59 protein-coding genes and 1 pseudogene (1 of these 60 cut by a window edge) are annotated in these 56,755 nt (G+C 50.5%); 39 read left to right on the plus strand and 21 right to left on the minus strand.

Annotation, left to right across the window (positions count from 1 at the left end):
- Positions 1-233 precede the first annotated feature (233 nt).
- The 4 genes from SK35_RS13155 to folM all read left to right on the plus strand — a co-directional run bounded on the left by SK35_RS13155 (position 234) and on the right by folM (position 3,467).
- On the plus strand, positions 234-1,373 hold the full coding sequence (locus SK35_RS13155) for a hypothetical protein (protein ID WP_149607206.1): 1,140 nt from the start codon (positions 234-236) through the stop codon (positions 1,371-1,373).
- 45 nt (positions 1,374-1,418) lie between these two features.
- Positions 1,419-1,946, plus strand: a complete 528-nt coding sequence (locus tag SK35_RS13160) for a hypothetical protein (protein ID WP_048214242.1) — start codon at positions 1,419-1,421, stop codon at positions 1,944-1,946.
- A gap of 53 nt (positions 1,947-1,999) precedes the next feature.
- A complete protein-coding gene (locus SK35_RS13165) occupies positions 2,000-2,479 on the plus strand; it encodes a hypothetical protein (RefSeq protein WP_048214243.1) in 480 nt (159 codons plus the stop codon).
- A gap of 265 nt (positions 2,480-2,744) precedes the next feature.
- Positions 2,745-3,467 (plus strand): dihydromonapterin reductase, encoded by a 723-nt coding sequence (gene folM, locus SK35_RS13170; protein WP_048214244.1) that lies wholly within the window; start codon positions 2,745-2,747, stop codon positions 3,465-3,467.
- On the opposite strand, the gene SK35_RS13175 is transcribed toward folM, so the two are convergent.
- Complete coding sequence (locus SK35_RS13175; protein ID WP_048214245.1) at positions 3,464-3,799, minus strand: GlpM family protein; 336 nt, start codon at positions 3,797-3,799, stop codon at positions 3,464-3,466. The genes folM and SK35_RS13175 overlap by 4 nt on opposite strands.
- A gap of 117 nt (positions 3,800-3,916) precedes the next feature.
- Between SK35_RS13175 and rstA the strand changes: the two genes are divergently transcribed.
- Positions 3,917-4,660, plus strand: a complete 744-nt coding sequence (gene rstA / locus SK35_RS13180; protein ID WP_003832842.1) for a two-component system response regulator RstA — start codon at positions 3,917-3,919, stop codon at positions 4,658-4,660.
- A 246-nt stretch (positions 4,661-4,906) separates the two neighbouring features.
- Positions 4,907-6,247 carry an L-cystine transporter gene (locus SK35_RS13185; RefSeq protein WP_048214246.1) on the plus strand — a complete coding sequence of 447 codons (1,341 nt, stop codon included), beginning with the start codon at positions 4,907-4,909 and terminating at the stop codon, positions 6,245-6,247.
- A gap of 52 nt (positions 6,248-6,299) precedes the next feature.
- Here the strand turns inward: SK35_RS13185 and SK35_RS13190 are convergent, their stop codons facing one another.
- Both SK35_RS13190 and SK35_RS13195 read right to left on the minus strand, forming a co-directional pair.
- Positions 6,300-7,328 (minus strand): HoxN/HupN/NixA family nickel/cobalt transporter, encoded by a 1,029-nt coding sequence (locus SK35_RS13190; protein ID WP_048214247.1) that lies wholly within the window; start codon positions 7,326-7,328, stop codon positions 6,300-6,302.
- Positions 7,329-7,448: 120 nt separating this feature from the next.
- Positions 7,449-8,291, minus strand: coding sequence for an aminoglycoside phosphotransferase family protein (locus tag SK35_RS13195; protein ID WP_048214248.1), 843 nt, complete (start codon positions 8,289-8,291; stop codon positions 7,449-7,451).
- Positions 8,292-8,481: 190 nt separating this feature from the next.
- Here SK35_RS13195 and SK35_RS13200 point away from each other — a divergent pair, with 190 nt between their 5' ends.
- Positions 8,482-9,273: an MBL fold hydrolase gene (locus SK35_RS13200; RefSeq protein ID WP_048214249.1), complete on the plus strand. Its 792-nt coding sequence runs from the start codon at positions 8,482-8,484 to the stop codon at positions 9,271-9,273.
- A gap of 26 nt (positions 9,274-9,299) precedes the next feature.
- Here SK35_RS13200 and SK35_RS13205 read toward each other — a convergent pair whose 3' ends face one another.
- Positions 9,300-9,644, minus strand: coding sequence for a DUF1294 domain-containing protein (locus SK35_RS13205; RefSeq protein WP_048216318.1), 345 nt, complete (start codon positions 9,642-9,644; stop codon positions 9,300-9,302).
- 234 nt (positions 9,645-9,878) lie between these two features.
- On the opposite strand from SK35_RS13205, the gene SK35_RS13210 reads away from it, so the two are divergent.
- The 3 genes from SK35_RS13210 to tus all read left to right on the plus strand — a co-directional run bounded on the left by SK35_RS13210 (position 9,879) and on the right by tus (position 12,934).
- Positions 9,879-10,397, plus strand: coding sequence for a hypothetical protein (locus SK35_RS13210; protein WP_048214250.1), 519 nt, complete (start codon positions 9,879-9,881; stop codon positions 10,395-10,397).
- 232 nt (positions 10,398-10,629) lie between these two features.
- Positions 10,630-11,931: a two-component system sensor histidine kinase RstB gene (rstB, locus tag SK35_RS13215; protein WP_048214251.1), complete on the plus strand. Its 1,302-nt coding sequence runs from the start codon at positions 10,630-10,632 to the stop codon at positions 11,929-11,931.
- 73 nt (positions 11,932-12,004) lie between these two features.
- Positions 12,005-12,934, plus strand: coding sequence for a DNA replication terminus site-binding protein (gene tus, locus SK35_RS13220; RefSeq protein WP_048214252.1), 930 nt, complete (start codon positions 12,005-12,007; stop codon positions 12,932-12,934).
- Here the strand turns inward: tus and fumC are convergent.
- Together fumC and fumB are read right to left on the minus strand one after the other, a co-directional pair.
- On the minus strand, positions 12,931-14,334 hold the full coding sequence (fumC, locus tag SK35_RS13225; RefSeq protein WP_048214253.1) for a class II fumarate hydratase: 1,404 nt from the start codon (positions 14,332-14,334) through the stop codon (positions 12,931-12,933). The genes tus and fumC overlap by 4 nt on opposite strands.
- Before the next feature lie 141 nt (positions 14,335-14,475).
- Positions 14,476-16,122, minus strand: coding sequence for a class I fumarate hydratase (fumB, locus tag SK35_RS13230; protein ID WP_048214254.1), 1,647 nt, complete (start codon positions 16,120-16,122; stop codon positions 14,476-14,478).
- Between the two features lie 262 nt (positions 16,123-16,384).
- Between fumB and manA the strand changes: the two genes are divergently transcribed.
- Both manA and SK35_RS13240 read left to right on the plus strand, forming a co-directional pair.
- The gene (gene manA, locus SK35_RS13235) at positions 16,385-17,560 is read left to right on the plus strand and encodes a mannose-6-phosphate isomerase (RefSeq protein WP_048214255.1); all 1,176 of its coding nucleotides are present in this window, start codon (positions 16,385-16,387) and stop codon (positions 17,558-17,560) included.
- A gap of 106 nt (positions 17,561-17,666) precedes the next feature.
- Complete coding sequence (locus SK35_RS13240; RefSeq protein WP_048216319.1) at positions 17,667-19,175, plus strand: YdgA family protein; 1,509 nt, start codon at positions 17,667-17,669, stop codon at positions 19,173-19,175.
- A gap of 47 nt (positions 19,176-19,222) precedes the next feature.
- Here SK35_RS13240 and SK35_RS13245 read toward each other — a convergent pair whose 3' ends face one another.
- A complete protein-coding gene (locus tag SK35_RS13245) occupies positions 19,223-20,251 on the minus strand; it encodes a Mal regulon transcriptional regulator MalI (RefSeq protein ID WP_048214256.1) in 1,029 nt (342 codons plus the stop codon).
- A gap of 169 nt (positions 20,252-20,420) precedes the next feature.
- On the opposite strand from SK35_RS13245, the gene malX reads away from it, so the two are divergent.
- From malX to SK35_RS13260, 3 genes are all read left to right on the plus strand, one after another.
- Positions 20,421-22,013, plus strand: a complete 1,593-nt coding sequence (malX, locus tag SK35_RS13250; protein ID WP_048214257.1) for a maltose/glucose-specific PTS transporter subunit IIBC — start codon at positions 20,421-20,423, stop codon at positions 22,011-22,013.
- 10 nt (positions 22,014-22,023) lie between these two features.
- Positions 22,024-23,196: a MalY/PatB family protein gene (locus SK35_RS13255; protein ID WP_048214258.1), complete on the plus strand. Its 1,173-nt coding sequence runs from the start codon at positions 22,024-22,026 to the stop codon at positions 23,194-23,196.
- Positions 23,197-23,571: 375 nt separating this feature from the next.
- Positions 23,572-24,744: a GGDEF domain-containing protein gene (locus SK35_RS13260; RefSeq protein ID WP_230319899.1), complete on the plus strand. Its 1,173-nt coding sequence runs from the start codon at positions 23,572-23,574 to the stop codon at positions 24,742-24,744.
- Positions 24,745-24,788: 44 nt separating this feature from the next.
- Here the strand turns inward: SK35_RS13260 and SK35_RS13265 are convergent, their stop codons facing one another.
- The gene (locus SK35_RS13265; RefSeq protein ID WP_048214259.1) at positions 24,789-25,205 is read right to left on the minus strand and encodes a hypothetical protein; all 417 of its coding nucleotides are present in this window, start codon (positions 25,203-25,205) and stop codon (positions 24,789-24,791) included.
- A gap of 444 nt (positions 25,206-25,649) precedes the next feature.
- Between SK35_RS13265 and add the strand changes: the two genes are divergently transcribed.
- Entirely contained in the window at positions 25,650-26,651 is a 1,002-nt protein-coding gene (gene add, locus SK35_RS13270; protein ID WP_048214260.1) for an adenosine deaminase, read from the plus strand.
- A gap of 104 nt (positions 26,652-26,755) precedes the next feature.
- Here add and SK35_RS13275 read toward each other — a convergent pair whose 3' ends face one another.
- Positions 26,756-27,796: an oxidoreductase gene (locus SK35_RS13275; RefSeq protein WP_048214261.1), complete on the minus strand. Its 1,041-nt coding sequence runs from the start codon at positions 27,794-27,796 to the stop codon at positions 26,756-26,758.
- A gap of 241 nt (positions 27,797-28,037) precedes the next feature.
- Here SK35_RS13275 and blr point away from each other — a divergent pair, with 241 nt between their 5' ends.
- The 12 genes from blr (at position 28,038) to gstA (ending at position 38,389) form a co-directional block, all read left to right on the plus strand.
- On the plus strand, positions 28,038-28,163 hold the full coding sequence (blr, locus tag SK35_RS13280; protein ID WP_003029134.1) for a division septum protein Blr: 126 nt from the start codon (positions 28,038-28,040) through the stop codon (positions 28,161-28,163).
- Between the two features lie 291 nt (positions 28,164-28,454).
- Positions 28,455-28,670: a transcription modulator YdgT gene (ydgT, locus tag SK35_RS13285; protein ID WP_008784684.1), complete on the plus strand. Its 216-nt coding sequence runs from the start codon at positions 28,455-28,457 to the stop codon at positions 28,668-28,670.
- Between the two features lie 91 nt (positions 28,671-28,761).
- Complete coding sequence (locus SK35_RS13290; RefSeq protein ID WP_020996422.1) at positions 28,762-29,202, plus strand: DUF2569 domain-containing protein; 441 nt, start codon at positions 28,762-28,764, stop codon at positions 29,200-29,202.
- Between the two features lie 75 nt (positions 29,203-29,277).
- Complete coding sequence (rsxA, locus tag SK35_RS13295; protein WP_048214262.1) at positions 29,278-29,859, plus strand: electron transport complex subunit RsxA; 582 nt, start codon at positions 29,278-29,280, stop codon at positions 29,857-29,859.
- The gene (gene rsxB, locus SK35_RS13300) at positions 29,859-30,437 is read left to right on the plus strand and encodes an electron transport complex subunit RsxB (RefSeq protein WP_032943340.1); all 579 of its coding nucleotides are present in this window, start codon (positions 29,859-29,861) and stop codon (positions 30,435-30,437) included. Before rsxA ends, rsxB begins: the two co-directional genes overlap by 1 nt.
- Positions 30,430-32,547: an electron transport complex subunit RsxC gene (rsxC, locus tag SK35_RS13305; protein ID WP_048214263.1), complete on the plus strand. Its 2,118-nt coding sequence runs from the start codon at positions 30,430-30,432 to the stop codon at positions 32,545-32,547. Before rsxB ends, rsxC begins: the two co-directional genes overlap by 8 nt.
- Complete coding sequence (gene rsxD / locus SK35_RS13310) at positions 32,548-33,600, plus strand: electron transport complex subunit RsxD (protein ID WP_008784680.1); 1,053 nt, start codon at positions 32,548-32,550, stop codon at positions 33,598-33,600.
- 9 nt (positions 33,601-33,609) lie between these two features.
- Entirely contained in the window at positions 33,610-34,230 is a 621-nt protein-coding gene (rsxG, locus tag SK35_RS13315; RefSeq protein ID WP_032943336.1) for an electron transport complex subunit RsxG, read from the plus strand.
- A gap of 2 nt (positions 34,231-34,232) precedes the next feature.
- A complete protein-coding gene (locus SK35_RS13320; RefSeq protein ID WP_008784678.1) occupies positions 34,233-34,925 on the plus strand; it encodes an electron transport complex subunit E in 693 nt (230 codons plus the stop codon).
- A complete protein-coding gene (nth, locus tag SK35_RS13325; protein ID WP_003029161.1) occupies positions 34,925-35,560 on the plus strand; it encodes an endonuclease III in 636 nt (211 codons plus the stop codon). Before SK35_RS13320 ends, nth begins: the two co-directional genes overlap by 1 nt.
- A gap of 613 nt (positions 35,561-36,173) precedes the next feature.
- Entirely contained in the window at positions 36,174-37,679 is a 1,506-nt protein-coding gene (dtpA, locus tag SK35_RS13330; protein ID WP_020996425.1) for a dipeptide/tripeptide permease DtpA, read from the plus strand.
- Between the two features lie 104 nt (positions 37,680-37,783).
- Positions 37,784-38,389, plus strand: coding sequence for a glutathione transferase GstA (gstA, locus tag SK35_RS13335; protein WP_003832787.1), 606 nt, complete (start codon positions 37,784-37,786; stop codon positions 38,387-38,389).
- A gap of 76 nt (positions 38,390-38,465) precedes the next feature.
- Here gstA and pdxY read toward each other — a convergent pair whose 3' ends face one another.
- The 5 genes from pdxY to anmK all read right to left on the minus strand — a co-directional run bounded on the left by pdxY (position 38,466) and on the right by anmK (position 43,046).
- Positions 38,466-39,326, minus strand: coding sequence for a pyridoxal kinase PdxY (pdxY, locus tag SK35_RS13340; protein ID WP_048214264.1), 861 nt, complete (start codon positions 39,324-39,326; stop codon positions 38,466-38,468).
- A 64-nt stretch (positions 39,327-39,390) separates the two neighbouring features.
- Complete coding sequence (tyrS, locus tag SK35_RS13345) at positions 39,391-40,665, minus strand: tyrosine--tRNA ligase (protein ID WP_020996426.1); 1,275 nt, start codon at positions 40,663-40,665, stop codon at positions 39,391-39,393.
- A 126-nt stretch (positions 40,666-40,791) separates the two neighbouring features.
- Positions 40,792-41,448 (minus strand): pyridoxamine 5'-phosphate oxidase, encoded by a 657-nt coding sequence (gene pdxH, locus SK35_RS13350; RefSeq protein ID WP_003029169.1) that lies wholly within the window; start codon positions 41,446-41,448, stop codon positions 40,792-40,794.
- Positions 41,449-41,507: 59 nt separating this feature from the next.
- A complete protein-coding gene (mliC, locus tag SK35_RS13355) occupies positions 41,508-41,837 on the minus strand; it encodes a C-type lysozyme inhibitor (RefSeq protein WP_003029170.1) in 330 nt (109 codons plus the stop codon).
- 87 nt (positions 41,838-41,924) lie between these two features.
- Complete coding sequence (gene anmK / locus SK35_RS13360) at positions 41,925-43,046, minus strand: anhydro-N-acetylmuramic acid kinase (RefSeq protein ID WP_048214265.1); 1,122 nt, start codon at positions 43,044-43,046, stop codon at positions 41,925-41,927.
- 274 nt (positions 43,047-43,320) lie between these two features.
- On the opposite strand from anmK, the gene slyB reads away from it, so the two are divergent.
- Positions 43,321-43,788 (plus strand): outer membrane lipoprotein SlyB, encoded by a 468-nt coding sequence (slyB, locus tag SK35_RS13365; RefSeq protein WP_003029175.1) that lies wholly within the window; start codon positions 43,321-43,323, stop codon positions 43,786-43,788.
- 46 nt (positions 43,789-43,834) lie between these two features.
- Here the strand turns inward: slyB and slyA are convergent, their stop codons facing one another.
- Complete coding sequence (gene slyA, locus SK35_RS13370; protein ID WP_008784672.1) at positions 43,835-44,275, minus strand: transcriptional regulator SlyA; 441 nt, start codon at positions 44,273-44,275, stop codon at positions 43,835-43,837.
- 192 nt (positions 44,276-44,467) lie between these two features.
- On the opposite strand from slyA, the gene SK35_RS13375 reads away from it, so the two are divergent.
- The 3 genes and pseudogenes from SK35_RS13375 to SK35_RS13385 all read left to right on the plus strand — a co-directional run bounded on the left by SK35_RS13375 (position 44,468) and on the right by SK35_RS13385 (position 47,607).
- Positions 44,468-44,704 (plus strand): DUF1656 domain-containing protein, encoded by a 237-nt coding sequence (locus SK35_RS13375; protein ID WP_003029180.1) that lies wholly within the window; start codon positions 44,468-44,470, stop codon positions 44,702-44,704.
- 2 nt (positions 44,705-44,706) lie between these two features.
- On the plus strand, positions 44,707-45,570 hold the full coding sequence (locus SK35_RS13380) for an efflux RND transporter periplasmic adaptor subunit (protein ID WP_048214266.1): 864 nt from the start codon (positions 44,707-44,709) through the stop codon (positions 45,568-45,570).
- Positions 45,567-47,607, plus strand: a pseudogene (locus tag SK35_RS13385) (FUSC family protein). The gene SK35_RS13380 and the pseudogene SK35_RS13385 overlap by 4 nt, the downstream one beginning before the upstream one ends.
- On the opposite strand, the gene sodC reads toward SK35_RS13385, so the two are convergent.
- The 3 genes from sodC to SK35_RS13400 all read right to left on the minus strand — a co-directional run bounded on the left by sodC (position 47,583) and on the right by SK35_RS13400 (position 49,374).
- Positions 47,583-48,107, minus strand: coding sequence for a superoxide dismutase [Cu-Zn] SodC (sodC, locus tag SK35_RS13390; protein WP_048214268.1), 525 nt, complete (start codon positions 48,105-48,107; stop codon positions 47,583-47,585). The pseudogene SK35_RS13385 and the gene sodC overlap by 25 nt on opposite strands.
- Positions 48,108-48,188: 81 nt before the next feature.
- Positions 48,189-49,085: an aldo/keto reductase gene (locus SK35_RS13395; RefSeq protein ID WP_048214269.1), complete on the minus strand. Its 897-nt coding sequence runs from the start codon at positions 49,083-49,085 to the stop codon at positions 48,189-48,191.
- A gap of 49 nt (positions 49,086-49,134) precedes the next feature.
- Complete coding sequence (locus SK35_RS13400) at positions 49,135-49,374, minus strand: DUF1289 domain-containing protein (protein WP_048214270.1); 240 nt, start codon at positions 49,372-49,374, stop codon at positions 49,135-49,137.
- A 101-nt stretch (positions 49,375-49,475) separates the two neighbouring features.
- Here SK35_RS13400 and SK35_RS13405 point away from each other — a divergent pair, with 101 nt between their 5' ends.
- The 4 genes from SK35_RS13405 to rnt all read left to right on the plus strand — a co-directional run bounded on the left by SK35_RS13405 (position 49,476) and on the right by rnt (position 52,474).
- Positions 49,476-50,075: a TetR/AcrR family transcriptional regulator gene (locus SK35_RS13405; RefSeq protein WP_003832766.1), complete on the plus strand. Its 600-nt coding sequence runs from the start codon at positions 49,476-49,478 to the stop codon at positions 50,073-50,075.
- A 53-nt stretch (positions 50,076-50,128) separates the two neighbouring features.
- A complete protein-coding gene (locus SK35_RS13410; protein ID WP_032943320.1) occupies positions 50,129-51,226 on the plus strand; it encodes an alkene reductase in 1,098 nt (365 codons plus the stop codon).
- A 97-nt stretch (positions 51,227-51,323) separates the two neighbouring features.
- Entirely contained in the window at positions 51,324-51,731 is a 408-nt protein-coding gene (gene gloA, locus SK35_RS13415) for a lactoylglutathione lyase (RefSeq protein ID WP_003832762.1), read from the plus strand.
- Between the two features lie 95 nt (positions 51,732-51,826).
- Positions 51,827-52,474 (plus strand): ribonuclease T, encoded by a 648-nt coding sequence (gene rnt, locus SK35_RS13420; RefSeq protein ID WP_003029200.1) that lies wholly within the window; start codon positions 51,827-51,829, stop codon positions 52,472-52,474.
- A gap of 53 nt (positions 52,475-52,527) precedes the next feature.
- On the opposite strand, the gene grxD is transcribed toward rnt, so the two are convergent.
- Positions 52,528-52,875, minus strand: a complete 348-nt coding sequence (gene grxD / locus SK35_RS13425; RefSeq protein ID WP_003832760.1) for a monothiol glutaredoxin 4 — start codon at positions 52,873-52,875, stop codon at positions 52,528-52,530.
- 334 nt (positions 52,876-53,209) lie between these two features.
- Between grxD and SK35_RS13430 the strand changes: the two genes are divergently transcribed.
- Both SK35_RS13430 and sodB read left to right on the plus strand, forming a co-directional pair.
- Entirely contained in the window at positions 53,210-54,040 is an 831-nt protein-coding gene (locus tag SK35_RS13430; RefSeq protein ID WP_003832759.1) for a C40 family peptidase, read from the plus strand.
- 127 nt (positions 54,041-54,167) lie between these two features.
- Positions 54,168-54,749: a superoxide dismutase [Fe] gene (gene sodB, locus SK35_RS13435; protein WP_003029205.1), complete on the plus strand. Its 582-nt coding sequence runs from the start codon at positions 54,168-54,170 to the stop codon at positions 54,747-54,749.
- Positions 54,750-54,788: 39 nt separating this feature from the next.
- Here the strand turns inward: sodB and SK35_RS13440 are convergent, their stop codons facing one another.
- Positions 54,789-55,958 (minus strand): MFS transporter, encoded by a 1,170-nt coding sequence (locus tag SK35_RS13440; RefSeq protein ID WP_008784665.1) that lies wholly within the window; start codon positions 55,956-55,958, stop codon positions 54,789-54,791.
- Between the two features lie 175 nt (positions 55,959-56,133).
- Entirely contained in the window at positions 56,134-56,223 is a 90-nt protein-coding gene (gene cydH / locus SK35_RS13445; protein WP_003029209.1) for a cytochrome bd-I accessory subunit CydH, read from the minus strand.
- Positions 56,224-56,520: 297 nt separating this feature from the next.
- Between cydH and purR the strand changes: the two genes are divergently transcribed.
- Positions 56,521-56,755 carry the 5' end (the start) of an HTH-type transcriptional repressor PurR gene (purR, locus tag SK35_RS13450; protein ID WP_003832757.1) on the plus strand. It continues 791 nt past the right edge of the window, so the window shows 235 of its 1,026 coding nt (coding positions 1-235); the start codon lies at positions 56,521-56,523; the stop codon falls past the right edge of the window.

The following is a 56,755-nucleotide window of genomic DNA, read 5'->3' on the forward strand; positions in this document are numbered from 1 at the left end:
ACAAAAGAACAATTAATCATCATACAATTAACCATTTGTGCTTTATGTTGTGTTTAGTTTATCATGCAGTTGTGTTGATATTTGTGTTTGATGATAATGCAACCCGTGTGCTGGTCCCACCAGCTACACTCCCCTCGTCAATTATGTCGGAAATAAAAAAGGTTTATTAATAGCTGTTACTGCATCGATTAATTATGTAATCGGCAGCATTTAGTCATTGAGGGACAAACAAAATGATAAACAAAGAATTAATGATGACACCCCCTATTAATCCTAAATGGAGTTTTAAAATGTTTAAGAAATCAGTGGTTGCAGTATTAATAGTTCTTCCTATGTCTGCTTTTGCTCATGGTCACGGTGGCCATGGAGGTATGGGCGGTCACAATTTTGGTGGCCATGGCCATGGTGGTAACATTGGTCATGCCTTTAGTGGTCATTCGTTTGGTGGTCACTTTGCGGAGCGCATGAATGCAGGTGGTGGCTTCACAGGATTCTCTAAAGGCTCCATCAATATGAGCGATCACCCCATTGCGGATAACACGACTCGTTCCATCAGTGTGAAAGATGGTGTCGTCACTAAAAACATTGCCTACAACGGTGTTAATGAACAATATTCTGCGACAACCACAATCAGTCAAGAAACAGGTGTGGTTCGTACCTCAACAGTTACTCGTGATGGTGTGACCAAAACAGCATCAACTGTTGTGTCGCCTGAAATGCGTTCCCACACCGTTGACGTGACGAACGGTGATGTAACGCATTTCTCCGATCATAGCTATGTTGAAGGCGTTGGCGGCCTGTCGATTCACGGCACTAAAGAAGGTGATGAGGCTATTGGTACAGTCACTGCATACAACGATGTATCCAACGCAGTGAAAACTACCCACGCGCTCAAAAATGCTGACCTGACTCGTGTAGCATCAACAGTGATTGCACCAACCATGCGTACTCATAATGTTATGGTGAAAGAAGGTGATCTCACAATCACTCACCTTCGTGGTTATGTTGGAAATGAGACTGTTGGGTATGGTTTCTCTAAGGGCGTAGCTAAAGAAGATGGTTATGCAATCGAAACTTCAGTCAACTCACTTGGCATAGCAACTGTTGGGGCATATGGCCCTAGTCACTATGCAGAGAAGGCAGAAAATCTGAAAACGGGTGAAGTGAAAACAATCACCGATATCACTCCGCCACAACCAACTCCTGTTGTCGTACACGTTGTACCCGTAACTCCTCTGACTCCTGCGACGCCTGTAAATCCTCCTGTCGTGGTTCACGTTGTTCCAGCATCAACGATTACCCCAGCCACTCCAGCGACTACCGTGTATAACGATAAACTCGGTGATAGTGTCATCTTGTATTGGAATATCTAAACTAAATGAGGCTGGAGCAATCCAGCCTTTTTAGAGGAAATAATTATGTCAGTTTTAACAGCAGCAGATTTTCTAAAACTTATTGATCTTGAACCATTCAAGAAGCCAAACAATGAAGCAGGTGTCTCTGTTCAGCGTGGTATTGAATTAGAAAAGCTACGCCTTGCTGTAAAAGAAGGTCATGTAAATCTCCGTTTTTTCCTCAAATGGTTAAATGCATCTGCTGGCTGCCGTTTACAAGAGCGATGGTTAAACAAGTTTTTCGCCGATGATCTCGGAGAAATTCCCGCACGATTTCAGCAGTCCCCCAGTAAGAGCACAGAAGAAAAGCTAAAGGAAGAAGTTGCCCGTCTCACAGCGGAACTGAGAGCGTCACAGCAACAAAATCAGGTTATTGCTTCTATCGCTTCTGAGGACAATCAGAAAGCCATTTTTGCGGGTATCGTCGAACGTATCGAAGAAGAATCACAAGCTGAACTAAAAGCTTTTGCAGAGAAGGCCGCAACACGGGCAAAACAGAAAGCAATAGAGATGATGATAGCTATCTTTCCTAATTGGAAGCCATCAGATTGAACACAAGAGGCTGTGTGTATTATCATGCTTCCTTAATCATTTAAGGGTAGACAATGAAGAACGTAAATCTGATCTTACTCGGAGACAGCACACAGCCACAAGAACGCCGAATGAAAGAAGCGTTAAAGATAAGCAAGGACGTAAAACCTGCCGCTGTGTTAGATGCTGTGAAAGAGGCATATGAAGACACAGGCAAGAAACCTAAGCTGAACTATGCACAACTATCACGATGGAGAAAAGGTTTAACCTTCTATCGTTCACCACCGCCAGAAGACGCTGTAGATCAGTATTCAGATTTATTTTCCCCACTCTACCAACTCCTAGAGAATCCGGTGATTGTTGCTTCTATCGACATATCAGAATTTGAACAGAGATTGAAGATTCAGATTAAAGAACGAGAACAAAGATTGATTGAAGCAAGAAGGATTGAAGCAGAACGTATTCTACAAGAAGCAGAAGAAAGAGATCGCAGAAAGTTCACAGAAGAATTCAATAAAATAATGGATAAACTGAGAGAGCTTAGGAAAACGTAGCTACAATGGGGAGCCTGTTTTCTGGTTCCCTTTTTTAATGACTAATCATTCTATTACGTTAATCCCCCTCTCTCTATTACTCCTTCAACTATAGCCCGACTAAAATGTGCTCACCGCTAAATCAGGATGCTGTAACAAACCCCAACAACTTTATTCCTGTGTGCTACTGTGTACAAATGAGTTTGCACTGATCGCCAATGTTTCATACACCACTTACACCCTTTCTCTTGTAAAATGCTGTTTTTAATGGAGCCTGAGTATAACAATGGGTAAAAAACCTCCTTTGCCAATTCTTATCACCGGAGGTGGTCGTCGTATCGGCCTCGCCGTCGCATGGCACTTTCTGAACCAAAAACAGCCAGTTATCGTCAGCTACCGAACTCACTATCCTGCCATTGACGGCCTGCGAGAAGCGGGCGCGATTTGTATCCCGGCTGACTTTTCCACGGATGAAGGCGTGCTGGCCTTTGCTGATGAGGTCAAAGCACAGACGGATGGCTTGCGCGCCATTGTGCACAATGCCAGCGCCTGGGTCGCCGAAAAACCCGGCACACCGCTCAGCGAAGTACTGTCACGCATGATGCAGATCCACGTCAATACGCCCTACCTGCTCAACCACGCGCTGGAAGGATTGCTACGCGGTCATGGGCACGCAGCCAGCGACATCATCCATTTTACGGATTATGTTGTGGAGCGTGGCAGCGACAAACACATTGCTTATGCTGCCAGTAAAGCGGCGCTGGATAATATGACCCGCTCGTTCGCGCGCAAACTGGCACCGGAAGTGAAAGTGAACGCGATTGCCCCCTCACTTATCTTGTTTAACGAGGGCGACGATGCAGAGTATCGCCAGCAGGCACTAAACAAATCACTGATGAAAACCGCGCCTGGTGAAAAAGAGGTCATTGATTTAATTGACTACCTACTAACCAGTTGTTTTGTCACCGGACGTAGTTTTGCCCTTGATGGCGGGCGTCATCTGCGTTAGTGCAGTTTGATCCAACAAAAGATCAGCAACCACGCGCTCAGGCTCCAGCACACTACTGCACCGCCGAGCGCGATGGGTAAGCGCATAAACCCGGTGAAATACCACAGTGAAACAAGGTAGACAAAATAGGGAATAATCGACCACATACTGAATACAATGGTTGTACGTAACGCCTCGATCCCACGCTCACTGGCCACGATGTAGTGGGCAATCAACGCAAACGTCGGGAACAGTGGAATTAATCCAGCAATATAGTAATTCTTTGTTTTCGCCAGCAAACCAATCAACACCACCGCCAGCGCACCGAGCGCCGCTTTTATAACGAGTCCCATCACTCTGCCTTAACACATCAATAACATCAGCCTCTAGCATAACGGAAGCGTTCTTGTTTAGAAAAGATTAATGGAAGGAAAAACCGGGGCGGTGTATGTTGGCGTTTTATATTCAAAATGAATGATATGAACACCATCGTATTTGTTGAAGATGATCCCGAAGTTGGCTCACTGATTGCAGCCTATCTGGCCCGGCATGATATTGAGGTTATCCTTGAACCTCGTGGTGATTTGGCCGAGGAGAAAATCCTGCATGTTCAACCCGATCTGGTGTTATTAGATATCATGCTGCCGGGCAAAGACGGGATGACTATCTGCCGCGATTTACGCGGACGCTGGCAAGGCCCGATTGTCCTGCTCACCTCGCTGGACAGCGACATGAACCATATCCTGGCGCTGGAAATGGGTGCCTGTGACTACATTCTGAAGACAACGCCGCCAGCTGTGCTGCTGGCTCGTCTGCGCCTGCACCTGCGCCAGAATGAACACTCAGCACAGTCTAAAGGCATTCAAGCGGCAACCATCACTCCGCACACAACGCTGCGCTTTGGCACACTCACTATCGATCCCACCAACCGCTCCGTGCTGCTCGGCGGCGAGCAAATCTCTCTTTCCACCGCTGATTTTGAATTACTGTGGGAGTTGGCAACCCATGCCGGGCAGATTATGGACCGTGATGCGTTGCTAAAGAACCTGCGCGGCGTAAGTTATGACGGTATGGATCGCAGCGTCGATGTCGCGATTTCCCGCTTACGCAAAAAACTGCTCGATAACGCGACTGAACCCTATCGAATCAAAACGGTACGCAACAAAGGTTATCTGTTTGCACCGCACGCCTGGGACGACGAGCCGCAGAAGTAATCCAACCGGGCCGATCTCATTGGTCGGCGGGATTGTTCACAATACGTTACACCGTCACGTAAAATCGTCTACAGAACAGGCATATAAACGCCATCCGACGCCGTTCCACACTTTTTGTGTGGCTGTTACCCTCCCCCCTCCCTATAATCCGTCGCGGTCCTGAACCCTTATGGTTCATAGGTTTTTTTCGCACTAACAAATCTCTTTCCGGCATTTCAGGTGCTGAATGAGGCAAGAGGCTACAATATGTTCGTAACGCTCGCGTATATCGCGTTCTTTTTGGTTTGTTCATGGGCAATTTTTAGAATCAACCAAAAAAGTCACTCTCTTTCAAAAAGCGTCTTCATCGCTATTTTTATGGGTGCCGTTATCGGCTTATCCCTGCATCTCATTGCTGCTGACGAAAGTAAAACAGTTATCGACTGGTATAATGTTATCGGTAACGGTTATGTTAATTTACTGAAGCTGGTTGCGGTTCCGCTGATTTTCATCTCTATTCTCTCAGCCATTAATAAGCTCGAAAACAGCGCTGGCATTGGGAAAATGTCGTTAACCATTGTCGGATGCATGCTCTGTCTGGTAATGATTGCCGGTTTTATTGGGCTGTTGACTGCACATGTATTAGGTCTGGACGCCAGTGCGTTTGTTCATATGCAGTCCACACTGACGGCAGACGATGTGAGTAAAACTGCCGCCATTTCACTGCCTAAACTGGTTACATCTCTGATCCCAACGAATATCTTCCTTGATCTAACAGGAGCCAGAAGCGTTTCCGTCATTGGCATTGTTATCTTCACCCTGCTTGCCGGCGTGGCATTATTAAAGGTCAAACAAGACGCCCCGCAAGAAGGTAAAAAATTAAGTGCTGGCATTAACGCTATCCAGATTTGGGTGATGAAAATGGTGCGTATCGTTATTGCCCTCACCCCTTATGGTGTGATGGCATTAATGGCAGGCGTATTTTCCGCGTATCGATTTGAACAATTTGCCAGTCTGTTAGGCTTTATTGCTGCCTGTTACCTTGCGATTCTGATGATGTTTATCGTCCACGCACTGATACTGGTTCTGAGCGGTAATAATCCCGTTCACTATTTTAAAACTGTCTGGCCAGTTTTAACCTTTGCATTTGTTTCACGCAGCAGTGCAGCATCTATTCCACTGGCTATTTCCGCACAAGAAAAATTTGGCGTGCAAAACACCATAGCTAATATTGCAGCTTCATTCGGCTCCAGCATGGGTCAAAACGGCTGTGCCGGGATCTATCCGGCTATTATGGTGGCGATGATTGCTCCAACAATTGGGATCGATCCGCTATCAGTACATTTTTTGCTCGCCATGCTGCCTGCGATTGCGCTGGGTTCTATTGGAGTGGCGGGTGTCGGCGGTGGCGGAACATTTGCTGCGCTGATCGTCCTTTCAACGCTGAACTTCCCGGTCGCGCTGGTGGGGATTTTCATTGCTATCGAGCCTGTCGTCGATATGGCCAGAACGGCATTAAACGTGAACGGTTCGATGATGTCTGGCGTGCTGGCTAACAGGCTCCTGAAAAAGAGTGCTGAAAAACCACAACCCGTGAACGCGAATTAGTCAGTCCTAAAAAGATCAAAGCCTTCCTGTTCCTGGAAGGCTTTCTTTTGTGTCAACTAAACGTCAGTCCGTCGTATTTTTTCCAACGGTAGTTTACGGCGGAGATAATCCAACAGCCGATAAAGACGCCAATAATCGCAAAACCGACATTCCCCATATGGTCACTCAAATTGCTGACGGTATCCCACAAACCACCCTGAAGCGAAAACGCGTCAGAGAGAAGTCCCAGCGCCTCCAGCCCGCCAATAAATAGCGCAACAATCACGGAAGTCCCGGTAATGGTCATATTGTAATAGAGCTTACGTTGCGGCTTATTGAATGCCCATCCATAGGCCTCAACCATCAGAATACTGTCGAGACAATCAATTAACGCCATACCGCAGGTAAACAGCGCCGGGAACACGAGAATTGACCAAATCGACATGCCACTGGACGCGCTTGAAGCAGAAATTCCCAGCAGAGAAATTTCAGTGGCGGTATCAAATCCCAGACCAAACAGAAAGCCGACAAAATACATATGCCAGTCTTTACCTACCAGCCGAAACGCTGAGCGGAAAAGCCAGTTCAGAGGGCCTGAAACTGTAATGTCTTCCGTGGTGCCATCGTAAGTACCGGTGCGTTTAAGATGGCGGAATGCCTTCCAGACCTGGCAGAAAATAATGAGATTGATGGTAGCCAGAATCAGCAAAAATACGGCAGAAACCGTAGTTCCTATCAGACCACCGACATTCTGAAACCATGCCATATGTTGCTTAAACACGCTGGTAGTTAGCGCAATGCCAATGCTGGCTAGCACCACAATGGTAGAGTGTCCCAGAGAAAACCAGGCCCCCGTTGTCAGGGCACGTTTTTTCTGCTGCATGAGTTTACGCGTCGCGCTGTCTATCGCGGCGATATGATCGGCATCAACGGCATGGCGCAAACCATAGCACCACGCAATCAGACTCAGTGCCAGTAAGGAAGTATTGTTGCTAAACGCGGTGAAAGCCCACAGCCACGCTAAGATGTTTGCCCCGATGAGTAAGACCATCAACAAAAGAATATTCGGGCGTTTTTTTAATAATGAAAACAATGCGTTCATTGTTTCCGGCCTGTCAAATTTTCGCTCAACAACACACCACACCGCCGTTCATTGATTGATTAATACAACGTTTACCAGGCTAATGATAACTCTTAAGAATTACTAACCCAGTGTCGTAGATCAAAATTGATTACCACCTGAAGCAAGTTCTGCCATCGCTAGCTCCGCAATACGCAGAGGTACCGTTGCGCTGTCACCCTCTTGCAGAAACCAGACGGACGACAACCCACACCAGGCAACAATCCACATCAGTAAACGCTGCCGTTCAATTCTGGCGATTTCAGACACAATGTTGACTCGTTGCGTGAATATTTCCGGCTCAATGGCGACAGGTCTGGTAGGTTCGGCAAGATCGGGGTTAGTAAAGATATTGGCATAATCAAAGCCACGCTCGCCCACCAGCCCTTTGGGATCGATAGCCAGCCATCCTCTCGTTCCGAAATCAAGAATATTGCCGTGGTGTAGATCGCCATGTAATACGACTTCATCATGGGGTGAAGATAGCAGTAAGTTTGCCACCGCAGCACAACGCGTCAGGATACCGCCATGCTTTTTCGCGACAGGAGCCAGATCGCGAAACCAATGGTGCAGAGGTGTTAACGCAGGCGTAGACGCATTTCGGGAGAGATGGAGTCTACTGGCAGCATGGCAAATAATGCGACAGGCCTGCGCATCGTTGCCAGTCCAGGACATGTCCGCTAAAGACCATGTCTCTGTCGCACGTTCCAGCAGAATCGCCCCTACTGCATGAGCAAGTACTTTCGCTGCGCCATTTCCGTTCCACCAGACCATGAGTTCACAGCCGATCCGTTCACTGTCATCGTCGGTGATCTTTAGTATGGCTTTCTGACCGTTCTTGACTACCACCACAGGTAAAAGCTGCGATGTGTGAGTTTCAAACGGTTCACCATCTGGAGTGAGCCCCCAACGGTTGAGCCAGGTGTTGAACAAACGATTTTCCAAACAATATCCTCATTTTTCTCTGGAAGATGGTAATCAAAAGGATCCGTGTCGGCATTATTCCTGTTTTCTTTTGGTTGAGCCACAACCCCCCGCTTCCATCATCACTGACTTATCGGGTAGAGCACTAACAGGCACATCCTTGTGTATCTGTGTGCCATGCTGACTGTGTTCGGTATATGAGGAGGACACGATGATCACGTTATGCAAAACCTGTGGAACATCCTATGAGGTAACTGGCGCCCATCCGGAACATTGCGATATCTGCCTGGATGAACGTCAATATGTCCCCACAAGCGGGCAGAAATGGATCGATTTTGACACCCTGTGTGCATCGCATACAAATAAGTGGAAGCAACACGACAGTACCCTCCTCAGCATCCGCACCGTTCCTGATTTTGCAATTGATCAGCGCGCGTTTCTTGTGCGTACCCCAGAAGGAAATATTCTGTGGGACTGCATTGCCACGCTCGACGATGCCACAAAAACGCTAATAACGTCCCTTGGCGGCCTTAAGGCTATCGCGATTTCGCATCCTCATTACTACACCACCATGCAGGACTGGGCTGCGGAATTTAACGCGCCGATTTACCTTCATGCCAGCGACAGAGGGTGGGTAATGCGTGACAGCCCGTGGATTAGATTCTGGGATGGCGACACCATTGAGTTAACCCGTGACGTCACGATGATACGTCTCGGCGGGCACTTTGCTGGCGGCTGCGTCCTGCACTGGGCGCGTGACGAAGGCGTCGTGCTTTCTGGCGACATCGTTCAAGTTACACCAGGTGCCCATGCAGTCTCATTTATGTGGAGCTACCCCAATATGCTACCGTTGCCAGCCGCCACCGTCAGCGACATCATCCAACGCCTGAGAACAGTGAAATTTAAGCAACTTTACGGCGCATTTGAAGGTAAAGATATTACGCAAAATGCCGATGAAATTGTGCGCCGTTCAGGTGAAAAATATATTTCCTGCCTCAAATAAACCGGCAGTTTATTCACCAACCATGCTCAGGAGAGTAAAAATGGATATAGCTTATAAATCATGCCCATCACAGAAATACTCACTATAACACTGATAATGAAGTAGGTTTTGAAAGGCTGCTTTTGTGTTTTATGGCGAAAGATTTGTTGACCCGCTATCGCGCCGCCCCACCCGCCCACAACGCCAAACACCAGCAATGTGGATTCCGGCACTCTGCGCCAGTCCTTGCGTGCCGCCATTTTGTCCACGCCGTATAACAGCAACGTCAAAACGTTGGCGAGTAGAAACCATATAACAAGAGGATAAGCGGTGAAAATGCAGCCGACCGCTGCGAAAATGAGTAGCGAATAACAGCAGCGATTGAGATTCATATTTTCAGTCACAGCACTTTTCAGGAAGTATAGGCACGCATTATACGCAAGGTCAGTCATCCCTGCCACGGGTGAGAATATCCATTTTTTTATTATGCCTATATCCCCAAAGATAGCGCAAATTCTCTGGTCTGCGGCGTACCTAACAATTCAAACAAGAGAGGCGTTTTCATTATTCAAAACAAATGGTAATTTATTAAACCCAAATGGAGAAATTGTTCTGGAGCCACAAGGATGAGAAAATACTCATATCCATATTTGTTTTTTGTTACCGTCTCATCTCTCGGCGCAATTTTTCTCTTTTATTGGTGGAAGGTAACGATATACAGAGTGACATTTCTCTACCCGCTCACATCCAAATACCTCATGCTTATTTCTCTGGCAGTGTCATTGTTAATTACCTTATTTCTGGTAGGTAATGGGATAATGAAAAAAAGTCCCTTCCAAACCTATCTGAAATTATTTGGTGGCATCAGCATTGCCATGGTGCTGTTTTCAGTGATCATGGTTATGGCGATAACCTGGTTTATTCCGGGTGTCCCCTCGTCCTATACCGCCACATACGTCTATGCTACAGGAAGTTCTAAAAGCTGTTCGGGGGCTGATGTTGACGATCCGGATCTCGGGACTAACATCAGAATTTGCTATCCCGAAGGGAACTACGAATATAACAACACCATCTACGTTGAGAAACGAAGTAACCTTTTAGGAGCGGTCGTGACATACGCCAGAACAACCCCATCCCGATTTTGATTAACTTACAGCGTAGAAAGCAATGCGTGATCCAGCGAAAGGTCATTCCGCGCCCGTAGGAGCCATAAGAATGCAGAAAAGAGATATACAGTGTACTCTGCGTGGACAAGCACGCCGGATGGTGATCGGAGAACCTTTCTGAACCCACGCATCGGCGGATACCGCTGTGCCCACTTTTTTCCCCTGAGGGACACGTGCACTCGCTAACTTATTGAGCGTTCGGTGATTTTTTATGAAGAAACTGTTTGTGCAGTTTTACCTCCTGCTGTTTGTCTGCTTTTTGGTGATGACCCTGTTGGTCGGTCTGGTATACAAATTCACCGCAGAACGCGCAGGCAGACAGTCGCTCGACGATTTGATGAAAAGCTCGTTGTACCTGATGCGCAGTGAACTACGTGAAATCCCGCCACGCGACTGGGGTAAAACGCTGAAGGAGATGGATTTAAACCTCTCATTTGACCTGCGCGTTGAACCGCTGAATAAGTACACACTGGATGCCCCAACCATGCAGCGTTTGCGCGAAGGCGATATTGTGGCACTTGACGATCAATATACCTTTATTCAACGCATTCCTCGCAGCCATTACGTGCTGGCTGTCGGCCCGGTTCCCTACCTCTACTTTCTTCATCAAATGCGCTTGCTGGACATCGCGCTGATGGCGTTTATTGCTATCTCACTGGCCTTCCCGGTACTGATCTGGATGCGCCCGCACTGGCAGGAAATGCTCAGACTCGAATCCGCCGCACAACGTTTTGGTGAAGGTCATCTGAGTGAACGCCTTCATTTTGACAGCGGTTCCAGCTTTGAGCGCCTGGGCGTAGCGTTTAACCAAATGGCCGACAATATCAATGCGCTGATCGCCAGTAAAAAACAGCTCATCGATGGTATTGCCCATGAGCTTCGTACCCCGCTGGTACGTTTACGTTACCGGCTGGAAATGAGTGATAACCTCACCGAGCAGGAATCTCAGGCTCTGAATCGTGATATTGGCCAACTGGAAGCGTTGATCGAAGAGTTACTGACCTACGCCCGCCTGGATCGCCCGCAAAATGAACTGAAGCTCAGTGTACCGGACTTGCCTGCTTGGTTAACCACCCATCTGGAGGATGTGCAAAGCGTGAATCCTGACCGTGAGGTGCACTTACGTCATCTCGAAACTGGCGACTACGGCGCGTTGGATATGCGCCTGATGGAGCGGGTCCTGGATAATTTGCTGAACAATGCCCTACGCTATTGCCAGTCTACAGTGGTGGCCAGTCTGCTGCTGAACGGCAATCAAGCCACGCTGGTAGTGGAAGACGACGGCCCCGGTATTGCACCAGACGCTCGCGAACAGGTTTTTGAACCGTTTGTACGCCTTGACCCCAGCCGTGATCGGGCGACCGGGGGTTGTGGGCTTGGGTTAGCCATCGTCCACTCAATAGCGTTGGCTATGGGAGGGACGGTCGTCTGTGATAAAAGTGAACTTGGCGGCGCCCGGTTTACTTTCCGTTGGCCCGTCTGGCATAACATTCCTGAAATTTCGGCTGCCTGACCTATTCTGCTCGGTGGCCAGGCGGTGGATGTTGTGTTATAAAAAAGTATGTTGTAACTAAAATGGTAAATCTATGGCCCGTTACGATCTCGTTGACCGCCTGAACGGCACCTTTCGCCAGATGGAACAAGAACTGGCGCTTCTGAACGAAAACCTGTTGCAGCAAACGCTGCTTATTGCCCGCGTATTCTCGTTACCGGAAGTGGTCAAAGAGGCAGAGCATGCCCCTCTGCAAAACATTGATGTTAAGCAGCATTTAGGCAAAGAGGCTGAAGCGCTGGCACTGCGTCATTACCGTCACCTGTTTATTCAGCAGCAGTCCGAAAACCGCAGCAGCAAAGCGGCCGTCCGCCTACCGGGTGTATTGTGCTACCAGGTTGATAATGCGGGGCAATGTGCTCTGGAAGAACAAGTCCAGCGTATAAACCAGTTGAAAACCACCTTCGAGCGCATTGTTACAGTAGAATCAGGGCTGGCGCCGGCAGCACGTTTCGAATGGGTGCATCGCCACCTGCCGGGGCTGATTACACTGAATGCCTATCGCACGCTCACCGTTGTCAGAGATCCTGCCACCCTGCGATTCGGCTGGGCTAACAAGCACATTATTAAAAACCTGAAACGCGATGAAGTACTGCAGCAACTGGAAAAAAGCCTGACCTCACCGCGCAGCGTACATCCCTGGACACGTGAAGAATGGCAGGCGAAGCTTGAACGCGAATATCAGGATATCGCCACCTTACCGCAGCAGGCCCGCCTGAAAATTAAAAGGCCGGTAAAAGTGCAGCCTATTGCCCGAGTCTGGTACAAAGGAGAGCAAAAACAGGTGCAATATGCCTGCCCGACGCCACTGATTGCTTTGCTTAATAACGACAACGGTATGACCGTACCGGATATCGGCGAGTTACTGAATTACGATGCCGATAACGTTCAGCATCGCTTTAAACCTCAGGCGCAGCCGTTGAGATTGATTATTCCCCGGCTGCACCTGTACGTTGCGGATTAACTGCCTGGCCGCATGCTGCCAACCATCAGTTCCGGACGTACCCAGCTGTCGAACTCCGCTTCGGTTAGATATCCCAGCGCCAGAGCGGAGGCTTTTAGCGTCAGCCCTTCTTTATGCGCTTTTTTGGCAATTTCAGCCGCTTTATCGTAACCGATATGGGTGTTGAGCGCGGTCACCAGCATCAGCGACTCATTGAGCAGTTGATCTATTCGTTCACGGTTGGGCTCGATTCCCATCGCGCAATGTTCATTGAAGCTTTCCATACCGTCCGCCAGCAGGCGTACCGACTGCAGGAAGTTGTGGATGACCATCGGTCGATAGACGTTGAGCTCAAAGTTACCTGACGCCCCGCCCATATTGATGGCGACATCGTTACCCATCACCTGGCAGCAAAGCATGGTCAGCGCTTCACACTGGGTAGGATTGACTTTACCCGGCATGATCGAGCTGCCCGGTTCATTTTCCGGAATTGAAATTTCGCCAATACCACAGCGCGGGCCAGATGCCAGCCAGCGTACATCGTTGGCGATTTTCATCAGCGACGCTGCCAGTCCTTTTAGCGCTCCGTGGGCATGAACCAGGGCATCGCAGGTGGCCAGCGCTTCAAATTTATTCGGAGCGGTAACGAACGGCGCGCAGGTAATGACCCGCAATTCATCCGCGACCCGGCGGGCGTATTCGGGATGAGTGTTCAGTCCGGTACCTACCGCGGTTCCCCCCAACGCCAGTTCTGCCACATGCGGTAAACTGTTTTCAATGTGTCTGAGGTTATGTTCAAGCATTGCTACCCAGCCGGAAATCTCCTGGCCAAGCGTAAGTGGAGTTGCATCTTGCAGATGTGTACGACCAATTTTAACGATATCGGCGAAAGCGTGGGACTTATCACTGAGCGTTTTAGTCAACACATTTAATTTTGGGATCAAAGATTTACGCAGCGCCAGCAGTGCGGCAACGTGCATTGCGGTCGGGAAGACATCGTTCGAGCTTTGGCTTTTATTGACATCATCGTTGGGGTGTACTTTTCGCTCCATCCCCCGCACGCCGCCCAGCAATTCGCTGGCCCGGTTTGCCAGCACCTCGTTCATGTTCATATTGCTTTGCGTGCCTGAGCCGGTTTGCCAGATGGCCAGTGGAAACTCATCGCGGTGTTTATCTGCCAACACCTCATCTGCAGCCTGCATAATAGCCCTGGCTTTATCCTCCGCCAGCAGCCCCAGATCCTGGTTAACCTTTGCCGCGGCGCGTTTCGTCAGCGCCAGCGCATGGATCAGCGAGACCGGCATTTTCTCCGTAGAGATACGAAAATGCTCCAGCGAACGTTGGGTTTGCGCGCCCCAAAGCTTATCGGCAGGAACATCAATCGCCCCCATTGAATCATTCTCGCGGCGTACCGTTACCATTACCTGCTCCTTACATTAACAGTTGATTAGGTTATGTTTCGACATTGCCCATTTGCATTGGTCTTATGAGTATTAACGAGGATAAAACTGTCGTTTGGTGGTTCGTGCGGTAAAAAAAACCGCCCCGAAGGGCGGCTGACGTTACTTAACGCAGCGTGCGCACTGCGACGTCTGAATTTGCTTGAAGAAATCGTTGCCTTTGTCATCTACCAGGATAAATGCCGGGAAATCTTCTACTTCAATTTTCCAGATGGCTTCCATCCCGAGTTCCGGGTATTCCACGCACTCCAGGCTCTTGATACTGCCCTGAGCCAGCACCGCGGCGGGGCCGCCAATACTGCCCAAATAGAAGCCGCCATGTTTATGGCAAGCATCGGTCACCTGCTGGCTGCGATTGCCTTTCGCCAGCATAATCATGCTCCCACCAGCGGCCTGAAGCTGGTCAACATACGAGTCCATACGTCCGGCAGTGGTTGGCCCCAGCGAACCAGAGGCATAGCCTTCCGGCGTTTTTGCCGGACCTGCGTAATAGATCGGGTGATCTTTAACATACTGCGGCAAACTTTCGCCGTTATCCAGACGTTCTTTCAGTTTCGCATGCGCAATATCACGGCCAACGATAATTGTGCCGTTGAGCGACAGACGCGTGGAAACCGGATACTGGGAAAGCTGAGCCAGAATCTCTTTCATCGGACGATTGAGGTCAACGCGTACCGCTTCGCCCTCTCCAGCCTGGCGCAGCTCTTCCGGTATAAATTTGCCAGGATTATGTTCCAGTTTTTCGATCCAGATACCTTCACGGTTGATCTTGGCTTTGATATTTCGATCGGCTGAGCAAGAAACACCCATACCAACCGGACACGACGCGCCGTGACGCGGCAGGCGGATCACGCGGATATCATGCGCGAAGTATTTCCCACCAAACTGCGCGCCAAGCCCCAAATTCTGCGCCTCAATCAGCAGCTCTTTTTCCAGCTCTACATCGCGGAATGCCTGACCATGTTCGTTACCTTCTGTCGGCAATTCGTCGTAGTATTTTGCAGAAGCCAGTTTGACCGTTTTCAGCGTGGCTTCTGCCGATGTTCCACCGATTACGAACGCGATGTGATACGGCGGACAAGCCGCAGTGCCCAACGTACGCATTTTCTCAACCAGGTAATCTTTTAATTTGCCCGGTGTTAGCAGCGCTTTGGTTTCCTGGTACAGATAGGTTTTGTTCGCCGAACCACCACCTTTGGCAATACACAGGAATTTGTATTCATCTCCGTCGACGGTATACAAATCGATTTGTGCTGGCAGGTTGGTACCGGTGTTCACCTCTTTATACATAACCAGCGCTGCGTTTTGTGAATAGCGCAGGTTGTCTTCGATGTAGGTGTTATAGACGCCTCGTGCCAGCGCCTCCTCATCGCCCCCACCGGTCCAGACACGCTGACCTTTTTTACCCACGATAATCGCAGTTCCGGTGTCCTGACAGGTCGGCAAAATGCCTTTTGCCGCGATGTCAGAGTTACGCAGGAATTGCAGGGCCACATATTTGTCGTTTTCGCTGGCCTCCGGGTCACGCAGAATATCAGCTACCTGCTGTTGATGTGCGGGACGCAGCATAAACGACGCATCATGAAAGGCCTGACGAGCCAGCAGGGTTAAGGCTTGCGGTGCAACTTTAACAATCTCCTGCCCTTCAAATTCGGCAACAGAGACATAGTCGCTGGTCAGCAGATAGTATTCGGTATCATCCTTTTTGAGGGGGAAAGGATGCTGATAATGAAAGGGTTTGTTTGACATTGTGCTCTCACTTACTGCTCGGTCTGGTTATTCTCTGGGCAGATGTTCCATTGCCCTGCTTCCCTGCCGCAGATCCGGTTGTAGAAGGAAGAGCTTTCTGCAACCGGAATTACTCAGGGTATTAAAAGCGAGTCACCATATCCTACACATTTTTTTAACAAAAACTGAGACAAGTACGACTTTTTACATGTGCAGGTTACTTCCCTCAGGGTTTCTTGGTTTAATAGCCGTAGAAAATTCAACATTGAAACAGGGCTTGATAATGCAAAAACTCATCAACTCAGTGCAGAACTACGCCTGGGGAAGTAAAACGGCGTTAACGGAACTCTATGGCATTGCCAACCCCACTCAGCAACCGATGGCTGAGTTGTGGATGGGCGCGCATCCGAAAAGCAGTTCGCATGTTCTGGGCGCTGACGGTCAGACGGTTGCTCTGCGCGACGTTATCGAGCACGATAAATCCGCACTGCTAGGCGAAGCCGTAGCGCAACGTTTTGGTGAACTGCCCTTCCTGTTTAAAGTACTCTGCGCTGCTCAACCACTTTCGATTCAGGTTCATCCTAACAAGCACAATTCTGAAATTGGATTTGCCAAAGAAAACGCCGCGGGGATCCCGATGGATGCCACCGAGCGCAACTACAAAGATCCTAACCACAAACCAGAACTGGTATTTGCTTTGACGCCTTTCCTGGCGATGAACGCATTCCGCGAGTTCTCTGACATTGTTGCATTGTTACAACCCGTTTCCGCCGCACATCCAGCTATTGCACATTTCCTGGAAGAACCGAGTGCGGAACGTCTGAGCTATCTTTTCGCCAGCTTGCTGAATATGCAGGATGAGGAGAAATCCCATGCGTTGGCGATCCTGAAATCAGCGCTGAACAGCCAGCAGGGTGAACCCTGGCAAACCATCCGTCTGATTGCCGACGTCTACCCGAACGACAGTGGGCTTTTCTCCCCGCTGCTGCTCAATGTGGTGAAACTCAATCCAGGCGAGGCTATGTTCTTATTTGCCGAAACTCCGCACGCTTACCTGCAAGGTGTGGCGCTTGAGGTGATGGCTAACTCGGACAACGTGCTGCGTGCCGGACTGACGCCAAAATATATTGATATCCCGGAACTGGTCGCCAACGTGAAGTTTGTCGCCAAGCCAGCAAACCAGTTACTGACCACGCCGGTTGAATCTGATGGTGAACTGGACTTCCCAATCCCGGTTGACGATTTTGCGTTCTCCCTGCATGACCTTACTACTAATGGCGCAGATATCAGCCAGCAAAGTGCAGCCATTTTGTTCTGCATCGAGGGTGAGGCCGTGCTGAGCAAAGGCGAGCAACGTCTGGTTCTGCGACCGGGTGAATCGGCCTTTATTGGCGCGAATGAATCGCCGGTTAACATCAGTGGCGCAGGTCGTTTAGCCCGGGTTTATAACAAGCTATAGCAAGATACTGATATTTTTGACAACTCTTGCTAAGCTGTAGTGAGTTAAAGACATGTCACTCCTCCAGGCGTCTTCAAACGCCTGGTTTTATTTTATGGATATCGAAATGAAAAAATCGCTGGTAGCTGCGGGTGTGGTGGTTGCGCTGGGTATCGTCTGGACGGGCGGCGCCTGGTACACAGGTAAGAAACTTGAAACGCATCTCGCCGAGATGGTGACACAGGCAAACAATCAGTTAAAACGTTTCTCCCCTGAGGCGGGCATTGAACTGAGTTATCAAAACTACCAGCGCGGGGTGTTCAATAGCCAACTGCAATTGGTGGTGAAACCAATCGCCGGGCAGGCAGATTCCTGGCTAAAACCGGGGCAAAGTATTGTCCTGAATGAAACCGTCGATCACGGTCCATTCCCGCTGGCTCAGTTGAAATCACTGAATCTGGTCCCGGCTATGGCCTCCGTGAAAACGACTCTGGTCAATAACGACGTTACCAAACCACTGTTTGATATTGCCAAAGGTGAGTCGCCATTTGTCATTAACTCCCGTATCAGCTACAGCGGCGATACCCGTTCCGATCTCTCCCTCAAACCACTGAACTATGAGAAAGGCGACGAAAAAGTAGCCTTTAGCGGCGGGGAATTCCAGTTTACAGCAGACAAAGAAGGTAATGCTGTCTCGCTGACAGGCAATGCGCAAAGCGGTGTGGTCAATGCGGTCAACGAGTATGACCAGAAAGTACAAATGACTTTCAATAACCTGAAAACTGAGGGTTCCAGCAGTATTGCCAGCTTTGGTGAGCGCATCGGCGACCAGAAATTGTCACTCGATAAACTGTCGATTTCCGTCGAAGGTAAAGAGTTGGCGGTTCTGGAAGGCATGGGTATTGATGGTAAATCCGATCTGATCAACGACGGTAAAACTGTCAACAGCCAGTTGGATTACACGCTGAACAGTCTGAAATTGCAGGGTCAGGATATGGGTAGCGGTAAACTGACGCTGAAAGTTGGCCAGATTGACGGTGAAGCACTACACCAGTTCAGTCAGCAATATAGTGCCCAAACCAAGGCACTGATGGCGCAGATTGATGTGGTACAAAATCCTGAGCTTTATCAGCAAAAAGTCACTGAAGCCTTCTTCAATGCGCTGCCGATTCTGATGAAAGGCGAGCCGGCTATCACCATTGCCCCGCTGAGCTGGAAAAATGCAAAAGGTGAAACCGCATTTAATCTGTCACTGCTGCTAAAAGATCCGACAGCAAATACTGAGGAACCACAAACGCTGGCTCAGGAAGTGGATCGTTCGGTCAAATCACTGGATGCTAAGCTGACGATTCCGGTTGATATGGCGACTGAGTTCATGACGCAGATTGCCAAAATTGAAGGCTATCAGCAGGAGCAAGCGGCCGATCTGGCGAAGCAACAGGTGAATGGCCTGGCGGCAATGGGTCAGATGTTCCGTATTACAACGATGGAGGACAACGTCATCGGCTCCAGCCTGCAATATGCAAACGGCCAGGTTACGTTAAACGGACAAAAAATGTCGCTGGATGAGTTTGTTGGTATGTTCGGTATGCCTTCTCTCGGCGAGCCGGATGTCCCGGCTATTCCGCAACAGTAAATACGCGTGACAACCGGCCCGATAACCGTGTGTTTATCGGGCCTTTTTTATTTTGCCACCACCAGCCGGGCGGAAAGCGTTAAGTTACGTGAATGACCATCATCGTGCCCAATGCGCTGTAGCATGCGCTCAGCAAGGGTATAACCCATTTCACGCGCGGGCGTGCAGGCCCAAATAATGGGGATATCGTCCAGTGCATTTTCCGCTACATCGGCAAACCCGGCTAACGAGATCTGCTGTTCGAAGTAGCGATCTACGCCAATTTCACCACTCTGACGCCCTGCTCTCATCAGGCCAAACCAGGCGCCAACGGCTATGGTTTCGTTGTAGCACACCACTGCGCTGATCGTTGGGTTACGACGTAACAGCGCAGTCACCTCCTCTGCGGCCTGCTTTTGGCTGGATGAGCACTCCAGCACCCAGTCGCTATGAAACGGTAAACCATACTTTAGCAACGTCGTACAATAGCCGCCGACACGCTCTGCGCGGGTCAATGAAGAACTCTGCCCCCCCAACCACGCGATGCGCTGATGCCCATGGCTTATCAGATGTTCAACCAGCAATTGCGCTGCCTGCATGTTGTCAGGCCTGACGGTGTCAACGTCATCCAGGTAGCTGGCCCGAGACGCAAACACTACCGGAATCCCCTTATCGGCGGCCAGTTGTTGAAGGTCGTCGCTACTGCCGGCTGCCCCGGCGATCACCACACCATCAACCCCTTGATTAAGCAGCATAGCGAAACGCTGCGCCAGCTGTTCGCCATCTCTGCCACCATGTAATAAAAAAACCATGCGCCCCTGCGCTTCTAATGCTTCCGTCAGACCCGCTGTCAACTCGGCGTAAAACGGGGTGGAAAGGTCGCGCACGATCAAACCAATTACCCCGCTCTGGCCGCCACGCAGCGCTGATGCCTGGCGATTACGCACAAACCCCAGTTGCTCAATAGCGGCATTCACCCGTTCGCCGGTCGCGGATGAAATACGGCCTTTTCCACTGAGCACCAATGAGACGGTACTAACCGAAACGCCCGCGGCCAGCGCAACATCATGGATGGTTATTTTTTTGGCTATAGCCATAAAAACGGAAAACTCCCTGATAACGTGACGGATAAAACGTTTTATCAATCACTTATATTTATACGCCCTATTATCGTTCGATAATGTGATTTATACCGCACTAAAATTAGGTAAAACGTTTTATCTTCTCGCCATCATTAGTCAGCTAGCTTTTACGAGGAGTCGTTTGATGACGACGAGAACCACACCAAAAATTACGTTATGGGAATTTTTCCAGCAGTTGGGCAAAACCTTTATGCTGCCCGTGGCTCTGCTCTCATTCTGCGGGATCATGTTAGGGATCGGCAGCTCGTTAAGTAGTCATGATGTCTTAACGCTGATTCCGGCATTGGGTAATCCGGTACTGCAGGCTATTTTTACCTGGATGAGCAAAGTAGGCTCATTTGCGTTTAGCTTCTTACCGGTGATGTTCTGTATTGCCATACCTCTCGGCCTGGCCCGCGAGAACAAAGGCGTAGCGGCATTTGCCGGTTTTGTTGGTTATGCGGTGATGAACCTTGCCGTCAACTTCTGGTTAACCGCGAAAGGTATCTTGCCTACCACCGATGCCGCGATCCTGAAGGCCAACAACGTGCAGAATATCCTGGGGATCCAGTCGATCGACACCGGGATCCTCGGCGCTGTTATTGCCGGGATCATCGTCTGGATGCTGCATGAACGTTTCCACAACATTCGCCTGCCGGATGCACTGGCCTTCTTCGGCGGTACCCGTTTTGTACCAATTATCTCTTCGGTGGTGATGGGACTGGTCGGCTTGGTCATTCCCCTGGTTTGGCCGGTTTTCGCCATGGGCATTAACGGGCTCGGCCACATCATCAACAGCGCGGGCGAATTTGGTCCAATGCTGTTTGGTACCGGTGAACGTCTGCTGCTGCCGTTTGGTCTGCATCATATTCTGGTGGCGCTCATTCGCTTCACCGAAGCTGGCGGCACGCAGGAAGTCTGCGGTCACAGCGTGAGCGGCGCACTGACTATTTTCCAGGCTCAACTGAGCTGCCCGACAACACAAGGTTTCTCTGAAAGCGCAACCCGCTTCCTGTCGCAGGGTAAAATGCCGGCGTTCCTCGGTGGTTTGCCGGGGGCAGCGCTCGCTATGTACCACTGTGCTCGCCCTGAAAATCGTCATAAAATTAAAGGGCTGTTAATTTCTGGTCTCATTGCCTGCGTGATCGGCGGTACAACCGAACCACTCGAGTTCTTATTCCTGTTCGTTGCCCCTGTTTTGTATGTAATCCACGCCCTGCTGACGGGTCTTGGTTTCACCGTGATGGCTGTGCTAGGCGTCACCATCGGTAACACGGACGGTAACCTGATTGACTTTGTGGTATTCGGCATCCTGCACGGACTCTCTACCAAGTGGTATCTGGTCCCTGTCGTAGCTGCGATCTGGTTCGCGGTGTACTACGTGATCTTCCGTTTCGCCATCACACGCTTCAATCTGAAGACCCCGGGTCGGGACGTCGAAATTGCCAGCAATATCGAAAAAGTCATGGCGGGAGCACCGGGTAAATCCGGTTACAACGTCCCTGCCATTCTAGCGGCGCTGGGCGGTGCGGAAAACATTGTCAGCCTTGATAACTGCATTACCCGTCTGCGCTTGTCAGTGAAGGATATGTCGCTTGTGAACGTACAGGCACTGAAGGACAATCGCGCCATTGGCGTAGTGCAACTCAATCAGCATAATCTTCAGGTTGTTATTGGTCCGCAGGTCCAGTCAGTGAAAGACGAGATCGCAGTTCTGATGCACACCGTACAGGCTTAAGGACAACAATATGTTTGATTTTTCAAAGGTTGTGGACAGGCATGGTACCTGGTGTACCCAGTGGGATTACGTTGCCGACCGTTTTGGTTCAGCCGACCTGCTGCCGTTCACCATCTCCGATATGGATTTTGCCACCGCCCCCTGCATTCTGGAGGCGCTGGCTCAGCGCCTGTCACATGGCGTGTTGGGTTACAGTCGCTGGAAAAATGATGAATTTCTGGCGGCGATTAGCCACTGGTTTCTATCGCGTCATAATACCCAAATCGATCCTCAGTCGCTGGTTTATGGCCCCTCGGTCATCTATATGGTATCGGAGCTGATCCGCCAGTGGTCTTCTGTGGATGATGCGGTGGTTATTCATACGCCGGCTTACGACGCGTTTTACAAAGCGATTGAAGGTAATCAGCGTCAGGTATGCGCTGTCGGACTTGAAAAACGCGCTGACGGTTGGTTTTGCGACATGGTTGCACTAGAAAAAGCTCTGTCCCGGCCTGAAAGCAAAATTCTCCTGCTTTGCAGCCCGCACAACCCAACCGGTAAGGTATGGACGCGCGATGAACTGGAAACCATGGCGGAACTGTGTCAGCGCCACGGTGTAAAAGTCATTTCTGATGAGATCCATATGGATATGGTATGGGCAGACCAGCCGCACATCCCGTGGAGTAACGTCGCACGCGACAGTTGGGCGCTGTTCACCTCCGGTTCAAAGAGCTTCAATATTCCGGCATTAACCGGGGCTTACGGGATTATTGAGGATGAGCAAAGTCGCAACGATTACCTCAGTGCGTTAAAGGGTCGGGATGGTCTTTCCTCACCTGCAGTGCTCGCGCTTAGCGCACATATCGCAGCCTACCAACAGGGCGCTAGCTGGCTTGATGCGCTGCGGGATTATCTTGCCAGTAACCTGCATTACATCGCACACGAACTGAATGACGCATTCCCCGAACTGAACTGGCAGGTTCCGCAATCCACCTATCTGGCATGGATTGACTTGCGTCCACTCAACCTTGATGACCACGCACTGCAGGAAGCACTCATCCATCAGCAGAAAGTCGCCATCATGCCCGGATACACATACGGAGAAGAAGGACGCGGTTTTGTGCGCCTCAATGCCGGATGTCCACGTTCCAAACTTGAAAAAGGCGTTAAGGGGTTGATTAACGCCATCCGCACAATACGTTAAATAGTCTTGCGCAATGAAGAACTCATTGCGCAACTCCTTATATAAAAAAACAAATCTGTTTTTTATCGTTTTTTTAATACCAATTCCTCCCTGACTTTTCCTGCCAGTCAAAATCAACAGCAATAAAAATCAAAAAGACAAAATACAAAGCTGAGAAGATAGCCGAAATATAGCGCTGTTTTATATACATAAAAATCATGAATACAACACAAATAAACATTCACAGAAAGAATTTAACTTTTTTTTTTACTCCTGTCCCTAACGACATCCATTTTTCTTTGGTATATCCCTTTTAGTAATCAGCGTTATAGCCTCTCTTTTTACCCGGTTATTGCAACCTTTGCTGGTGTATTGCACATTCAGACGGGGTGCTTTATGACGATGAATTACATGAGTTATCGGCGCAAAAAATATCTTTTACCCCTGGCCTGCGCATTTTATTTCTCGGGGGTTTTCTTATTTCTTGCGCTCTATATTTATTTTTATAAAAACGGCCTTCCTGGTGTCATCTACAATGACATTGCTGTTTTATACTTTATGAGGAACATGTTAATTACGGGGTTGTTTTTTGCAACATACTATTTATATACGTTTAAAAATAAAAAAGAAAAGCATGGTAAAACAGTCATTTACGCCACTTATTTATGGTGCATGTTGCATCTGGTAATGGCTATCCTCTACTCCATCCGTATTACGCCAATATCGTTTCAGTTGGTCGACACAGAAACGTTTGAATGGCTTAGACCCTGGCGTGGGAGTTTTATTTATGTCCTCATTATCTTGTGGACCTGTATCGTTTTATTAGGGGCAAAATTAACCCGGCTAAAAACACAGTTTTGGGTAAGTATGTCACTGGTTGCCCTGAGCAATCTGTTAAGTGTCATCATTATGCTGAAGTACACGCATATAGACTCCGCTGGATGGTATCTCGCCAGAGGCCTGGAGTGCCTTAGCGCAATGGCCGTGATGATCGTGCTCATGTCTGATATTTTCAAGCGCTACAAAGCCTCACGTCAGGCCTATGAATTATCCTATGAAAATTCAGTCCGCGACCCGATGACCCGACTTTTCAACCGTGGCTATTTTTATAACGCACTCAGCAATGAGATTAAAATGACAGCGACCCATAAACCCCTGAGCATTGTCTTTTGCGACATTGATTTCTTTAAGTCGGTCAATGACACCTGGGGACATTTGCAGGGTGACAGAGTGATAATTAAACTGTCAGAAATTATGCAGCGACTGAGTCGGCGTAACGACATCGTGGCGCGTATTGGCGGAGAAGAGTTTGCTATTTTGCTACCTGAAACTAACGCTGATGCAGCATTTAACATCGCAGAGCGAATCAGAAAACACGTAGAACAACAAACTCAGGCCACGACTAAAGGTGATTTTCCACGCATCATCACCATCAGCCTGGGTATCGTAACCTCGGTTGACAACCGTTCAGCCCCCGAACAACTAGCTGATTGCGCAGACCGCGCCCTGTATATGGCAAAAAACCGAGGCCGTAATTGCGTTGTGGCTTATTCTGGCGAAGAAGTTTAATAGCAAAGGAAGAGATCACCACCTGGGCGATCTTTTCCTCATGATCAGTTGGTAATTTTCATGTGCAGCTGGAATGCGTTGGTTTTCCCCTCATCCTTCGCCGCGCCTTTTTGATATATTCTGATGGTATATTTACCGCTGGCAGGCAGCGTATTTTTATAAGTATCACCACTCATCATGCCATCAAAAATGAATTGTTCGCCCGGTGCAATAATACTCATGAAAGGATGAGGCCAGGCGCTTTTCAGAACTGCTTGCATGGTCTGCCCTTTTTTGGCGACAAACGTATAATCTTTTGTTTTATCACCCGTAATTGTCCCCTTGATATCTGCGCCACTTGTACCTTTCTTAAACTGGATTACATGCGTTTCATCCGCTTTATATGCCGCATGCGCAGGCGCAGTTGCCAGCAGCAAACTTCCACAGAACATTGTACTGACAATTAGCTTTACACTTTTCACTTTATTAATACCCTCAGTAGTTATTGTGTTTTTATAACATACTTCGCAGCACATTCATAAACTGGAAAGTGTCCATTTTTCGCTATTAGCAATGTTACTCAATAAATATCTGAATAAAATAACACTGACAGGTAGTAATTAAATAAAAACGAGGTAAATAATCTTAAAAAATGAAATCCTCTTATTACACACATGCTGCAGGAAATGCGTTATTGCTTATTTTACGCCCGTCTTACCACCGCAAGGCATAAGCATCGTGATACGGTCTCAAGGATCAGGGAGTCGGAACACTACTCTGTTAGTGCGCTAACAGCATGGTCAACAATTTGGCGATACTTGCTTCCCCATAACCCCGAACTCTGCACTGCTTTTTTTAAAGTTTTTAGAGGAACATTTTTCTGTTGTATAATGGCCTGCACTTTACCTAAATACACGAGTGCGACCATGATTGATACTTCTCTCCCCCTGACCGACGTCCATCGCCACCTTGATGGTAACATCCGTGCACAAACGATCCTGGATCTGGGTCGTCAGTTCAACTTAACGCTTCCGGCACAAACGTTGGAAACGCTGATCCCTCATGTGCAAGTCACATCAACTGAGCCAGATTTAGTGAGCTTTTTATCCAAGCTCGACTGGGGAGTAAAGGTACTGGCCTCGCTGGATGCGTGTCGTCGAGTGGCGTTTGAGAATATTGAGGATGCAGCACGTAACGGTCTGCACTATGTTGAACTGCGTTTTTCCCCTGGCTACATGGCGATGGCGCATCAGCTCCCGGTTGCAGGTGTGGTTGAAGCCGTCATCGCAGGCGTACGCGAGGGCTGCAAGACCTTTGGCGTCGAAGCTCGCTTAATTGGCATTATGAGTCGTACTTTCGGCGAAGCCGCCTGTCTGCAGGAACTGGATGCGCTGTTAGCCCACCGAGACCATATTACGGCACTGGATCTGGCCGGTGACGAACTGGGGTTCCCGGGCAGCCTGTTCCTTTCTCACTTCAACCAGGCACGCGACGCCGGCTGGCGTATTACCGTGCATGCGGGCGAAGCCGCGGGACCAGAAAGCATCTGGCAGGCCATTAAAGAGCTAGGCGCTGAACGTATTGGCCACGGCGTTAAAGCCGTTGAAGATCGTGCGTTGATGGATTACCTCGCCGAGCACCGTATCGGTATCGAATCCTGCCTGACATCAAACATTCAGACCAGCACCGTTGCCTCACTAGCGAACCATCCGCTGAAAACGTTCCTTGAGCATGGCGTTATCGCCAGTTTGAATACGGACGACCCGGCTGTTCAGGGTGTGGATATTATTCACGAGTACACCATTGCCGCACCAGCTGCAGGCCTAACGCGCGAACAGATCCGTCAGGCCCAAATCAACGGTCTGGAAATGGCATTCCTGAGTAACGAAGAAAAACGAGCCTTGCGCGAGAAAGTCTCCGCAGCGTAACAGGTAAAGTGCCGGATGGCGCTAACGCTTATCCGGCCTACGTTGGTTTTCATTGTAGGCCGGATACGATGCCAGGAAGGTATCGCCTTGCGCCATTTACCTAATCAGGCAAGGCACAGCGTCGAACGATGTTTCGCAGATTCTATACCCAGCTCAATCAGCTCCATAATTTGGATAGCCTGTCTCGCCGGTACCGGGTTTTCACCGTTGCCGTTTAGCGCATCACGAATGCCAGCATAATACGCCGGATAGTTGCCCGGTACGGTTAGCCAGGTTTCTTCAACCTGCTCTTCGCCTTCTACTCGGGTCAATATGCCATCGCGCATATCATATCCCCAGTCTTCCTGAGGCAGGCGCTCGCCATTTTTCAGACGCTCTTCCTGTGGGTCAAGGCCATACTTCACATAGCTGCCACGCGATCCGTGCACAATATAACGGGCCGATTCTGCAGCAGCAAGCATGGTGCCATGCAGGATCACACGACGCTGCGGATACGTCAGGATGGCATGGAAGTAATCCGTCGCCTGCGCGCCCGGACGCAACTGGGCCAGGTCTACCGTCAGGCTGACAGGTAAACCAAACAGGTTAATCGCCTGATCCAAAAGATGCGGTGCTAAATCGTACCAGATACCGCTTCCCGGACCGCCCTGTTCACGCCAGCGGTCACGAACCTGTGGGCGGAAACGATCGAAATGGGATTCGAAATACGCTACCTCACCCAAAACACCATCCGCCAGCAGAGCTTTCAGCGTCAGAAAATCACTGTCCCAGCGACGGTTATGGAATACAGACAACACACGCCCCAGGCTACGTGCCAGCGCATCCAACTCACGTGCTTGTGACAGTGTCACGGTAAAGGGCTTATCAACAACCACATGTTTGCCCGCTTCCAACGCTGCTTTCGCTAACGGAAAGTGCGTGTCGTTTGGCGTGGGGATCACAATCAGGTCGATATTTGGATCGTTAAAAAGATGCTTAGGCTCAGCAACAACCGCCACCGTAGGCCAGTCTGCTTTCACTTTTGCTTCATCACTACTGGACACTGCAGCCAGTTCCAGACCCGGCGTGCCCACAATCAGTGGGGCATGGAAGGTTTTGCTGGCATAACCGTAGCCAATTAGCCCAACGCGGATGTTGTCACTCATGTTATTGCCTCTCAATTCAGGACTGACCTATTTCACACCATACCTTGCAACGTCTCAATAGTTTAATAACCTTTGCGCTACAAAGGTTGTTTTTTAACTTAAGTCAAACATATGCCACTTATGCTTAACTTGCAGCGAAAAAGAGGTAGAAATCGTTCCCAATCATCTTGCTGTATTAATGAGAGATTAGTAACATTTGCAGCCTGTGTTTATGGATAAATCAAAGCAAATGTCATCAGTAATGAATCGTCTTATTGAATTAACAGGTTGGATTGTTCTCGCCGTCTCCGTGATCCTGCTGGGTGTTGCCAATCATATTGACAATTACCAGCCACCAGAGCCCGTTGCGGCAGTGCAGAAGAAATAAGCATCAGCAGCCTTTTATTGCCCGGCAATTAACATTGGTAGTTGCAGGGTCTGCCGGTAAAAGATCGCTTTCTGTCAAAAAAAGCGAATTATGCCGCGTCCCGCTCCGCTGCATATTGCCAGCGATCGCTAAGCGCGTTACCCTTGCTCAAGACGCGCATAGCGCCTGATTTTTCACAGGTATGAACACTCTTCTTACATTTGCACGTAAATGCGCTTTTCCCTGTGCTCGTTGTTTATTTTTATATTTTCTACTCCGTTGGTATTATTTTATTAATATGGATCTGCATTTATGACCGTTCAGGATTACTTATTAAAATTCCGCAAAATCAGTTCGCTCGAAAGTCTGGAAAAACTGTTCGACCATCTTAACTACACGCTCACCGACGATAACGACATTATCAATATGTACCGTGCCGCAGACCATCGCCGTGCGGAGCTTATCTCCGGAGGTCGTCTGTTTGATGTTGGTCAGGTACCTAAATCAGTCTGGCATTACGTGCAATAAAGAAGAAAGTAGCGCTCAACGTTAAAAGCTTTATAATAATTGCCCCAAAATGAATGGCATGATTGATTGCGCGCGTAAACCTGGAGAAGAGATGACTACAACACCGGCACAACGTATCGGAGGCTGGCTACTTGGGCCACTGGCCTGGCTGTTAGTCGCGTTGTTGAGCGCTTCGCTGGCGTTATTACTTTATGTCACTGCGCTGGCTACACCGCAAACCTTCAAAACGCTGGGTGAGCAAAGTACGGCAAACTTGCTGTTATGGGGCGTCTCCTTTATTACCGCGATCGCCATGTGGTATTACACACTGTGGCTGACGATTGCGTTTTTCAAACGCAGAGCCTGTGTGCCTAAGCATTACATTCTGTGGCTGCTGATCTCCGTGTTGCTGGCGATTAAAGCGTTTGCGTTTTCACCCGTCCCAGACGCTTTTGCCGTGCGCCAACTGCTGTTCCCATTACTGGCTGCAGCACTGTTGGTGCCCTACTTCAAACGATCGCAGCGCGTTAAATCGACGTTTGTGAACCCGTAATAACCCTACAGTTAACCTGTTGTCGCCTGTTGAAGATTGTCAGATAATAGGCGGCTTTTTATTTCAGGCCGAAAAATGACTGATTACCTGCTGCTGTTTGTCGGAACTGTACTGGTCAATAACTTTGTACTGGTGAAGTTTCTGGGCCTTTGCCCGTTTATGGGCGTTTCCAAAAAACTGGAAACCGCAATGGGTATGGGCCTTGCCACGACGTTTGTCATGACACTGGCATCCATCTGCGCTTGGCTGATTGATAACTGGATCCTAATTCCGCTCAATCTCATCTATCTGCGCACGCTGGCTTTTATTCTGGTTATCGCCGTCGTCGTGCAGTTTACCGAAATGGTTGTGCGCAAAACCAGCCCTGCGCTGTACCGCCTGCTGGGGATCTTCCTACCGCTGATCACCACTAACTGCGCAGTGTTAGGTGTGGCGCTACTGAACATCAACCTCGGCCATAACTTTTTACAGTCGGCGCTATACGGTTTTTCCGCCGCCGTCGGCTTCTCGCTGGTGATGGTACTGTTCGCCGCGATCCGCGAACGCCTCGCCGTGGCGGACGTCCCAGCGCCGTTTCGCGGCAATGCGATTGCGCTGATTACCGCTGGTTTAATGTCATTGGCCTTTATGGGCTTTAGTGGTTTGGTGAAGTTGTAATGAATGCTATCTGGATTGCCGTTGCCGCAGTGAGTCTACTGGGTCTGGCGTTCGGCGCTATTTTGGGGTACGCCTCACGACGTTTTGCCGTTGAAGATGATCCGGTCGTGGAGAAAATTGATGAAATTCTCCCGCAAAGCCAGTGTGGCCAGTGCGGCTATCCGGGCTGTCATCCTTATGCTGAAGCGATCGGGTCTCAGGGTGAAAAAATTAACCGTTGCGCCCCCGGCGGCGAAGCGGTGATGTTAAAAATTGCCGCCCTGCTGAATGTCGATCCGCAGCCTATTGATGGCGATGAACAAGACGTTACGCCGGTGCGAATGCTGGCGGTCATTGATGAAAATAACTGTATTGGGTGCACTAAGTGTATTCAGGCCTGCCCGGTCGATGCCATCGTGGGCGCGACCCGCGCCATGCACACGGTAATGAGCGATCTCTGCACTGGATGCAACCTGTGCGTTGACCCGTGCCCGACGCAATGTATTGAATTACGCCCGGTAGCCGAGACACCCGATAGCTGGAAATGGGATTTAAACACCATCCCTGTGCGCATCATTCCCGTGGAACAACATGTTTAAGTTATTCTCTGCATTCAGAAAAAATAAAATCTGGGACTTTGATGGCGGCATTCATCCACCAGAAATGAAAACCCAGTCAAACGGAACACCGTTGCGACAGGTTCCGCTGGCACCGCGTTTCGTTATTCCGCTGAAACAACATATTGGTGCGGAGGGTGAACTGTGCGTAAACGTGGGTGACACCGTGCTGCGTGGTCAGCCCTTAACCCGCGGACGTGGCAGAATGCTTCCAGTCCATGCGCCAACATCAGGCACCGTTGTTGCCATTGCCCCGCACTCCACCGCGCATCCTTCGGCACTGGCTGAGTTGAGCGTCATCATAGACGCCGATGGCGAAGATCGCTGGATTGAGCGAGACGGCTGGACCGATTATCGCTCCCACAGCCGGGAAGAGCTGATTGCGCGTATTCATCAGTACGGCGTTGCCGGGCTGGGTGGCGCAGGTTTTCCCACCGGCGTTAAACTGCAGGGCGGCGGAGATAAAATTGAAACGCTGATCATTAACGCCGCCGAATGCGAGCCGTACATTACGGCAGATGACCGCCTGATGCAGGACTGTGCCGCTCAGGTCGTCGAAGGTATCCGCATCCTGGCGCACATTCTTCAGCCACGCGAGATCCTCCTTGGTATCGAAGATAACAAACCGCAGGCAATATCTATGCTGCGCGCGGTGCTGGCTGATTCACACGACATTAGCCTACGCGTGATCCCCGCCAAGTACCCGTCCGGCGGGGCCAAGCAGTTAACACAAATCCTGACCGGCAAGCAGGTTCCCCACGGCGGACGCTCCTCTGATATCGGCGTATTGATGCAAAACGTCGGAACCGCCTACGCAATTAAACGTGCAGTAATCGACGGAGAGCCGATCACCGAACGTGTCGTGACGCTAACAGGTGAAGCAGTCAGTCGTCCGGGCAACGTCTGGGCGCGTTTAGGTACGCCGGTTCGTCATCTGCTCAACGATGCGGGCTTCTGCCCTTCCGCCGACCAGATGGTGATTATGGGCGGGCCGCTGATGGGCTTTACGCTGCCGTGGCTGGATGTCCCGGTGGTGAAGATAACCAACTGTCTTCTGGCCCCCTCTGCCAGTGAAATGGGTGAAACGCCAGAAGAGAAAGGCTGCATTCGCTGTAGCGCATGCGCCGATGCCTGTCCGGCCGATCTCCTGCCACAACAGCTTTACTGGTTCAGTAAAGGGCAACAGCACGACAAAGCGACGGCCCACAATATCGCCGACTGTATTGAATGCGGTGCCTGCGCCTGGGTATGCCCAAGCAATATTCCACTGGTACAGTATTTCCGTCAGGAAAAAGCCGAGATTTACGCCATTAGTCAGGAAGAAAAGCGCGCCGCAGAAGCAAAAGCTCGGTTTGAAGCCCGACAGGCGCGCCTTGAACGTGAAAAAGCAGCACGTCTTGAACGCCATAAGAGCGCCGCTGCTCAGCCGGCGGCCAAAGATCATGATGCCATTGCCGCCGCGCTGGCTCGCGTAAAAGAAAAGCAGGCTCAGGCGCTGCAACCGGTGGTCATTCAGGCAGGTGAAAAACCTGACAATAGCGCCGTGATTGCCGCACGCGAGGCGCGTAAGGCGCAAGCTCGTGCTTCCCGTAAGGAAAACCCGCCGCAAAGTGAAGGCAGCAGCACGGGTACAGACCCGCGTAAAGCTGCCGTGGAAGCGGCAATTGCCCGCGCCAAAGCCCGCAAGCTTGAGCAAGAAGCGGTAACAGAAACGGCCGAACCGGTTGATCCGCGTAAGGCTGCCGTGGAAGCGGCAATCGCCCGCGCCAAAGCTCGCAAGCTCGAGCAGCAGGCGGTAACAGAAACAACCGAGCCCGTTGATCCGCGTAAAGCTGCCGTGGAAGCGGCAATCGCTCGCGCCAAAGCCCGCAAACTTAAACAAGAAGCGGTAACAGAAACAGTCGAACCGATTGATCCGCGTAAAGCTGCCGTCGAAGCGGCAATCGCCCGCGCCAAAGCCCGCAAGCTAGAGCAGCAGGCGGTAGCCGAAACAGCCGAGCCGGTTGATCCACGTAAAGCCGCCGTCGCGGCCGCCATCGCACGCGCTCAGGCAAAGAAAGCCGCACAGCAGCAGGTTGTAAACGAGGAATAAATGGTATTCAGAATAGCAAGCTCCCCTTATACCCATAACCAGCGCCAGACATCGCGTATCATGATGCTGGTATTACTTGCTGCATTGCCGGGGATTGCCGCTCAGCTGTGGTTCTTCGGCTGGGGCACGTTGTTCCAGATCGTTCTCGCTGCCATCAGCGCTATTGCTGCCGAAGCGGGTGTGCTTAAACTGCGTAAACAACCCATTGTGGCAATTTTAAAAGACAACTCTGCGTTACTCACTGGGTTGCTTTTGGCCGTCAGTATTCCGCCCCTCGCGCCATGGTGGATGGTGGTATTAGGCACGGTATTTGCGGTTATCATTGCGAAACAGCTGTATGGCGGGCTCGGGCAGAACCCGTTTAACCCTGCCATGATTGGCTATGTCGTGCTGCTCATCTCATTTCCGGTACAGATGACCAGTTGGCTGCCGCCGCATGAAATTGCGGCCACGGTGCCTGGTTTCTTTGACGCCCTGAACGTTATTTTTAACGGACATACCGCCAGCGGCGGGGATATGAATTCGCTGCGTATGGGTATCGATGGTATCAGTCAGGCAACACCTCTTGATACCTTTAAGACATCCCTGCATGCCGGACGTACCGTTGAGCAGGTGATGCAATACCCGATCTACAGCGGCATGCTGGCAGGCGCTGGCTGGCAGTGGGTGAACCTTGCCTGGCTGGTTGGTGGTATCGTGCTGTTATGGCAAAAAGCGATTCGCTGGCATATCCCGGTTAGCTTCCTGCTGTCGCTCGCTGTTTGTGCCACTTTAGGTTGGATTTTTTCGCCAGACTCACTGGCATCGCCTCAGTTGCACTTGCTTTCCGGCGCGACGATGTTAGGTGCGTTCTTTATTCTTACCGATCCCGTTACAGCATCAACAACCAACCGTGGTCGTCTGATTTTTGGCGCGCTTGCGGGCCTGTTAGTGTGGTTGATACGCAGTTTTGGTGGTTATCCTGATGGCGTGGCTTTTGCCGTGTTGCTGGCAAATATCACGGTTCCCCTGATTGATTATTACACCCGCCCTCGCGTGTACGGACATCGCTAAGGACTAGATATGCTGAAAACGATTCGTAAACACGGTATTACACTGGCGCTGTTTGCTGCGGGCTCAACGGGGTTAACCGCAGCAATCAATCAATTAACCAAGTCAACCATTGATGAACAGGCCGCGATACAGCAAAAAACGCTGTTCGATCAGGTTCTGCCTGGCGATCGCTACAATAATAACTTGTCTGAAAGTTGTTATCTGGTCAATGCGCCGGCGTTAGGCAAAGGTACGCACCGTGTATATATTGCCCGCCAGGACGATCGTCCTGTTGCTGCGATTCTTGAAGCTACGGCGCCAGATGGTTATTCCGGGGCGATTCAACTGCTGGTGGGTGTCGATTTCACGGGTACCGTGTTGGGTACGCGGGTTACCGAACACCATGAAACGCCTGGGCTGGGCGATAAAATCGAACTGCGACTGTCCGACTGGATCACCCATTTTAGCGGTAAAACAATTTCTGCGGATAACACCTCTCACTGGGCAGTGAAAAAAGATGGCGGCGACTTTGACCAGTTTACTGGCGCAACCATTACACCTCGTGCGGTGGTTAACGCGGTTAAACGTGCCGGCCTGTATGCGCAGACGCTGCCTGCGCAACTCCCTCAACTTAGCGCCTGTGGAGAATAACCATGAGCGAAATTAAAGACGTGATTGTCCAGGGGTTATGGAAAAATAACTCCGCGCTTGTGCAACTACTCGGGATGTGTCCGCTGTTGGCCGTCACCTCTACCGCCACTAACGCGCTGGGTCTTGGACTTGCGACTACGCTCGTCCTGACGCTGACCAACCTGACAATTTCAGCCCTTCGCCGCTGGACACCACCTGAAATCCGTATCCCGATTTATGTCATGATTATCGCCTCCGTGGTGAGTGCGGTACAGATGTTGATCAATGCCTACGCCTTCGGCCTGTATCAGTCTCTGGGCATCTTCATCCCGCTGATTGTAACCAACTGTATTGTTGTTGGCCGTGCAGAAGCCTTCGCCGCCAAAAAGGGCCCTGCACTATCCGCACTTGATGGTTTCTCCATCGGCATGGGCGCAACAGGTGCCATGTTTGTTCTGGGCTCGCTGCGTGAAATAATTGGTAACGGTACACTGTTTGATGGTGCAGACGGTTTATTGGGTAGCTGGGCCAAAGTCTTGCGCGTTGAGATCTTCCATACTGATACACCGTTTCTGCTGGCCATGCTACCACCGGGCGCGTTTATTGGCCTGGGTCTGATGCTGGCAGTGAAGTATCTGATTGATGAGAAAATGAAGAAACGTCGTGCCGAGGCGGCTGTCGTGGACAGTCCCGCGGGTGAAACAGGGAATGCGTAATGAACAAAGCAAAACGTCTGGAAATACTGACGCGCCTGCGGGATAACAACCCGCATCCAACAACCGAGCTTAATTTTACATCGCCGTTTGAACTGTTGATTTCGGTCTTGCTCTCCGCACAAGCGACCGATGTCAGCGTCAATAAAGCGACGGCTAAGCTATACCCCGTCGCCAATACGCCTGCTGCGATGCTGGAGCTCGGCGTTGAAGGTGTTAAGTCCTACATCAAGACAATCGGTTTGTTTAACAGCAAAGCGGAAAACGTAATTAAAACCTGCCGCATTCTGCTGGAACAACATAATGGTGAAGTGCCTGAAGACCGTGCTGCGTTAGAAGCTCTCCCTGGAGTTGGGCGAAAGACGGCTAATGTAGTGTTAAATACCGCCTTTGGCTGGCCCACTATCGCCGTAGATACCCACATTTTTCGCGTCTGTAATCGCACGCAATTCGCCCCGGGTAAAAACGTCGAGCAGGTTGAAGAGAAGCTGCTGAAAGTCGTACCCAGTGAATTTAAAGTCGATTGCCATCACTGGTTAATTCTTCATGGCCGCTACACCTGCATCGCCAGAAAGCCGCGCTGTGGTTCCTGTATTATTGAAGATCTCTGCGAATTCAAAGAGAAAGTCGATATCTAATGCTGCCGGGGCATCCTCCTCGCCCCTTACATACATAACGATTAGTTATGCACTCCCCAGCGTTTATTTTCCCGACAATGATGCCATCCAATTGCTCATATCTAATGCAATATTCTTGTTAATTAACACCTGAGCAGGTTAATCGTTTTTTTAGCAAAAGAAATTTCTATCTATACGTGATCCAGATCATCCAGCTAACACAATGTTAATAAATTTTTATTTTTTAGTTAAGGTGACAATTAGATGACCTAACTGCACAGTTTCTAAACAAAACATTACACTGCCTATTTTTCAGATAATGGCCTATATCACTGGATTCAACCTTAAATAGCAGAACATATCGCCGCATTGCGGTTATGGCGGTGATTAAACAGTGTAAAAATCTGCCATTTTAGAAATGAAGAAATTTAACGCTAGATAACATTTCACAGCCCCGACGATTTCACCAGTCATGATATATGTAACAGATTATTACAAACCACTTGTCTGAATGGTCAAGATAGTGAACATTACTTGCCGTTTCCCCTCCCACTATAACAATCGGACGGATGAACTTGACTCATCACGTACCTGAACACCCCCGTTGATATGGGATGTAAAAAAAGAGGTAAAAGTGTCTACTGCAAACAATAAACCAACAGAAAGCGTAAGTTTAAACGCCTTCAAACAACCAAAAGCGTTCTATCTCATTTTCTCTATTGAGCTGTGGGAACGTTTTGGTTATTACGGCCTGCAAGGGATTATGGCCGTCTACCTGGTTAAACAGCTGGGTATGTCAGAAGCGGATTCCATCACCCTTTTCTCGTCCTTTAGCGCCCTGGTGTACGGTCTGGTTGCCATTGGCGGCTGGTTAGGTGATAAAGTTCTGGGAACAAAACGTGTCATTATGCTGGGTGCCGTTGTGCTGGCCATCGGTTATGCGTTGGTAGCATGGTCCGGTCACGATGCGGGTATCGTTTATATGGGCATGGCGGCCATCGCGGTCGGTAACGGCCTGTTTAAAGCAAACCCATCCTCCCTGCTCTCTACCTGCTATGCCAAAGATGACCCGCGTCTTGATGGTGCATTTACCATGTACTACATGTCCGTCAACATCGGTTCATTCTTCTCTATGCTGGCAACACCGTGGTTGGCTGCGCGTTACGGCTGGAGCACCGCGTTCGCTCTGAGCGTCGTGGGTATGCTGATTACCGTTGTTAACTTCGCATTCTGCCAGCGTTGGGTTAAACAGTACGGTTCTAAACCGGACTTTGAACCGATCAACTTCCGTAACCTGCTGCTGACCATTGCTGGTGTTGTGGTACTGATCGCGATTGCAACCTGGTTGCTGCACAACCAGCAGATCGCTCGTATGGTTCTGGGCGTCATTGCGCTGGGTATCGTGTTCATCTTCGGTAAAGAAGCCTTCACCATGCACGGTGCTGCGCGTCGTAAAATGATCGTCGCCTTCATCCTGATGCTGGAAGCGATTATCTTCTTCGTGCTGTACAGCCAGATGCCGACCTCACTGAACTTCTTTGCGATTCGTAACGTTGAGCACTCTATTCTTGGCATTGCTTTCGAACCTGAACAGTACCAGGCACTGAACCCGTTCTGGATCATCATTGGTAGCCCAATCCTCGCCGCTATCTATAACAAAATGGGCGATACCCTGCCGATGCCGACCAAGTTTGCGATTGGTATGGTGCTGTGTTCCGGTGCATTCCTGATCCTGCCGCTGGGCGCGAAATTCGCTACCGATGCGGGCATCGTTTCCGTTAACTGGTTGATTATCTGCTACGGTCTGCAAAGTATCGGTGAGCTGATGATCTCCGGTCTGGGTCTGGCAATGGTGGCACAGTTGGTTCCGCAGCGCCTGATGGGCTTCATCATGGGTAGCTGGTTCCTGACCACTGCCGGTGCAAACATCATCGGTGGCTACGTCGCTAACATGATGGCTGTACCAGAGAACGTGACTGACCCGCTGATGTCCCTTGAAGTCTACGGTCGTGTGTTCCTGCAGATTGGTGTTGCGACGGCTGTTATCGCTGTTCTGATGCTGCTGACGGCTCCGAAACTGAACCGTATGACTCAGGACGATGACGTCAATGAGAAAGCCTCTAAGGCCGCGACAGCGTAATTCTCAGGGAAACTCATTTTCAGGCCGCTAACTGTTGTTAGCGGCTTTTTTTTTGCCTGAGGTAGCACTACCATACGATATACCTCAGCCAAAAGGAGTTACCGATGAAACTGTTCTACAAACCGGGCGCTTGTTCTCTCGCTTCCCACATCACACTTCGTGAGAGCGGTAAAGATTTCACGCTGGATGGTGTTGATCTGATGAAGAAACGTCTGGAAAATGGCGATGATTTTTTCGCGGTAAACCCAAAAGGGCAAGTTCCCGCACTGCTGCTGGATGACGGTACGCTACTTACCGAAGGTGTTGCCATCATGCAATACCTGGCGGACAGTGTGCCAGACCGCCAGCTCCTTGCCCCTACCAGCAGCCTCTCCCGTTACAAAACCATCGAATGGCTTAACTACATTGCGACTGAACTGCATAAAGGCTTTACGCCACTGTTCCGTCCCGATACGCCGGAAGACTTCAAGCCAACCGTTCGCGCGCTGCTGGAGAAAAAAATGCAGTATGTGAACGACTCGCTGAAAGATAACCAATGGATCTGCGGCCCGCGCTTCAGCATCGCCGACGCATATCTGTTTACCGTACTGCGTTGGGCCTATGCGGTTAAGCTGAATATGGCAGGATTAAGTAATATTGACGCCTATATGGCGCGAATGGCTGAACGCCCGGCGGTTGCCGCAGCGCTGAAAGCAGAAGGGTTAAATTAATAGTTGTTGCCGGGTGGCACTTACCCGGCCTACAGCTAAAATATGCCCGATAAGCGTGAGCGCCATCGGGCATTAATTACAGCTGAGTTGCACTAAAGTAGTGTTCAGGCTTCGCGATACGATCCTGTGCGGCCACAACCTGCAGCTCATACTCGTGCATATTTTTAGTGGCAATCATCACTTCGTACACCGCCGCAGTTACATGCTCAAGCGCCTGCTGTAAAGATGCGCCCTGCAGCAGTTTCACCAGCAACAAGCCACTCGTCACATCACCCACACCAACCGGTTGACGTGCGCCAAAATCGACTAACGGACGACTGATATGCCACGCCTGTTCAGCGGTGACCAGCAGCATCTCGAAACGGTCGGTGCTGATACCTGCGCGTGCCAGATGCTTCACCAGTACAATTTCTGGTCCCTGAGCGATCAGTTCACGCGCTGCTGCAACGGCCTCGTCGACATTGTTCACCGCATGCTCGCACAGAATTTCGAGCTCAACCAGATTCGGGGCAATAATGTCACTAGCCGGGAGCGCATGGCGTACATGAAATTCCGCCACTCCGGGTGCGACAATACACCCCTTTTCAGGGTGTCCCATCACCGGATCACAAAAGTATTTTGCCTGCGGGTTTGCCGCTTTTACTTTGCGAACAATACCCAAAATATGCTCGCCCTGTTCTGCTGAGCCAAGATAGCCGCTCAGTACTGCGTCACAGGTCTGGAGTTTATCAATATCAGCAATGCCCTGAACAATTTCAGTCAGGTGGCTCGGCGGCATAACGCAACCGGTCCATTTGCCATACTGCGTGTGGTTTGAAAACTGAACGGTATTCAGCGGCCAGACATTTGCGCCAAGACGACGCATCGGAAATTCTGCTGCACTGTTGCCCGCATGACCAAAAACAACGTGGGACTGGATGGCGAGGATATTCTTCATTTTACTTACCACAACCCTGAAAAAATAAAGGGGCGTAGTTTCCCACGCCCCTGCTAACTCAATCTTACTTCCAGCAAATCAGACAATAGTTCTTCTTGCCACGGCGCAGTAAGGTATAGCGCCCGAACAGGATATCACTATCCTGGAAGAAATATTCCGGATCGGACTGCTTCTCACCGTTGATGGTTACCGCGTTTGACGCAATGGTCTTACGTGCCTGACCGCGAGAAGGTTGCAGCTCGGAGTCCACCAGCGCCTGCATCAAATCGGCACCTTTGTCCATCTCGATCATCGGCACACCATCCTGCGCCAGCTGTTCGAAATCTGCTTCACTCAAATCGCTGAGATTGCCGTTGAACAAGCTTTCGGTAATGCGTTTTGCCGCGACCAGACCTTCTTCACCGTGAACCAGACGCGTAACCTGTTCGGCCAGAACATACTGGGCACGCGGCGCTTTACCGCTGTTTTTATCTTCTTCTTCCAGCGCATTGATTTCTTCAATGTCCATGAAAGTGAAGAATTTCAGGAAGCGATAAACGTCCGCATCGGCGGTGTTGATCCAGAACTGGTAGAATTTGTACGGACTGGTTTTCTTCGGATCCAGCCACACTGCGCCGCCTTCCGTCTTACCGAATTTGGTGCCATCAGCTTTAGTGATCAGCGGAACGGTCAGACCAAACACCTGATTCTGGTGCAAACGACGGGTTAAATCGATACCCGAAGTAATGTTACCCCACTGGTCAGAACCACCAATCTGCAGTGCCACGCCGTGCAGTTTGTTCAGGCAGGCAAAGTCATAACCCTGCAGCAGGTTGTAAGAAAACTCGGTAAAGGAGATCCCCTGATCGTCACGGTTCAGACGCTGCTTAACCGCTTCTTTGTTGATCATCTGGTTAACGGAGAAGTGTTTGCCGATATCACGCAGGAAAGTCAGTACGTTCATACCGCCAAACCAGTCGTAGTTGTTCGCAGCAATCGCCGAGTTGTCGCCACAGTCGAAATCGAGGAACGGTGCAACCTGTTTGCGGATTTTGTCCACCCACTCCTGCACGGTGTCTTCGGTATTCAGTTTACGCTCGGCGGCTTTAAAGCTCGGGTCACCAATCAGACCGGTTGCGCCACCTACCAGTGCAACAGGCTTATGGCCTGCCTGCTGGAAGCGTTTCAGGCATAACAATGGAACCAGATGCCCCAAATGCAAGCTGTCAGCGGTAGGATCGAAGCCGCAATAGAGCGCGATCGGGCCTTGCGCCAGTCGCTCTGCTAACGCTTCCTCGTCCGTCACCTGGGCCACCAGCCCCCGCTCTTGCAATTGTTTAATCAAGTTACTGCTTGCCATCAAAATCTCCATGTATAAAACGACTGCACCTTTGCCGGTACACGACTTTTCGCCTGATGCGAAAGAAACATAGAATAAAGCGCCGGATTGATCAGCACCAGCGCTTAAAACAAGAAATTTGCATCTTTAGGGGGCCAGGCGATCAATTTTCCACGCGTTATCTTCGCGTTGGTATAAAAAACGATCGTGCAGACGGTTTTCACCGCCCTGCCAGAACTCCATTTGTTCAATACTCACGCGAAAGCCGCCCCAGAAACTGGGCAGAGGAACTTCCCCTTGCTGAAACTTCTGCTTCAGTTCGAGGAATTTGCTTTCGAGAATACCGCGCGCGGAGATCCGACTGGATTGTTTTGAGACCCAGGCGCCAATCTGACTATCGCGTGGGCGACTGTGGAAGTATTTCACCACTTCGAGTGTGGAAAGACGCTCTGCCTTGCCGATCACCATCACCTGCCGTTCCAGCGTATGCCAGGGAAATAAAAGGCTGATGCGTGGATTTTTCTCGATCTGATGCGCCTTACGGCTACCAAGGTTGGTATAGAACACCAGCCCTTTGTCATCATAATGCTTGAGTAACACGATACGCTGATACGGCTGACCATTTTCATCGACGGTCGCAACGACCATTGCGGTGGGATCGGCCAGTTTGGCATCACAGGCTTGCCCCAGCCAGCGCTCAAACAGCGCAAGGGGTTCGGCGGGAAGATCGCGGCGGCGAAGACCGCCTTTCGTGTATTCACGGCGCAGATGCGCGATTTGCTGCAATTCGTCGTTATCAGACATGATGTTGGGCTACGGATTGTCAGTGGGTGACGCTATTGTGCGCCGCCCAGGTGAAAATCTCAACGCTTCGGGTTCTGTAACTGACAGTTATTTAGCACTATTCTGTCTCGTTTATAGACCGTTGCCTCGTCGCCTTTAGACCAAAATACGTAGATACCATCGGTATAACGTGCACCTGATGCCGACACGCCCTGTTTGAGGTTCAATAGCTGATTATCATAAACAAAGCTTGCCGTCTGGCGGGTATTGTTCAGCTTCACGGTCAGCGGTTTTTCGTCGCAGCGGTATTCAAGCGTATCCGTTTGCATACGCTCGACAAACTGGTTGTACACACTACAACCGCTAAGCAGTACGGGCAGACACACTAACAACAGTTTTTTCATAGCCATATCCTGAAGACTTTCCTGGTCCTGGAGGGTAATGGCACCCTCCCTAATATCCTTAGTTTACCGGCATACCGCGCTGAATAATTTCAGTTAACTCTGAGTTCGTGGATTGGCAGGATAAATTGCCCCTAAAACACTCGGCTCTGACGCCCCCGTCACAGAAGGTAAATTTCCCGGTAATCCGGCCAGCGTTCGCCACGCCAACCAGGCAAAGGCTAACGCTTCCATATCATCACCGCTGATCCCGGCTTCATCGGTAGAGGTAACCTCTGTACCCGGTAATAATGCCGCCAGACGCATCATCAGCAGCGGATTACGACTGCCACCACCACATACCATGAGTCGATCACAGCCGCCGCTTAATAAGACCTGCTCTGAAATGGTTACTGCCGTCAGTTCGGCAAGCGTCGCCTGCACATCTCGTGGGCTAATTCCCGGAAACTGCGCCAGATGACGCTCTATCCAGCCGTAATTAAAATACTCACGGCCGGTGCTTTTCGGCGCAGACGCGGAAAAATAAGGATCGTTAAGCATATTCTGCAGCAACGGCAGGATCACCGTTCCTGAAATAGCCCACTGCGCATCTTTGTCGTAGGGCTGGCCACATTGCCGCCAGATCCATGCATCCATCAGCATATTGCCCGGCCCGGTGTCGTATCCGCGAACGGGTTGTTGCGGAATAAGCAGAGACAGATTGGCAATCCCGCCGATGTTTAACACCATTCGCCGTTCCGTTGGATGTGCCAGCAGTGCCTGATGAAACGCGGGAACGAGCGGTGCACCCTGCCCGCCAAGGGCGATATCACGTCGACGAAAATCGCCGACTACGGTTATCCCAGTACGCGCGACAATCTGGTTGTTATCACCAATTTGCAGCGTGTGCGGCGCAGCACCGTTCGGTTCATGCCACACAGTTTGCCCGTGGCAACCAATCGCAACGATATCCTGCGGTTTCAATTTTTCTTGCGCCAACAGCGAATTCACCGCCTCAGCAAATAGATAACCGAGCTGTGCATCTAACTGACCAAACTGAGAAAGTGTAAGCTGCTGCCCCTGGCAGATATCCAGAATCGCTTGTTTAACATGAATGGGGATGGGCCAGGTCAGACTCGCCTGCTGCGCAACCATCGTTTCATCTATTGTCGCCAGCACAACATCGACGCCATCAAGGCTGGTTCCAGACATTACACCGATAAAACGGCCCGATTTCATAGGTCATCCTTTTAAGCAAATTAGCCTTGACACTCAACCATAAAGTGTCGACTAATGCCATGCTTCCTTAATGATTTTTGGTGGCTAATCATTACAATGATCGTTTAATTACATCAATTACATGAATGATTCGTTTATACTCGGTTGATCCGATTTCGGTTAAGATTTTCATATTGTTCCAGTAGAACATGTGACCTCAGGCTCACAAATGCCATATAATTTAGCCATGAAGGGTGCTTTATTAGCGTTTCGTGGTGACAAAGGAGATTTGTAAATGATTAAACGTGTGCTGATTGTTTCATTAATGGGCGTATCTTTAGCGGGTTGCGTTAACAATGACAGCCTTTCAGGCGACGTATATACCGCATCCGAAGCGAAACAAGTTCAGAACGTTACCTACGGTACGATTGTTCATGTTCGTCCGGTGCAAATCCAGGGTGGCGATGACGCAAACGTGATTGGTGCTATTGGTGGTGCGGTACTCGGCGGGTTCCTTGGTAACACCGTCGGCGGCGGTACGGGTCGTTCATTAGCGACGGCTGCAGGCGCAGTTGCCGGTGGCGTAGCGGGTCAAGGCGTACAAGGTGCGATGAATAAAACCCAGGGTGTGGAACTGGAAATCCGTAAGGATGATGGTAATACCATCATGGTGGTTCAGAAACAGGGTGCGACCAAGTTTTCAGCCGGCCAGCGCGTTGTTATGGCTAACAACGGCAGCCAGGTTACCGTGTCTCCACGCTAATCGAATTCACGTGTGGTCAGGCTCTGGCCACACGTAACTTATCGTTTCAACCCTGTGACTGCAGTTCAATAATATTGTGTTCGAGTTTGGCAACCAGCTTAATCAGCAGATCAATTTCCTCAGCTGAAATCCCTTCCAGAATTTCTCCACGTGTTTTGTTGATCACCGCTTCCATATCAGCGATCAGCGGCTCAGCCTTCTCTGTCAGTTTAATTCTCTTAGCTCGACGATCGCTGGCGCAAGTCTGTCGTGAAATGAGTCCCTTTTCTTCCAACTGGTCAAGCGTACGTACCAACGAAGGCTGCTCGATGCCAATCGCTTTAGCCAACTGAATCTGCGATTGATCCGGCGGCAACTGATGAATGTTGTGCAGCGTAACCCAATGCGTCTGCGTCAACTCCAGAGGTTTCAGGCGATGGTCAATCAGAGCACGCCAAATGCGCACCAACCGTGCCAGATCAGAACCTAATGGCGATTCCAATTTCATCTCCTTATAATTAGCTTGCTAAGTTATTGTGCTGATTTTAGAATAGTGTGCAGCATTTGTATTCCCAAAACAAATGTATTGCCAAATTTGCTTACCGGCTGACATTTTTTCAGACATTATGCGTTACGGAGACTCATTGTCCCTTTTTTGCTAAACCTATAGCAATGCTCTCTTCCGCCAAGGATTTTGCCCGTGAAGTTTATGTTTAATGCAACAGGATTGCCCCTACAAGATTTAATGATCGGCGCATCTGTCTACTTTCCTCCTGTTTTCAAGGCGATTGTAGCAGGATTTATTCTCTGGCTGGTTGTTCATCGCCTGCTGCGCGACTGGATTTACTCCGGCGAAATCTGGCATCCCCTGCTAATGGATCTGTCACTCTTTACGCTTTGCGTATGTCTGGCCTTTGTTATGCTGATAGCGTGGTGATTATGTCGCTTAAAACCGTTAAATACTTCTCCACTATTATAGTCGCTGCAATCGCAGTTTTCGCCGGATGGTGGATGTGGAATTACTATATGCAGTCGCCCTGGACACGTGATGGCAAAGTACGCGCTGAGCAGGTCAGCATCACGCCGCAGGTGTCAGGCAGCATTAGCGAACTCTATGTAAAAGATAACCAGTTTGTGAATAAAGGCGATGTCCTTTTTATTATCGACAAGACGCCATTTCACATTGCTGAACTGAATGCGCAAGCGCAACTGGCAAAAGCGCAGTCTGACCTGGCGAAAGCCAATAACGAAGCCAACCGCCGCCGTCATTTATCGCAAAATTACATCTCAGCCGAGGATCTGGATACCGCAAATCTCAACGTGAAAGCCATGCAGGCAAGCGTTGAAGCAGCAGAAGCCAGTCTGCGCCAGGCCCAGTGGCAACTGACGCAAACGGTGGTCAAATCCCCCGTGGCGGGCTGGGTCACAAACCTGTCTACCCGTACCGGTGATTACGCCTCAACCGGTAAGCCCCTGTTTGCCCTTGTCGACAGTCACTCTTTTTATGTGATGGGATATTTTGAAGAAACCAAATTGCGCCATATTCGAGAAGGCGCACCTGCGACGATTACGCTCTACAGCGGCAATATAAAGTTACAGGGTCACGTTTCCAGTATTGGCCGTGCCATCTACGATCAAAGTGTGGAAAGTGATTCCGGCCTGATTCCCGACATCAAACCCAACGTGCCGTGGGTGCGTCTGGCGCAGCGTGTCCCGGTACGCATCGAATTCGACGCCTTGCCGCGGGAGGTCACGCTTGTGTCAGGTACAACCTGCAGCGTATCCATCGGCCAGCGTAAATGAAACTGCCCCGCCTGACACCAGGCAATTTGCCGTGGTTTAAAGCCACAGCGGCACAGTGGCGTTATGCGCTGCGTAACACCATTGCGATGTGTCTGGCGTTAACTTTTGCTTATTATCTGAATCTGGACGAGCCCTACTGGGCGATGACCTCGGCGGCGGTGGTTAGTTTTCCCACCGTTGGCGGGGTTATCAGTAAAAGTCTGGGTCGCGTGGCGGGTAGCCTACTGGGAGCCACCGCCGCATTGATTATTGCCGGTCATACTCTCAATGAGCCGTGGCTGTTTTTGCTGAGCATGTCAGTGTGGATCGGTTTTTGTACCTGGGCATGCGCGCATTTCACCAATAACGTTGCCTACGCCTTTCAACTGGCGGGTTATACGGCGGCGATCATTGCGTTTCCCATGGTCAATACCGTGGAAATTACGCAGTTATGGGATATCGCGCAGGCACGCGTGTGTGAAGTCATCGTCGGTATCCTGTGTGGCGGCGTGATGATGATGATCCTGCCCAGCACCTCCGATGGCACCACGTTACTGACTGCATTGAAAAACATGCATTCACGTTTACTGGAACATGCCAGTCTACTCTGGCAACCAGAAACCACGGATGCCATTCGCACAGCCCATGAAGGTGTTATCGGGCAGATTCTGACCATGAACCTGCTGCGTATTCAGGCATTCTGGAGTCATTACCGCTTTCGTCGCCAGAATGCTTTGCTCAATTCGCTGTTGCACCAGCAGTTACGGATGACCAGCGTGATTTCCAGCCTGCGCAGGATGCTGCTGAACTGGCCTAATCCCCCGTCCAACACCCGGGAAATCATCGAGCAGTTGCTCAGTGAACTAATAAAATCCAATGCGAATAGCTACACCGTCGCATGTATTATTGCCCCGCTGCGGCCCGTCGATGCCCGCGACTATCGACACGTCGCCTTCTGGCAACGACTGCGTTATTTTTGCCGGCTCTACCTGCGCAGCAGTCATTATCTGCATTTACTGGAAAATGGTGTTACCGCCGAGCGTATTAATATCGCCCGCACGCCGGGACTTGCCCGTCATACCGATAATGCGGAAGCTATCTGGAGCGGGTTGCGTACGTTCTGCACTTTGATGCTTATCGGCGCATGGAGCATTGGTGCACAATGGGAATCAGGCTCTGGCGCACTCACGCTCGCCGCGATCAGCAGTGTGCTGTATTCCGCCGTTGCCACACCGTTCAAGTCGCTTTCTTTGCTGATGCGTACGCTGGTTCTACTGTCGCTATTTAGCTTTGTGGTTAAGTTTGGCCTGATGGTGCAAATTTCCGACCTCTGGCAGTTTATTCTCTTTCTCTTCCCACTACTCACCACCATGCAACTGTTGAAGCTACAAATGCCTGCCCTGGCAGGTCTTTGGGGGCAGCTGATTGTATTTATGGGTTCGTTTATCGCGGTGACCAATCCGCCGGTATATGATTTTGCTGATTTCCTGAATGACAATATGGCGAAAATCACCGGCGTGGCGCTGTCATGGCTGGCCTTCGCCATTCTGCGCCCCGGATCGGATGCACGGAAAAGTCGCCGCCATATTCGCGCCCTGCGCCGGGATTTTGTCGATCAGCTCAGCCGACATCCATCACTCAGTGAAAACGAATTTGAATCGCTGACCTATCATCACGTCAGCCAGCTCAGCAACAGTCAGGATGCGCTGGCGCGACGCTGGTTATTACGTTGGGGGGTCGTTTTACTGAACTGCTCGCATGTGGTGTGGCAACTGCGCACCTGGGAGGCGCGTTCCGATCCGCTGGCTCGCGTCAGGGACGTGTGTATCTCGCTGCTACGCGATGTAATGAGCGAACGTGGCGTCCAGCAACGACCACTGAATGCCACGCTGAATGAGCTACAGCGCATCTGCGATACGCTTGCCCACCATCATCAACCCGCTGCGCAGGAACTGTCGGCACTGGTCTGGCGGCTACACTGCTCGCTTTCACAACTCGAACAGGCGCCGCCGCCGGGCACTCTCAGTCGTTGATTATTTGATAACACCACAGGCGTAGCGCGCTCCGCCACCGCCAAGCGGTTTCGGTTGATCGGACATATTATCGCCGCCCACATGGATCATCAGCGCCTTACCTTTAACCTCATCGAGCGTTTTCAGCCGCGGCGCAACGACCGGCGTTGTGGCGTTACCGTCGTTATTCACCACCAATAGCGGCAGGTCGCCCATATGACCTGCGCCTTCCGGGCCTTCATGTTTGCCGGTTTGATGCGGATCATAATGGCCACCAGCCGATTCTGCGGCTGAGGCTTTCCCTTCTTTAATCGCGGGTTGGCAGCTGCCGTTCATATGCACATGGAAGCCATGTTCACCTGGCGGCAACGCTTTCAGATCGGGCGTAAACTCCAGCCCCTTTGCGGTTTCAGCAATAGTGACCGTACCAATCGCCTGGCCGACGCCTTGCGACGTGACCAGATTCATCGTCACTTTTTCTTCACTGGCAGCCTGCGCACCTGCACAGGCGAGTAGAGTGATGATGGCCAAACTCAAACGCTTCATAAGACCTCCGTCCAAAAGGTGTCTGATTGTTAAGTGTAAACCAGTGACACAATTTTGAACGGAGATGCGCCAAAAACGCGATTAGGGTACGTCGTAACCCAGCGCCGCTTTACGAATGCGGAACCATTGCTGGCGAGACATGTTCAGCGACTCAGACTCAATGGCAGCACGTACGCGCTCTATTTTTCCTGAGCCAATAATCGGTAGCGGCTGAGACGGCAGACGTAAAATCCAGGCGTATACCACCTGCTCAATAGATTGCGCATTCAACTCTTCAGCGATCACAGCAAGCTCATTACGTAAAGGCTGGAAAGCATCATCATTAAACAGGCGACCACCGCCGAGACAGGACCAGGCCATCGGGCGAATGCGCAGCTGTTGCAGTTGATCTAAAGTACCATCCAACAGGAGCGGCTGATGTACTGGTGAAATTTCTACCTGGTTGGTCGCCAGAGTAAACGGCAGACGCGATTGCAGCAATGAGAACTGTGCCGGGGTGAAGTTGGAGACGCCAAAGTGACGCACTTTGCCACTATGGTGCAATTTTTTAAAAGCGTCGGCGACATCGTCAGCATCCATAAGCGGATCGGGACGGTGGATCAGCAGCAGATCAATATGATCGGTCGCCAGCAGCTTCAGCGACTCTTCTGCACTGGCAATAATATGTGCACTGTCGGTGATGTAGTGGCCCAGCGCATTTTCCGCGCGCGCCGTCGTCGCGATCCCGCATTTGGTCACAATCTGCATTTTTTCACGCAAATGCGGAGCCAGTTTCATTGCCTCACCAAACGCCGCTTCACACTGGTATCCACCGTAAATATCGGCGTGATCGACGGTGGTCACGCCAAGATCCAGATGCTCTTCAATAAAGCTGACTAGCTGGCGCGCGGACATATTCCAGTCCATCAGGCGCCAGTACCCCATCACAAAGCGAGAAAATTCCGGGCCTTGCGGCGCAATAGTAATACGCTGAACCATAGCAGCTTCCTTTTAAGTGAATGTGCCTCGAGTATACGCAATTACGCTTTTAAAAGAGTGAAGGTTGTTGCGGTTCTTCCGAAGGGTTGGCTTTGGTTGCACGTAATTTACGCATCAGGCGCTGACGACAAAGCCGCAGCACTTCCTGCTTTTGGGTATCGCTCATCTTTTGCCAGTTAAAACGCTCATCCCGACTGCGAAAACAGCCACGACAAAAGCCGCGTTCGTCAGACTGACATATTCCACGGCATGGGCTCTGGACGGGGAAAAACTCCAGCTGTTCGGCCACATCCCCTCCTTTAACAAGATTGATATACTTATTGAAGACGTTAACTGAATTTCTCGCAAGCGCTATTGCATTAGACCGACTGGTCTATTACACTCCTTTTCATGAACAAAATCACTGAACACGATACACGCGAACATCTGCTGGCGACTGGCGAACTGCTGTGTATGCAGCGCGGCTTCACCGGCATGGGTTTAAGCGAACTACTGAAAACCGCTGAAGTACCCAAAGGTTCGTTTTATCATTATTTTCGCTCTAAAGAAGCGTTCGGTGTCGCGATGCTGGAACGCCACTATGCGGCCTATCATCGGCGACTGGCTACGCACTTTGATACGGGAGCGGGAAACTATCGCGACCGCATTCTGGCCTACTATCAGGAAACCCTGAATCAGTTTAGTCAGCACGGCATTATTAGCGGCTGTTTAACAGTAAAACTGTCTGCCGAAGTGTGCGATCTGTCAGAAGATATGCGCACTGCGATGGATAAAGGCGCGCGGCACATTATTGTGCTGTTAGCGCAGGCGCTGGAGAAAGGTCAGGCCAGCCATTGTCTGTCTTTTGTTGGCGAGCCGTTACAGCAGGCGCAGGTACTGTATGCGCTGTGGCTTGGCGCCAACCTGCAGGCCAAGATTTCTCGTAGCGCCACTCCGCTGGAAAATGCGCTGGCGCACGTTAAAAACATCATCACAACGCCTGCCGTTTAACAGGCGTTTTTATTTTCTTTATTACTAGACGACCGGTCTATTCAGGAGTGCACATGTCATCTGAAAAACTGTTTTCCCCACTGAAAGTGGGTGCCATTACGGCAGCAAACCGCGTATTTATGGCGCCACTGACGCGTCTGCGCAGTATTGAGCCTGGCGACATCCCTACTCCGCTGATGGCCGAGTATTACCGTCAACGCGCCAGCGCGGGGCTTATCATCAGCGAAGCGACGCAGATTTCCGCACAGGCGAAAGGCTATGCCGGAGCACCCGGCTTACATAGCGAAGCGCAAATTGCCGCATGGAAGAAAATCACTGCTGCCGTACACGCTGAGCAAGGTCATATTGCTGTCCAGTTGTGGCACACTGGACGCATCTCTCACGCCAGTCTGCAGCCAAACGGTCAAGCTCCAGTTGCACCTTCCGCGATTAGCGCTGGAACCCGCACCTCGCTGCGCGATGAAAACGGCCTGGCAACGCGTGCCGATACCTCAATGCCACGTGCGCTGGAAACTGAAGAGATTCCGGGCATCGTTAATGACTTCCGTCAGGCGATAGCAAATGCGCGCGAAGCGGGTTTCGATATGGTTGAACTGCACTCTGCCCACGGCTACCTGCTGCACCAGTTCCTGTCGCCAACGTCTAACCAGCGTACCGATCAATACGGTGGCAGCGTCGAAAATCGTGCGCGTCTGGTACTGGAAGTGGTTGATGCCGGTATTAAAGAATGGGGTGCCGATCGCATTGGTATTCGCGTCTCGCCGATTGGCACTTTCCAGAACGTAGACAATGGTCCAAACGAAGAAGCCGATGCGCTGTATCTGATTGAACAATTGGGCAAGCGTGGAATCGCTTACCTGCACATGTCTGAGCCGGACTGGGCCGGTGGCGAGCCGTATTCCGATGCGTTCCGCGAAAAAGTGCGCGCGCGCTTCCACGGCCCTATCATTGGTGCTGGTGCTTACACCCCAGAAAAAGCAGAAGCGCTGATCGAGAAAGGTTTGATCGACGCCGTTGCTTTTGGTCGCGCCTATATTGCTAACCCGGATCTGGTGGCGCGTCTGCAACGCAAAGCAGAACTGAATCCGCAACGTGCCGAGAGCTTCTACGGCGGCGGCGCGGAAGGTTACACCGACTATCCTACCCTCTAACGTCACAATCTCCGTTCTGCCATTGATAGCGGCGTAACAACGCCGCTATACTAAAACAACATTTTGAATGTATTAGCCATTTTCGAAGGGGAAAAAGATGCGTTTACTCCATACCATGCTGCGCGTGGGTGACCTGCAGCGTTCCATCGAGTTTTATACCAACGTGCTGGGCATGAAGCTGCTGCGTACCAGCGAAAACCCTGAATACAAGTACTCTCTGGCTTTTGTCGGCTACGGTCCTGAAACCAGTGAAGCAGTAATCGAACTGACCTATAACTGGGGTGTCGACAAGTATGATCTGGGTACTGCCTATGGCCATATCGCCCTGAGCGTAGACAACGCGGCTGAAGCCTGTGAACGTATTCGCCAGAATGGCGGTAACGTAACGCGTGAAGCAGGTCCAGTAAAAGGCGGCACCACAGTGATTGCGTTCGTTGAAGATCCGGACGGCTACAAAATTGAGCTGATCGAAGAGAAAGACGCCGGGCGCGGCCTGGGCGATTAATCACCCCCTCGGGCGCAGATCGTCTGTGCCCATAGTTTTATACTCATCATTTTGCCATAATACGCGCTGCAATTTTCCCGTATTAAGAGACCCAGATGTCCGATAACGCTCAACTTTCCGGTCTGTGTGACCGTTTTCGTGGTTTTTATCCTGTCGTCATTGATGTCGAAACCGCAGGGTTCAATGCCAAAACCGATGCGCTGCTTGAGATTGCCGCCATCACACTGAAAATGGATGAACAAGGCTGGCTGATGCCGGACACGACGTTACATTTCCACGTAGAGCCGTTTGAAGGTGCCAATTTGCAACCGGAAGCGCTCGCCTTTAACGGTATTGACCCTAACAATCCGCTACGCGGTGCGGTCAGCGAATATGATGCTCTGCATGCCATCTTCAAAATGGTGCGTAAAGGCATTAAAGATAGCGGCTGCAATCGGGCAATCATGGTGGCGCATAACGCTACGTTCGACCACAGTTTCATGATGGCTGCAGCAGAACGCGCCTCGCTCAAACGTAATCCGTTCCACCCATTTGTAACCTTTGATACAGCGGCATTAAGCGGTCTGTCTCTGGGGCAGACGGTGTTGTCAAAAGCGTGCCTGGCGGCGGGAATGGAGTTTGACGGGAATCAGGCGCACTCGGCGCTGTATGACACCGAACGCACGGCCGTGCTGTTTTGCGAAATCGTTAACCGCTGGAAACGTCTCGGCGGTTGGCCTCTTCCCGTGCCTGAAGAAGCGTAACGGCGACATAAAAAAAGCGACCATTTCAGGTCGCTTTTTTACTTCTGCTGGTATTACTCAGCGTCCGGCTCTTCGGTTTTGTATTTCGCTGCTGTTTCTTTAATCAGCTGCTGCAACTCACCGCGCTGGTACATTTCGATCAGAATGTCACAACCGCCAACCAGCTCACCATCAACCCACAGCTGTGGGAAAGTTGGCCAGTTTGCGTATTTCGGCAGTTCGGCGCGAATATCCGGGTTCTGCAGAATATCAACATAAGCAAAGCGTTCACCACAGGCTGACAGCGCCTGCACAGCCTGTGCGGAGAAACCGCAGCTTGGCAGTTTAGGGGAACCTTTCATGTACAGGAGAATCGGGTTTTCAGCGATCTGGCGCTGGATTTTTTCGATAGTGGTGCTCATTATCTTGCTTCCTTAAACTTCTTTTACGGCAGTAGTCTGACATTGTAACGGGTCAGACAGGCAACGGAAAATAACATTTTCATTACGCGTTATTATTTTATCCCCTGACGCTAAAAGTTGCATTCACAATCTCACTTATCCCCTTCAAACATGTGGATTTGATTATCTGTTCACCAATTCTATCTCTATTTGCTGTTTTTTTTTGCGGTCGGTTACGAAACGCAGTTTTAAACTAAAAAAGCTATTAACTTTCCCTCTTTCTATAGATTAGAATCGTCAAGTTTTGAAAATCACACGCAGGCACGATAGACCTGCCTTACCAGAGGACTGCTCAGTGGCGCGGATAAACCGAATCTCGATCACGCTCTGTGCTTTACTTTTTACTACACTGCCCTTTACGCCTATGGCTCATGCTTCCAAGCAGGCCAGGACGACACCTACCAATTCTCACACCATCAAAACGGTAGATAAAAAGAAAAGCGCAACAACCAGCCAAAAAACAACAAAGACCAGTAAGAAAACGGCGACAAAAACCACCAGCAAAACCAGCACCAAAACCGCTTCCTCTTCTAAAAAACGCACTGCCACTCCGGCAAAGTCGACTAAAACTGCAAATCGCCGTGGTAAAACTGCCGCAGCACAAACCGCAGCCGTTACCTGGACGGAAAAATGCACACCGCGCAAAGGTCATAAACCACGCTGCGTGAAGGTGAAAACCACTGCACCGACTACGCTTGCTGATGCACATAAAGTGAAAGTGCAGAAAGCGACTAAAACCGCTATGTCCACCTTGATGAACCAAATCGGCAAACCTTATCGTTGGGGCGGCTCCTCGCCAAGAACCGGGTTTGACTGCAGCGGTCTGGTTTATTACGCCTATAAAGATCTGGTGAAGTTCCGCATTCCGCGTACCGCGAATGAAATGTACCATCTGCGTGATGCCGCACCAATTGAACGTGGCGAACTGAAAAATGGTGATCTGGTATTCTTTCGTACCCAGGGTCGCGGAACAGCCGATCACGTCGGCGTCTACGTCGGCAACGGTAAGTTTATTCAGTCACCGCGCAGCGGGCAGGAAATTCAAATCACCTCTCTGAGCGAAGATTACTGGCAGCGCCACTATGTGGGCGCTCGTCGGGTAATGACGCCAAAAACAATTCGCTAAAAACTTACCCTACAGAACATGCTGTAGGGTAAGTTCTTCTTTTGCATAACCTTTCAATTTGCTACCCTATCCTTACTCACAATGAGGCTATTGTGTGTACTCAATATAAATAATAAGGAGAGAAGCAATGTCGTTTGAATTACCTGCATTACCGTATGCCAAAGATGCTCTGGCACCGCACATTTCTGCCGAAACGCTGGAATATCACTATGGCAAACACCATCAAACCTACGTGACCAATCTGAACAATCTGATTAAAGGCACGGCGTTTGAAGGCAAATCACTGGAAGAGATCGTTCGTAGCTCTGAAGGCGGTGTATTCAATAACGCAGCACAAGTATGGAACCACACGTTCTACTGGAACTGCCTGGCACCGAACGCCGGTGGCGAACCAACCGGTAAACTGGCTGATGCAATTGCCGCCTCCTTTGGCAGCTTTGCAGATTTCAAAGCGCAGTTCACCGATGCCGCTATCAAAAACTTCGGTTCTGGCTGGACCTGGCTGGTTAAAGGAACGGATGGCAAACTGGCTATCGTCTCCACCTCCAACGCAGGTACTCCGCTGACCACCGACGCGACGCCGCTGATGACCGTTGACGTATGGGAACACGCCTACTACATCGATTATCGCAATGCCCGTCCTGGCTACCTGGAACATTTCTGGGCACTGGTGAACTGGGAATTTGTTGCGAAGAACTTCGCAGCATAAAAAAGATAACGCAGAAGGACTTCCTTCTGCGTTTTTGCATTAATTCGCGGTAGTGAAAGCCTCTTCAGGCTGTCTTCTTGCGGAAATGAACACCAGTAGCAGCGCAAGTCCCGCCACAATCGCCCCCATCACCGGCACAAAACTGTAGCCCAGGCCGCCAGATATCACCGCCCCACCGGCTGCCGCACCTAACGCATTCCCCAGGTTAAACGCGCCAATATTGACTGACGATGACAATCCAGGCGCTTCGCTGGCAACGCGCATCACACGCATCTGCAACGGTGGAACGACCGCAAACGTCGCCGCGCCCCAGACCACCATACTGACCGCCGCTCCCAGCTCATTACGCGCAAGGAAAGGAATGGCCAGCATAATAACCATCAGCAGCAGTAAAAAGCCTTTCAGCGTACCGTTGACTGAACGGTCAGCCAGTTTGCCGCCAAAATAGTTACCGATCGAGAAGCCAACGCCTATCAACACCAGCATCCCGGTAACAAATGCCGGTGTAGCATGAGTGATAGTATGCAGAACCGGCGAGATGTAGGTATACAGCGTGAACATCGCCCCAGCACCCAGTACGGTAGTCAGTAACGCCGACAACACCTGTGGGCGCATCAACACCGCCAGTTCGCTTCGGACATCCGGGCGCTCTCCTGCTCCACCCTTGGGTAGTGAGAAGAACAGGCTGACCATCGCAATGACGCCCAGCCCTGCAGTGGCCATAAACGACATACGCCAGCCGATGGTTTCACCAAGCCAGGTTGCCGCCGGAACGCCGCCAATATTGGCGATGGTTAACCCCATAAACATCGTTGCCACGGCGCTGGCCTGCTTATGTTTGGGTACCACACTGGCTGCAACCACAGAACCGAGACCAAAAAAGGCTCCATGGTTAAGACTGGTCAAAATACGCGATAGCATCAGCGTGGTGTAATCCGGCGAGATAGCCGAAAGCACATTACCCAGCGTGAAAATCGCCATCAGGAATATCAAAGCATTACGTCGCGCACGATGAGACAGCAGCAATGTCATCAGCGGTGCACCTACCATCACACCTACCGCATAAGCGCTGATCAGCATGCCAGCCGCCGGAATCGAGACGTCCACACCTTTGGCAATGACGGGCAACAACCCCATTGGCGAAAACTCGGTGGTGCCAATACCAAACGCCCCGATTGCCAGCGCCAGTAAAGGGTAATTGATTTTCATATTTCGACTCCATATCGTCGAGCCGTGGCACGACATAAAATAAGAGTCAAAAGCATGACATTGATCGCAAAATTAATAAAGTTAACAAAACTGCAAAAGACTTTTGCTTATTCGCAAACAATAGAGGGGAAAAACGAGTCGAAGGGATGAGGGAGAGCTAACTCCCTCGGGGAAATCAATGCAGCGCTGCGGTCAGACCACCCGCGACGATCAAACCCAGAACAATAATGGTAGTCACTAACGAAAATTTCAGATCGGTGCTCATCAAGTTTTCTCCTTTTTATTCCCACACAAAAAGTGATATTGCGCATTTTTACACACTTGAAAGCAAAAATCTCTCACGATTTATATTGATAACTGCTTTTAACTCTTCCCCTTTTCGTTAAGATCAGACAAAATTCCACGCTTACTTGATTAGCGTACCGGCCATTGACCCCTTCCTGACGTTCCGTGTCGTTTTCCCGGCGTGCCGCAACCCTTACGTTGCGATAAGGGTGTGTAAAGGCAAACGTTTACCTGGAGTATTCTCAGGAGCTTAGGATATGGTCTGGAGTGAGATGTAATGGCAACAATTAAAGATGTAGCGAAGCGAGCAAACGTTTCCACTACAACCGTATCACACGTAATTAACAAGACGCGCTTTGTCGCGGAAGAAACACGTAATGCTGTCTGGGCAGCAATCAAAGAACTGCACTATTCTCCGAGCGCAGTTGCCCGCAGCCTGAAGGTAAATCACACCAAGTCTATCGGCTTGCTGGCGACCAGCAGCGAAGCGGCCTATTTCGCCGAAATTATCG

The sequence above is a fragment of the Citrobacter sp. MGH105 genome, from assembly GCF_001037485.2.
GTDB lineage: Bacteria > Pseudomonadota > Gammaproteobacteria > Enterobacterales > Enterobacteriaceae > Citrobacter > Citrobacter portucalensis.

Excerpts from the sequence above, each read along its gene's own strand:
- SK35_RS13155 (WP_149607206.1), top strand. The coding sequence starts at position 234 with ATGATAAACAAAGAATTAATGATGACACCCCCTATTAATCCTAAATGG.
- SK35_RS13160 (WP_048214242.1), top strand. The coding sequence starts at position 1,419 with ATGTCAGTTTTAACAGCAGCAGATTTTCTAAAACTTATTGATCTTGAA.
- SK35_RS13165 (WP_048214243.1), top strand. The coding sequence starts at position 2,000 with ATGAAGAACGTAAATCTGATCTTACTCGGAGACAGCACACAGCCACAA.
- folM (WP_048214244.1), top strand. The coding sequence starts at position 2,745 with ATGGGTAAAAAACCTCCTTTGCCAATTCTTATCACCGGAGGTGGTCGT.
- SK35_RS13175 (WP_048214245.1), bottom strand. The coding sequence starts at position 3,799 with ATGGGACTCGTTATAAAAGCGGCGCTCGGTGCGCTGGCGGTGGTGTTG.
- rstA (WP_003832842.1), top strand. The coding sequence starts at position 3,917 with ATGAATGATATGAACACCATCGTATTTGTTGAAGATGATCCCGAAGTT.
- SK35_RS13185 (WP_048214246.1), top strand. The coding sequence starts at position 4,907 with ATGTTCGTAACGCTCGCGTATATCGCGTTCTTTTTGGTTTGTTCATGG.
- SK35_RS13190 (WP_048214247.1), bottom strand. The coding sequence starts at position 7,328 with ATGAACGCATTGTTTTCATTATTAAAAAAACGCCCGAATATTCTTTTG.
- SK35_RS13200 (WP_048214249.1), top strand. The coding sequence starts at position 8,482 with ATGATCACGTTATGCAAAACCTGTGGAACATCCTATGAGGTAACTGGC.
- SK35_RS13205 (WP_048216318.1), bottom strand. The coding sequence starts at position 9,644 with ATGAATCTCAATCGCTGCTGTTATTCGCTACTCATTTTCGCAGCGGTC.
- SK35_RS13210 (WP_048214250.1), top strand. The coding sequence starts at position 9,879 with ATGAGAAAATACTCATATCCATATTTGTTTTTTGTTACCGTCTCATCT.
- rstB (WP_048214251.1), top strand. The coding sequence starts at position 10,630 with ATGAAGAAACTGTTTGTGCAGTTTTACCTCCTGCTGTTTGTCTGCTTT.
- tus (WP_048214252.1), top strand. The coding sequence starts at position 12,005 with ATGGCCCGTTACGATCTCGTTGACCGCCTGAACGGCACCTTTCGCCAG.
- fumC (WP_048214253.1), bottom strand. The coding sequence starts at position 14,334 with ATGGTAACGGTACGCCGCGAGAATGATTCAATGGGGGCGATTGATGTT.
- fumB (WP_048214254.1), bottom strand. The coding sequence starts at position 16,122 with ATGTCAAACAAACCCTTTCATTATCAGCATCCTTTCCCCCTCAAAAAG.
- manA (WP_048214255.1), top strand. The coding sequence starts at position 16,385 with ATGCAAAAACTCATCAACTCAGTGCAGAACTACGCCTGGGGAAGTAAA.
- SK35_RS13240 (WP_048216319.1), top strand. The coding sequence starts at position 17,667 with ATGAAAAAATCGCTGGTAGCTGCGGGTGTGGTGGTTGCGCTGGGTATC.
- SK35_RS13245 (WP_048214256.1), bottom strand. The coding sequence starts at position 20,251 with ATGGCTATAGCCAAAAAAATAACCATCCATGATGTTGCGCTGGCCGCG.
- malX (WP_048214257.1), top strand. The coding sequence starts at position 20,421 with ATGACGACGAGAACCACACCAAAAATTACGTTATGGGAATTTTTCCAG.
- SK35_RS13255 (WP_048214258.1), top strand. The coding sequence starts at position 22,024 with ATGTTTGATTTTTCAAAGGTTGTGGACAGGCATGGTACCTGGTGTACC.
- SK35_RS13260 (WP_230319899.1), top strand. The coding sequence starts at position 23,572 with ATGACGATGAATTACATGAGTTATCGGCGCAAAAAATATCTTTTACCC.
- add (WP_048214260.1), top strand. The coding sequence starts at position 25,650 with ATGATTGATACTTCTCTCCCCCTGACCGACGTCCATCGCCACCTTGAT.
- SK35_RS13275 (WP_048214261.1), bottom strand. The coding sequence starts at position 27,796 with ATGAGTGACAACATCCGCGTTGGGCTAATTGGCTACGGTTATGCCAGC.
- blr (WP_003029134.1), top strand. The coding sequence starts at position 28,038 with ATGAATCGTCTTATTGAATTAACAGGTTGGATTGTTCTCGCCGTCTCC.
- ydgT (WP_008784684.1), top strand. The coding sequence starts at position 28,455 with ATGACCGTTCAGGATTACTTATTAAAATTCCGCAAAATCAGTTCGCTC.
- SK35_RS13290 (WP_020996422.1), top strand. The coding sequence starts at position 28,762 with ATGACTACAACACCGGCACAACGTATCGGAGGCTGGCTACTTGGGCCA.
- rsxA (WP_048214262.1), top strand. The coding sequence starts at position 29,278 with ATGACTGATTACCTGCTGCTGTTTGTCGGAACTGTACTGGTCAATAAC.
- rsxB (WP_032943340.1), top strand. The coding sequence starts at position 29,859 with ATGAATGCTATCTGGATTGCCGTTGCCGCAGTGAGTCTACTGGGTCTG.
- rsxC (WP_048214263.1), top strand. The coding sequence starts at position 30,430 with ATGTTTAAGTTATTCTCTGCATTCAGAAAAAATAAAATCTGGGACTTT.
- rsxD (WP_008784680.1), top strand. The coding sequence starts at position 32,548 with ATGGTATTCAGAATAGCAAGCTCCCCTTATACCCATAACCAGCGCCAG.
- rsxG (WP_032943336.1), top strand. The coding sequence starts at position 33,610 with ATGCTGAAAACGATTCGTAAACACGGTATTACACTGGCGCTGTTTGCT.
- SK35_RS13320 (WP_008784678.1), top strand. The coding sequence starts at position 34,233 with ATGAGCGAAATTAAAGACGTGATTGTCCAGGGGTTATGGAAAAATAAC.
- nth (WP_003029161.1), top strand. The coding sequence starts at position 34,925 with ATGAACAAAGCAAAACGTCTGGAAATACTGACGCGCCTGCGGGATAAC.
- gstA (WP_003832787.1), top strand. The coding sequence starts at position 37,784 with ATGAAACTGTTCTACAAACCGGGCGCTTGTTCTCTCGCTTCCCACATC.
- pdxY (WP_048214264.1), bottom strand. The coding sequence starts at position 39,326 with ATGAAGAATATCCTCGCCATCCAGTCCCACGTTGTTTTTGGTCATGCG.
- tyrS (WP_020996426.1), bottom strand. The coding sequence starts at position 40,665 with ATGGCAAGCAGTAACTTGATTAAACAATTGCAAGAGCGGGGGCTGGTG.
- pdxH (WP_003029169.1), bottom strand. The coding sequence starts at position 41,448 with ATGTCTGATAACGACGAATTGCAGCAAATCGCGCATCTGCGCCGTGAA.
- mliC (WP_003029170.1), bottom strand. The coding sequence starts at position 41,837 with ATGGCTATGAAAAAACTGTTGTTAGTGTGTCTGCCCGTACTGCTTAGC.
- anmK (WP_048214265.1), bottom strand. The coding sequence starts at position 43,046 with ATGAAATCGGGCCGTTTTATCGGTGTAATGTCTGGAACCAGCCTTGAT.
- slyB (WP_003029175.1), top strand. The coding sequence starts at position 43,321 with ATGATTAAACGTGTGCTGATTGTTTCATTAATGGGCGTATCTTTAGCG.
- slyA (WP_008784672.1), bottom strand. The coding sequence starts at position 44,275 with ATGAAATTGGAATCGCCATTAGGTTCTGATCTGGCACGGTTGGTGCGC.
- SK35_RS13380 (WP_048214266.1), top strand. The coding sequence starts at position 44,707 with ATGTCGCTTAAAACCGTTAAATACTTCTCCACTATTATAGTCGCTGCA.
- sodC (WP_048214268.1), bottom strand. The coding sequence starts at position 48,107 with ATGAAGCGTTTGAGTTTGGCCATCATCACTCTACTCGCCTGTGCAGGT.
- SK35_RS13395 (WP_048214269.1), bottom strand. The coding sequence starts at position 49,085 with ATGGTTCAGCGTATTACTATTGCGCCGCAAGGCCCGGAATTTTCTCGC.
- SK35_RS13405 (WP_003832766.1), top strand. The coding sequence starts at position 49,476 with ATGAACAAAATCACTGAACACGATACACGCGAACATCTGCTGGCGACT.
- SK35_RS13410 (WP_032943320.1), top strand. The coding sequence starts at position 50,129 with ATGTCATCTGAAAAACTGTTTTCCCCACTGAAAGTGGGTGCCATTACG.
- gloA (WP_003832762.1), top strand. The coding sequence starts at position 51,324 with ATGCGTTTACTCCATACCATGCTGCGCGTGGGTGACCTGCAGCGTTCC.
- rnt (WP_003029200.1), top strand. The coding sequence starts at position 51,827 with ATGTCCGATAACGCTCAACTTTCCGGTCTGTGTGACCGTTTTCGTGGT.
- grxD (WP_003832760.1), bottom strand. The coding sequence starts at position 52,875 with ATGAGCACCACTATCGAAAAAATCCAGCGCCAGATCGCTGAAAACCCG.
- sodB (WP_003029205.1), top strand. The coding sequence starts at position 54,168 with ATGTCGTTTGAATTACCTGCATTACCGTATGCCAAAGATGCTCTGGCA.
- SK35_RS13440 (WP_008784665.1), bottom strand. The coding sequence starts at position 55,958 with ATGAAAATCAATTACCCTTTACTGGCGCTGGCAATCGGGGCGTTTGGT.
- cydH (WP_003029209.1), bottom strand. The coding sequence starts at position 56,223 with ATGAGCACCGATCTGAAATTTTCGTTAGTGACTACCATTATTGTTCTG.